This window comes from Streptomyces sp. NPDC005774 (assembly GCF_042871645.1).
Classification (GTDB): Bacteria; Actinomycetota; Actinomycetes; order Streptomycetales; family Streptomycetaceae; genus Streptomyces; species Streptomyces pratens.
The window spans coordinates 1-57,340 of the sequence record NZ_JBIAIV010000019.1 but is presented as its reverse complement, the minus strand read 5'-3'; the positions used below and the strand labels follow the sequence as shown (position 1 = coordinate 57,340).

At 71.3% G+C, this 57,340-nt stretch carries 51 protein-coding genes and 2 pseudogenes (1 of these 53 cut by a window edge); 7 read left to right on the top strand and 46 right to left on the bottom strand.

Going from position 1 to position 57,340, the window contains the following annotated elements; genetic code table 11:
- The 5 genes from ACFYQA_RS19125 to rpe all read right to left on the bottom strand — a co-directional run.
- On the bottom strand, positions 1–755 hold the 5' portion of the coding sequence (locus ACFYQA_RS19125; protein ID WP_388919028.1) for a GuaB1 family IMP dehydrogenase-related protein. The gene continues 688 nt to the left of window position 1, outside the view; the window shows 755 of its 1,443 coding nt (coding positions 1–755); it begins with the start codon at positions 753–755; the stop codon falls past the left edge of the window.
- Between the two features lie 107 nt (positions 756–862).
- Complete coding sequence (locus ACFYQA_RS19120) at positions 863–1,210, bottom strand: barstar family protein (RefSeq protein ID WP_388918856.1); 348 nt, start codon at positions 1,208–1,210, stop codon at positions 863–865.
- Complete coding sequence (locus tag ACFYQA_RS19115; RefSeq protein ID WP_388918853.1) at positions 1,207–1,605, bottom strand: ribonuclease domain-containing protein; 399 nt, start codon at positions 1,603–1,605, stop codon at positions 1,207–1,209. The genes ACFYQA_RS19120 and ACFYQA_RS19115 overlap by 4 nt, the downstream gene beginning before the upstream one ends.
- A gap of 40 nt (positions 1,606–1,645) precedes the next feature.
- Positions 1,646–2,692 (bottom strand): sugar-binding transcriptional regulator, encoded by a 1,047-nt coding sequence (locus ACFYQA_RS19110; RefSeq protein ID WP_386398922.1) that lies wholly within the window; start codon positions 2,690–2,692, stop codon positions 1,646–1,648.
- 79 nt (positions 2,693–2,771) lie between these two features.
- Complete coding sequence (gene rpe / locus ACFYQA_RS19105) at positions 2,772–3,458, bottom strand: ribulose-phosphate 3-epimerase (RefSeq protein WP_386398925.1); 687 nt, start codon at positions 3,456–3,458, stop codon at positions 2,772–2,774.
- A gap of 329 nt (positions 3,459–3,787) precedes the next feature.
- Between rpe and ACFYQA_RS19100 the strand changes: the two are divergent.
- Positions 3,788–4,769 (top strand): annotated as a pseudogene (locus ACFYQA_RS19100) (MMPL family transporter); the annotation flags it as partial.
- Positions 4,770–4,827: 58 nt separating this feature from the next.
- On the top strand, positions 4,828–5,028 hold the full coding sequence (locus ACFYQA_RS19095; RefSeq protein WP_388919025.1) for an MMPL family transporter: 201 nt from the start codon (positions 4,828–4,830) through the stop codon (positions 5,026–5,028).
- Here the strand turns inward: ACFYQA_RS19095 and ACFYQA_RS19090 are convergent.
- The 4 genes from ACFYQA_RS19090 to tnpA all read right to left on the bottom strand — a co-directional run bounded on the left by ACFYQA_RS19090 (position 5,009) and on the right by tnpA (position 9,274).
- Entirely contained in the window at positions 5,009–6,427 is a 1,419-nt protein-coding gene (locus ACFYQA_RS19090) for an RsmB/NOP family class I SAM-dependent RNA methyltransferase (RefSeq protein WP_388918849.1), read from the bottom strand. The two genes, ACFYQA_RS19095 and ACFYQA_RS19090, sit on opposite strands and share 20 nt — an antisense overlap.
- A gap of 139 nt (positions 6,428–6,566) precedes the next feature.
- Positions 6,567–7,499, bottom strand: coding sequence for a methionyl-tRNA formyltransferase (gene fmt, locus ACFYQA_RS19085; RefSeq protein WP_388918846.1), 933 nt, complete (start codon positions 7,497–7,499; stop codon positions 6,567–6,569).
- Positions 7,500–7,596: 97 nt separating this feature from the next.
- Positions 7,597–8,808: an RNA-guided endonuclease InsQ/TnpB family protein gene (locus tag ACFYQA_RS19080; RefSeq protein ID WP_388918843.1), complete on the bottom strand. Its 1,212-nt coding sequence runs from the start codon at positions 8,806–8,808 to the stop codon at positions 7,597–7,599.
- On the bottom strand, positions 8,792–9,274 hold the full coding sequence (gene tnpA, locus ACFYQA_RS19075; RefSeq protein WP_388918840.1) for an IS200/IS605 family transposase: 483 nt from the start codon (positions 9,272–9,274) through the stop codon (positions 8,792–8,794). The genes ACFYQA_RS19080 and tnpA overlap by 17 nt, the downstream gene beginning before the upstream one ends.
- 393 nt (positions 9,275–9,667) lie before the next feature.
- Here tnpA and ACFYQA_RS19070 point away from each other — a divergent pair, with 393 nt between their 5' ends.
- Positions 9,668–10,234 carry a hypothetical protein gene (locus ACFYQA_RS19070; RefSeq protein ID WP_388918837.1) on the top strand — a complete coding sequence of 189 codons (567 nt, stop codon included), beginning with the start codon at positions 9,668–9,670 and terminating at the stop codon, positions 10,232–10,234.
- A 93-nt stretch (positions 10,235–10,327) separates the two neighbouring features.
- Here ACFYQA_RS19070 and ACFYQA_RS19065 read toward each other — a convergent pair whose 3' ends face one another.
- The 14 genes from ACFYQA_RS19065 to pyrR all read right to left on the bottom strand — a co-directional run bounded on the left by ACFYQA_RS19065 (position 10,328) and on the right by pyrR (position 27,100).
- Positions 10,328–12,487 (bottom strand): primosomal protein N', encoded by a 2,160-nt coding sequence (locus ACFYQA_RS19065; protein ID WP_388918834.1) that lies wholly within the window; start codon positions 12,485–12,487, stop codon positions 10,328–10,330.
- Between the two features lie 145 nt (positions 12,488–12,632).
- A complete protein-coding gene (gene metK, locus ACFYQA_RS19060) occupies positions 12,633–13,841 on the bottom strand; it encodes a methionine adenosyltransferase (protein ID WP_386398937.1) in 1,209 nt (402 codons plus the stop codon).
- A gap of 247 nt (positions 13,842–14,088) precedes the next feature.
- Complete coding sequence (gene coaBC / locus ACFYQA_RS19055; protein WP_388918830.1) at positions 14,089–15,291, bottom strand: bifunctional phosphopantothenoylcysteine decarboxylase/phosphopantothenate--cysteine ligase CoaBC; 1,203 nt, start codon at positions 15,289–15,291, stop codon at positions 14,089–14,091.
- A 203-nt stretch (positions 15,292–15,494) separates the two neighbouring features.
- The gene (gene rpoZ, locus ACFYQA_RS19050; RefSeq protein WP_055570801.1) at positions 15,495–15,767 is read right to left on the bottom strand and encodes a DNA-directed RNA polymerase subunit omega; all 273 of its coding nucleotides are present in this window, start codon (positions 15,765–15,767) and stop codon (positions 15,495–15,497) included.
- 73 nt (positions 15,768–15,840) lie between these two features.
- On the bottom strand, positions 15,841–16,434 hold the full coding sequence (gene gmk / locus ACFYQA_RS19045) for a guanylate kinase (RefSeq protein WP_388918826.1): 594 nt from the start codon (positions 16,432–16,434) through the stop codon (positions 15,841–15,843).
- Between the two features lie 37 nt (positions 16,435–16,471).
- Entirely contained in the window at positions 16,472–16,795 is a 324-nt protein-coding gene (locus ACFYQA_RS19040; protein WP_006382163.1) for an integration host factor, read from the bottom strand.
- Positions 16,796–17,051: 256 nt separating this feature from the next.
- Positions 17,052–17,897, bottom strand: a complete 846-nt coding sequence (pyrF, locus tag ACFYQA_RS19035) for an orotidine-5'-phosphate decarboxylase (protein WP_388918822.1) — start codon at positions 17,895–17,897, stop codon at positions 17,052–17,054.
- Positions 17,894–19,000: a quinone-dependent dihydroorotate dehydrogenase gene (locus ACFYQA_RS19030; protein WP_388918818.1), complete on the bottom strand. Its 1,107-nt coding sequence runs from the start codon at positions 18,998–19,000 to the stop codon at positions 17,894–17,896. The genes pyrF and ACFYQA_RS19030 overlap by 4 nt, the downstream gene beginning before the upstream one ends.
- A gap of 75 nt (positions 19,001–19,075) precedes the next feature.
- The gene (gene carB, locus ACFYQA_RS19025) at positions 19,076–22,384 is read right to left on the bottom strand and encodes a carbamoyl-phosphate synthase large subunit (RefSeq protein ID WP_388918815.1); all 3,309 of its coding nucleotides are present in this window, start codon (positions 22,382–22,384) and stop codon (positions 19,076–19,078) included.
- Complete coding sequence (carA, locus tag ACFYQA_RS19020) at positions 22,377–23,519, bottom strand: glutamine-hydrolyzing carbamoyl-phosphate synthase small subunit (protein WP_388918812.1); 1,143 nt, start codon at positions 23,517–23,519, stop codon at positions 22,377–22,379. Before carA ends, carB begins: the two co-directional genes overlap by 8 nt.
- Positions 23,516–24,136 carry a hypothetical protein gene (locus ACFYQA_RS19015; RefSeq protein ID WP_388918809.1) on the bottom strand — a complete coding sequence of 207 codons (621 nt, stop codon included), beginning with the start codon at positions 24,134–24,136 and terminating at the stop codon, positions 23,516–23,518. The genes carA and ACFYQA_RS19015 overlap by 4 nt, the downstream gene beginning before the upstream one ends.
- Entirely contained in the window at positions 24,133–25,446 is a 1,314-nt protein-coding gene (locus tag ACFYQA_RS19010) for a dihydroorotase (protein WP_386398958.1), read from the bottom strand. Before ACFYQA_RS19010 ends, ACFYQA_RS19015 begins: the two co-directional genes overlap by 4 nt.
- Before the next feature lie 4 nt (positions 25,447–25,450).
- Positions 25,451–26,434, bottom strand: coding sequence for an aspartate carbamoyltransferase catalytic subunit (locus tag ACFYQA_RS19005; protein ID WP_388918806.1), 984 nt, complete (start codon positions 26,432–26,434; stop codon positions 25,451–25,453).
- A gap of 108 nt (positions 26,435–26,542) precedes the next feature.
- Positions 26,543–27,100: a bifunctional pyr operon transcriptional regulator/uracil phosphoribosyltransferase PyrR gene (pyrR, locus tag ACFYQA_RS19000; protein WP_055594544.1), complete on the bottom strand. Its 558-nt coding sequence runs from the start codon at positions 27,098–27,100 to the stop codon at positions 26,543–26,545.
- Between the two features lie 275 nt (positions 27,101–27,375).
- On the opposite strand from pyrR, the gene bldD reads away from it, so the two are divergent.
- Positions 27,376–27,879 (top strand): transcriptional regulator BldD, encoded by a 504-nt coding sequence (bldD, locus tag ACFYQA_RS18995; RefSeq protein WP_388918802.1) that lies wholly within the window; start codon positions 27,376–27,378, stop codon positions 27,877–27,879.
- A 380-nt stretch (positions 27,880–28,259) separates the two neighbouring features.
- Here the strand turns inward: bldD and nusB are convergent, their stop codons facing one another.
- From nusB to ACFYQA_RS18925, 14 genes are all read right to left on the bottom strand, one after another.
- Positions 28,260–28,694 (bottom strand): transcription antitermination factor NusB, encoded by a 435-nt coding sequence (gene nusB, locus ACFYQA_RS18990; RefSeq protein WP_388918799.1) that lies wholly within the window; start codon positions 28,692–28,694, stop codon positions 28,260–28,262.
- Positions 28,695–28,696: 2 nt separating this feature from the next.
- On the bottom strand, positions 28,697–29,263 hold the full coding sequence (gene efp / locus ACFYQA_RS18985) for an elongation factor P (protein WP_055572225.1): 567 nt from the start codon (positions 29,261–29,263) through the stop codon (positions 28,697–28,699).
- A 57-nt stretch (positions 29,264–29,320) separates the two neighbouring features.
- Positions 29,321–30,427 carry an aminopeptidase P family protein gene (locus ACFYQA_RS18980; protein WP_388918795.1) on the bottom strand — a complete coding sequence of 369 codons (1,107 nt, stop codon included), beginning with the start codon at positions 30,425–30,427 and terminating at the stop codon, positions 29,321–29,323.
- 401 nt (positions 30,428–30,828) lie between these two features.
- Positions 30,829–31,701: a Pro-rich N-terminal domain-containing protein gene (locus ACFYQA_RS18975; RefSeq protein WP_388918792.1), complete on the bottom strand. Its 873-nt coding sequence runs from the start codon at positions 31,699–31,701 to the stop codon at positions 30,829–30,831.
- Between the two features lie 260 nt (positions 31,702–31,961).
- The gene (gene aroB / locus ACFYQA_RS18970) at positions 31,962–33,056 is read right to left on the bottom strand and encodes a 3-dehydroquinate synthase (protein ID WP_388918789.1); all 1,095 of its coding nucleotides are present in this window, start codon (positions 33,054–33,056) and stop codon (positions 31,962–31,964) included.
- A complete protein-coding gene (locus ACFYQA_RS18965) occupies positions 33,053–33,535 on the bottom strand; it encodes a shikimate kinase (protein ID WP_388919022.1) in 483 nt (160 codons plus the stop codon). Before ACFYQA_RS18965 ends, aroB begins: the two co-directional genes overlap by 4 nt.
- A 26-nt stretch (positions 33,536–33,561) precedes the next feature.
- Positions 33,562–34,746 carry a chorismate synthase gene (gene aroC, locus ACFYQA_RS18960; protein ID WP_388918786.1) on the bottom strand — a complete coding sequence of 395 codons (1,185 nt, stop codon included), beginning with the start codon at positions 34,744–34,746 and terminating at the stop codon, positions 33,562–33,564.
- Positions 34,747–34,997: 251 nt separating this feature from the next.
- Positions 34,998–35,342: a hypothetical protein gene (locus ACFYQA_RS18955; RefSeq protein ID WP_388918783.1), complete on the bottom strand. Its 345-nt coding sequence runs from the start codon at positions 35,340–35,342 to the stop codon at positions 34,998–35,000.
- A 78-nt stretch (positions 35,343–35,420) separates the two neighbouring features.
- Positions 35,421–36,260, bottom strand: coding sequence for a shikimate dehydrogenase (locus tag ACFYQA_RS18950; RefSeq protein ID WP_388918780.1), 840 nt, complete (start codon positions 36,258–36,260; stop codon positions 35,421–35,423).
- Positions 36,241–38,052 carry an endolytic transglycosylase MltG gene (gene mltG / locus ACFYQA_RS18945; protein ID WP_388918777.1) on the bottom strand — a complete coding sequence of 604 codons (1,812 nt, stop codon included), beginning with the start codon at positions 38,050–38,052 and terminating at the stop codon, positions 36,241–36,243. Before mltG ends, ACFYQA_RS18950 begins: the two co-directional genes overlap by 20 nt.
- A gap of 124 nt (positions 38,053–38,176) precedes the next feature.
- Positions 38,177–38,641 (bottom strand): Holliday junction resolvase RuvX, encoded by a 465-nt coding sequence (gene ruvX / locus ACFYQA_RS18940; protein ID WP_388919019.1) that lies wholly within the window; start codon positions 38,639–38,641, stop codon positions 38,177–38,179.
- A 35-nt stretch (positions 38,642–38,676) separates the two neighbouring features.
- The gene (alaS, locus tag ACFYQA_RS18935) at positions 38,677–41,349 is read right to left on the bottom strand and encodes an alanine--tRNA ligase (protein ID WP_388918774.1); all 2,673 of its coding nucleotides are present in this window, start codon (positions 41,347–41,349) and stop codon (positions 38,677–38,679) included.
- Positions 41,349–41,720, bottom strand: coding sequence for a hypothetical protein (locus tag ACFYQA_RS18930; RefSeq protein ID WP_388918771.1), 372 nt, complete (start codon positions 41,718–41,720; stop codon positions 41,349–41,351). The genes alaS and ACFYQA_RS18930 overlap by 1 nt, the downstream gene beginning before the upstream one ends.
- 7 nt (positions 41,721–41,727) lie before the next feature.
- Entirely contained in the window at positions 41,728–42,210 is a 483-nt protein-coding gene (locus ACFYQA_RS18925) for a DUF948 domain-containing protein (protein ID WP_381363588.1), read from the bottom strand.
- A 156-nt stretch (positions 42,211–42,366) separates the two neighbouring features.
- On the opposite strand from ACFYQA_RS18925, the pseudogene ACFYQA_RS18920 reads away from it, so the two are divergent.
- Positions 42,367–42,945 (top strand): annotated as a pseudogene (locus ACFYQA_RS18920) (AAA family ATPase); the annotation flags it as partial.
- 117 nt (positions 42,946–43,062) lie between these two features.
- Here ACFYQA_RS18920 and rpsD read toward each other — a convergent pair.
- The 5 genes from rpsD to ACFYQA_RS18895 form a co-directional block, all read right to left on the bottom strand.
- Positions 43,063–43,677, bottom strand: coding sequence for a 30S ribosomal protein S4 (gene rpsD, locus ACFYQA_RS18915; protein ID WP_055573891.1), 615 nt, complete (start codon positions 43,675–43,677; stop codon positions 43,063–43,065).
- A 333-nt stretch (positions 43,678–44,010) separates the two neighbouring features.
- A complete protein-coding gene (locus tag ACFYQA_RS18910; protein WP_388918767.1) occupies positions 44,011–45,366 on the bottom strand; it encodes a replication-associated recombination protein A in 1,356 nt (451 codons plus the stop codon).
- A gap of 86 nt (positions 45,367–45,452) precedes the next feature.
- Positions 45,453–46,112 (bottom strand): vitamin K epoxide reductase family protein, encoded by a 660-nt coding sequence (locus tag ACFYQA_RS18905; RefSeq protein ID WP_388918764.1) that lies wholly within the window; start codon positions 46,110–46,112, stop codon positions 45,453–45,455.
- A gap of 287 nt (positions 46,113–46,399) precedes the next feature.
- Positions 46,400–47,662 (bottom strand): histidine--tRNA ligase, encoded by a 1,263-nt coding sequence (hisS, locus tag ACFYQA_RS18900; RefSeq protein ID WP_388918761.1) that lies wholly within the window; start codon positions 47,660–47,662, stop codon positions 46,400–46,402.
- Positions 47,663–47,673: 11 nt separating this feature from the next.
- The gene (locus tag ACFYQA_RS18895; protein WP_388918758.1) at positions 47,674–48,390 is read right to left on the bottom strand and encodes an MBL fold metallo-hydrolase; all 717 of its coding nucleotides are present in this window, start codon (positions 48,388–48,390) and stop codon (positions 47,674–47,676) included.
- Between the two features lie 179 nt (positions 48,391–48,569).
- Here ACFYQA_RS18895 and ACFYQA_RS18890 point away from each other — a divergent pair, with 179 nt between their 5' ends.
- Together ACFYQA_RS18890 and ACFYQA_RS18885 are read left to right on the top strand one after the other, a co-directional pair.
- The gene (locus ACFYQA_RS18890) at positions 48,570–49,391 is read left to right on the top strand and encodes a peptidylprolyl isomerase (protein ID WP_388919016.1); all 822 of its coding nucleotides are present in this window, start codon (positions 48,570–48,572) and stop codon (positions 49,389–49,391) included.
- A gap of 137 nt (positions 49,392–49,528) precedes the next feature.
- Complete coding sequence (locus ACFYQA_RS18885) at positions 49,529–50,758, top strand: DUF349 domain-containing protein (protein ID WP_388918755.1); 1,230 nt, start codon at positions 49,529–49,531, stop codon at positions 50,756–50,758.
- A gap of 93 nt (positions 50,759–50,851) precedes the next feature.
- On the opposite strand, the gene ACFYQA_RS18880 is transcribed toward ACFYQA_RS18885, so the two are convergent.
- The 4 genes from ACFYQA_RS18880 to secD form a co-directional block, all read right to left on the bottom strand.
- Entirely contained in the window at positions 50,852–53,428 is a 2,577-nt protein-coding gene (locus ACFYQA_RS18880; RefSeq protein WP_388918753.1) for a RelA/SpoT family protein, read from the bottom strand.
- A gap of 218 nt (positions 53,429–53,646) precedes the next feature.
- Entirely contained in the window at positions 53,647–54,195 is a 549-nt protein-coding gene (locus ACFYQA_RS18875; RefSeq protein WP_388918750.1) for an adenine phosphoribosyltransferase, read from the bottom strand.
- Positions 54,192–55,313, bottom strand: coding sequence for a protein translocase subunit SecF (secF, locus tag ACFYQA_RS18870; protein ID WP_388918747.1), 1,122 nt, complete (start codon positions 55,311–55,313; stop codon positions 54,192–54,194). The genes ACFYQA_RS18875 and secF overlap by 4 nt, the downstream gene beginning before the upstream one ends.
- 3 nt (positions 55,314–55,316) lie before the next feature.
- Positions 55,317–57,113: a protein translocase subunit SecD gene (secD, locus tag ACFYQA_RS18865; RefSeq protein WP_388918744.1), complete on the bottom strand. Its 1,797-nt coding sequence runs from the start codon at positions 57,111–57,113 to the stop codon at positions 55,317–55,319.
- Between the last annotated feature and the right edge of the window lie 227 nt (positions 57,114–57,340).

The window sequence follows — 57,340 nt, the reverse complement described above, 5'->3', positions numbered from 1 at the left end:
TGGTGCCCGTGCGCCGTGTCGATGACGAGCGTGTCGACGCCCGCGTCCAGCAGCTGCTGGGCCTTGCCCGCGACGTCGCCGTTGATGCCGACGGCCGCGGCGATGCGCAGCCGTCCCCGGTCGTCGGTGGCCGGCGTGTACAGGGTGGCGCGCAGGGCGCCCCTGCGGGTGAGGATGCCGGCGAGGCGGCCGTCCTTGTCCACGGCGGGGGCGTAGCGCCGGTTGGCACCGTCGAGGGTGTTGAAGGCCTCGCGCGGGTCCATGTCGGCGTCGACGAGCAGCAGATCGCGGGACATGACCTCGCTGAGCTGCGTGAAGCGGTCCACCCCGGACAGGTCGGCGTCGGTGACCACGCCGACCGGCCGGTGCCCGCCGTCGACGACGACGCCCGCGTTGTGCGCGCGCTTGGGCAGCAGGGCGAGCGCGTCGGCGACGGTCTGGTGCGGGGCCAGCACGATGGGGGTGTCGAGGACCAGGTGACGGCTCTTGACCCAGGCGACGACCTCGGTGACGACCTCGATCGGGATGTCCTGCGGGAGGACCACGAGCCCGCCGCGGCGAGCCACCGTCTCGGCCATGCGGCGGCCGGCGATGGCCGTCATGTTGGCGACGACGAGCGGGATGGTGGTGCCCGTACCGTCCGGGGAGCTGAGGTCCACGTCCTGACGCGATACGACGGCGGACCGGTTCGGCACCATGAAGACGTCGTCGTAGGTCAGGTCGTACGCGGGCTGGATGTCGTTGAGGAAACGCACGTGCTGCACATCCCAGTCGATCAGAGGTGGCCCCCGGACAGGTCAGCCAGGGGGAAGAGCACGTACTTCATTGTCCCACGACGACCGGATCGCCCGTGCCGGTGCGATCATCCAGGCAGGTCGGCGCGCGGCTGGGAGGAACCTCCGAGGGTGAGGGCCACGGCGAGCGACGGGGTCCGCCGCACCGCTTCGGCGAACACCTCCCGGGCGGTCGCCCACTCCTCGGGGCGTGCCGTCGCGTAGGGCAGCCGGCCGTCCACGACGATCAGCAGCCCGCGTTCGACGGCGCCTTCGGGCCAGACCGTGTGGTCGGCGAGGGCGTCCCGGTTGCGGCCGAACCAGCCCGGCAGGCCCAGGGCACGGGCGCAGCGGTCCATCAGGCCGGTCTTGTCCGTGGCCCCGTCGAGGTCGAGGTCGAGTGCGACCACGAGCCGGCCCTCCAGTTCGTGCGTCATCCCAGTACCGTCCTGAACGATGCGCAGGGTGCGTCGGTGCAGTACCTCTCGCCGCCGCGTCCGGTGACGACGCGCCGGGCCCCGCGGTCGGCCGAGCCCGGTGTCCCGACCGTGTACTCGTGGCAGCAGCCGCGTTCACGGCGGGGCGGCAGCCGCTCTAAGCCGCCGAGGACGACGTCCTCCCGGTCGTACGGGAGGGGCCCGCCCGCGTCGATGAGGTTCAGCGTGCGCCGCGCTTCCTCGGAGAGGCCGGCCTCCCGGACGGTGGTCATGCCGTCGGCCCGGACGGGCTGCGGGTCCCCACTGCCGTCGGGCGAGCAGCCCGTGAGGAGCAGCGGGCCCGCCGGCAGCACGAGGGGGCAGGCCGGGAGACGAGGGAGGAGCCGCGGCACCATACGGCCGGTGCTGCCATGCCCGCCCCCGTCCCTCGCCCGGTCAGGGGCTGTCCGGGTCGGACCGGTTGAGGGCGGACCTCGGGGCGGGCCCCGCCGCCATCAGGTAGTCGGCGGCCGAGGTGTCCGTCACCAGGCTGGTGACCAGCCCGGAGCGCAGCACCGCGTCGATCGCGGGGCCCTTGCGCTGCCCGCCGGCGATCGCGACGACCTCGGGGACCCGGCGGAGCTGGTCGGTCTTGACCGTGATGCACCGCTCCCCGAGGTCGCGGCCGACCCGGCGCCCGTCGGTGTCGAAGAGGTGCGCGGACATCTCGGCGGCGACGCCGAGGGAGGCGTAGTGCTCCCGCTCCTCGTCCGTGAGCATGTCGTGCACCGTCGAGATGCCCGGCTCCCAGGAGCCGATGGAGACACAGGCGACCGTGACCTTGTCGAAGTACTCGAAGGCCCGTGCGATACCGGTCTGGTGGCGCAGTGCCTCAGCGGTCGCCTCGTCCGGCAGCAGCATCGGCGCGTAGATGGGGTGGGCGTCGCCGCCCGAGACCTGCGCGGCCCGCCGTACGGCCTCCACCGAACCGCGCTCGGCGGTCCCGGCGTCGTACACGCCCGTCAGCTGCACGACCGTGCAGGGCGCCAGCCGGTCCAGGGCCGCCGCCATGTGGATGGTGGACCGGCCCCAGGCCAGCCCCAGTACGTCTCCTTCGTTGACCAGTTCGCCGAGCAGGTCGGCGGCCACCTCTCCCAGGTTCTCGGGGTCCGGTGTCTCCGCGGCCTCGGCCGGGGACTCCACCACGACTGCGTGCCTGAGGCCGTAGCGGGCACGCAGCGCGTCGGAGCGCTCCGCGTCCAGCTCGGCGGGCACGCGGATCTCGATGCGTACGAGATCCCGTTCGAGGGCGGTCTCCAGGACCCGTGCCACCTTGAAGCGGCTGACGCCGAACTCCTCGGCGATCTGGATCTTGGACTTGCCCTCTAGGTAGAAGCGGCGGGCCATGGCCGCCGCTTGCACCAGCTCAGCGGGTCCCATCCGCATGGCTGAACGGCCCGCCGCCGACATACCCGGCACGGCGATCTCCTCACTGCTGTTCACACTCTGGATTCGCCGTTCATCCTTGCAGATCCGGCGCGGTCGAACGGCCTTGCTGGAGAGCCGTTCACGTTCCCGTGGCTCAGTGGTCGCACACCCAGGATGCCTTGCCCGTGGCGGCCTCGGCCCGATTGCGCAGTGCACGTACCGCCTCGGCCGGGTCTTCCGCCCCGTACACGGCGGATCCCGCGACGAAGACATCGGCTCCGGCGTCGGCGCACTGCTCGATGGTGGACGCCGAGACACCGCCGTCGACCTGGAGCCAGAGGTCCAGGCCGTGCTTGCTGATCAGCTCACGGGTGCGGCGAATCTTGGGAAGCATGATGTCGAGGAAGGCCTGGCCCCCGAAGCCCGGCTCGACCGTCATGATCAACAGCATGTCGAGCTCGGGGAGCAGATCCTCGTACGGCTCGATCGGCGTCGCGGGCCGCAGCGCCATGGAGGCCTTGGCCCCCTTGGCCCGGATCTCCCGGGCCAGCCGCACGGGCGCGGCGGCCGCCTCTACATGGAAGGTGACGGAACCTGCCCCCGCCTCCACGAACTGGGGCGCCCAGCGATCGGGGGCCTCGATCATCAGGTGGCAGTCCAGCGGGATGTCCGTCGCACGGGCCAGCGACTCCACGACCGGTACACCGAGCGTGAGGTTCGGGACGAAATGGTTGTCCATGACGTCGACATGGAGCCAGTCGGCTCCCGCGACCGCCTGCGCCTCGTCCGCGAGGCGGGCGAAGTCGGCGGAGAGAATACTGGGGTTGATCTGCGCGGCCATGCCCCAAGCCTGCCATGCCCTGCGGGGGGTGGCGGCACCGGTCCGGGAAGGATGCGGGCATATCCGGCCCCCGCGTCCCGGGCCGGTCGGCTCCAGAGTCGGTCACGAGTTCGACACGCGGCACACCCGGGGCAGTCGGGACACCCGGGGAACACGGCGCATCTGAGGTTCGTGGGGCTCCTGAGGCATGTGGGGCATCCGGGACACGTGGGAAGCAGGCCACGCGCGATGCGTCCGATGCGGGCGGGGCACCTGTCGCGGGCGAGGCATCCGACACGGGCGGGCCGCACGGTTCCGGCGGGAAGTACGGAAAACGCGGTGTCGGGCATCTGGTCTGCGGACGCCGCGCCAAGTGGCTGGTCCTGGCGCTGTGGCTGGTGGTGCTGTTCCTGGCGGCGCCCCTCGCGCAGAAGCTGACCGACGCACAGGACAACGACGCGGCGTCCTGGCTGCCGGGATCCGCGGAGTCCACACAGGTCCTGGAGATCTCCGGGGACTTCCGGCCCGAGCAGATCCCCGCGATCGTGGTCTACGCGCGCGAGCGGTCTGACGGCCGCCGACCGGGAGCGGATCACCGAGGACGCGGCGCAGCTGAGGCAGCTGTCCGACCACGGCATCCGGGGTGCCGAGACCCGGGGCCCGGTCTACGACCACGAGACCGATCCGCGGGCGGCGCAGATTCTCGTACCGATCACGATGGACGAACAGGGCTGGCAGCGGATCGCGCCCGCCGTCGACTCCGTGCGGGACGAGGTCGGCGGGAGCAGCGGCGGGCTCGCCGTGCACATCACCGGGCCGGGCGGTACGTCGGCGGACTTCGCCGAGGCGTTCGAGGGCATCGACTCGACGCTGCTGTTCGCCGCAATGGGCGTGGTCGTCGTGATGCTGCTGCTCATCTATCGCAGCCCCACCCTCCTGCTGGTCCCGCTGCTGTCGGTGATCTGTGCCCTGTTCACCGCGCAGGCGCTGATCTATCTGCCGGCCGAGCACACCGGTCTGACCGTCAACGGGCAGAGCGCCGGCATCCTCACCGTGCTGGTCTTCGGCGCGGGCACCGACTACGCGCTGCTGCTGGTCGCCCGCTACCGGGAGGAGCTGCGCCGGCACGAGGACCGGCACGAGGCGACGGCCCGGGCCCTGCACCGCGCGGGCCCCGCGGTACTGGCCTCGGGCGCGACCGTCGTGCTGAGCATGCTGGTGCTGCTGGTCGCGGAGATGAACTCCACCAGTGGCCTCGGTCCGGTCGCCGCGATCGGTGTCGCGGTGGCCCTGCCGGCCATGATGAGCCTCTGCCCGGCACTGCTGGTCGTCCTCGACCTCGGCGGACCTGGTCCTTGCGGGCGCCTTCGCCACGCTCGGCACCCTGCCCATGGTCGCCTTCGCCGAGATCGGCTTCGCGGTCGCCCTCGGCGTGCTGCTGGACACCTTCATCGTGCGGTCGGTGCTGGTCACGTCCCTGTTCCTGAACGTGGGCCCCAAGGTGTGGTGGCCGCACCGGCTCGCCCGCGAGGACGGCGCCGGCGCGGTGCGCGAAGTGGAGGAGGCAGGCGTCAGCCGGTCCGGCGGATGAGCGCCAGGTACATGGCGTCGGTCCCGTGCACATGCGGCCACAGCTGGACGTCGGGGCCCTCGCCCAGTTCCGGGACGCCGGGCAGCAGCGGCCGGGCGTCGATGAGTTCGGCGTCCGGGAACTGTTTGAGGAGGTCGGCGACCACGGCCCGGGTCTCCGCCAGGTGCGGCGAGCAGGTCGCGTAGCCGACGACACCGCCGACCCGTACGGACTCCAGGGCGGTGCGCAGCAGCCCGCGCTGCAGCGGGGCGAAACCCTCCAGGTCGCCCGGCCGGCGCCGCCAGCGCGCCTCGGGGCGCCGGCGCAGGGCGCCGAGGCCGGTGCAGGGCACATCGACCAGCACCCGGTCGAAGGTGCCGGGCCGCCACGGCGGTCGGGTCCCGTCGGCGACGACGACCTGGTACGGCCCGGGGTTTCCCGCCAGCGCCTTGGCGACCAGTCCGGCCCGGTGCGGCTGCTTCTCGGAGGCCAGCAGGACGGCGCCGCGCTCGGCGGCGAGCGCGGCGAGCAGCGCGGCCTTGCCGCCGGGGCCGGCGCAGCCGTCCAGCCACATCCGGTCGGGTCCGTCCAGCGGGGCGTCGGCCAGGGCGAGCGCGACGAGCTGGCTGCCCTCGTCCTGCACACCGGCCCGGCCGTCCGCCACGGCCGGGATCGCACCAGGCTCACCGCCCTCGCTCAGCCGCACCGCGTACGGCGACCAGCGTCCGGGCAGAGCGGCCTCCTCGTCGAGCAGTTCCCCGGTGGTGGCCCGGCCGGGACGGGCTACGAGCGTGACCTCGGGCCGCTCGTTGTCGGCCCGCAGCAGATCCTCGATGCCCGCGCGGCCGCCGCCGAGGGAGTCCCACAGGGCGGAGACGACCCAGCGCGGGTGCGAATGCACCACGGCGAGATGGTCCTCCGGGTCCTCGTCGTACGGTGGCGCGACCCGCTCGAGCCAGCCGTCGAGATCGTGCTGCGCGACCTTGCGCAGCACGGCGTTGACGAACTTGGCCCGTCCGTCGCCGAGCACCACGCGCGCGAGCTCGACGGAGGCGGACACGGCGGCGTGGGTCGGGATCCGGGTCCCCAGCAGCTGGTGCGCGCCGAGGCTCAGCACGTCAAGGACGGGCGGATCCACCTCGCGCAGCGGCCGGTCGACACAGGCTGCGACGACCGCGTCGTACGTGCCCTGCCGGCGCAGCGTGCCGTACACCAGCTCGGTGGCGAGCGCCGCGTCCCGGGCGTCGAAGTCACCGCCCTCGCGCGCTTTGCGCAGCAGCGGCGGCAGAACGAGGTTGGCGTAGGCGTCCCGCTCGTCCACGGCCCGCAGGGCCTCGAAGGCGAGGAAGCGGACGGGGTCCTTCTGGGGCCGGCGGTAGGGCTTGCCGGGCTTACGGGGACGACGGGGCTGGTCACTCACGAAAAGGTGCTCCGGGTGTGGGGTGAAGTGCGCGGTCCAGCGTACGTCGTCGGGACGGGCCGGGCTTCGCGTGGCGCCGGGCCGGGGTACGGCGGGGGCGGGCCGGGGTACGGCGGCGCGGGGCGGGGGTTCCGCGGCGTCAGCCGCCGACGGTCTCCTCGGCGCCGATCCGTACACCGCGTGCCCAGTCGGCCGCACGCATCGGTTTCTTGCCCTGGGCCTGCACCCACAGCAGTTCCACGGCGTGCGAGCCGGTGCCGATGTACACGTTGTTCTTGCCCGCGGTCAGCCGGCCGGGCGCGAGATCCGTGCGGTCGGGGGCGGGCGCGACCTGGACGAGCTTGAGCCGCTCGCCCCGGAAGGTGGTCCAGGCACCGGGCGCGGGAGTGCAGCCGCGCACGATGCGGTCGACGCGCAGGGCCGGGACGCTCCAGTCGACGTGGGCGTCCTCCACGGAGACCTTCGGGGCGAGGGTGATCCCGTCGGCGGGCTGCGGTACGGCCTTCAGGGTGCCGTTCTCGATGCCGTCCATGGTCGCGGCGAGCAGTCCGGCGCCGGCGAAGGCGAGCCGGGTGAGCAGGTCACCGCTGGTGTCGGTGGGGCGGATCTCCTCGGTGACGGTGCCGTAGACCGGCCCCGAGTCGAGTCCTTCCTCGATGAGGAAGGTGGAGGCGCCGGTGATCTCGTCACCCGCCATGATCGCGTGCTGCACGGGCGCCGCCCCGCGCCAGGCGGGCAGCAGCGAGAAGTGCAGGTTGACCCAGCCCCGGTCCGGGATGTCGAGGGCGGCCCGGGGCAGCAGGGCGCCGTAGGCGACGACGGGGCAGCAGTCGGGAGCGATCTCGCGCAGCCGCTCGAGGAACTCGGGGTCCCGTGGCTTCACGGGCCTGAGTACTTCGATCCCGGCCTCCTGCGCCCGCTCGGCGACCGGAGAGGCGACCAGCCTGCGGCCCCGCCCGGCCGGCGCGTCGGGCCGGGTGACGACGGCGGCCACCTCGTGGCGCTCCGAGGCGAGAAGAGCCTCCAGGGCGGGAACGGCGACCTCGGGGGTGCCGGCGAAGACGAGCTTCATGGGGTGGATTCGGTCCTCTCGGGCGGGGACGTTGCGGGCAGCGCACCAGTCTGTGACTCCTCCCCCGGATAAATCCGGGGGCTTCTCCTGTCGGTGGCTAGGCCACGTCGGGAAGGACCAGCCCGGCCCTGATAGCGACGTTGAGTGCACCGACCTGGTCGGCGTTGGCGGTGTGTCCGCACCGGGTGCACTCGAACTTCTCTTGCGTGGGGCGGTTCTCTCCGCTGACGTGCCCGCAGGCAGGGCAGGTGCGGGAGGTGTTGCGGGGGTCCACCGGGATCAATACACGACCGGCGCTTTCAGCCTTGTGCGCGAGGATGCCGAGGAACACCCCCCAACCCACGTCATGGATGCTTTTGTTCAGCCCGGCCTTGGCCGCCGCGCCGTTCGGCAGGAAGCCGCCGGGCGTCTCGGGGTCGGGCTTGGGTTTGGGGGCACGGACCATGTTCGCGATGCTCAGGCGCTCGTGTGCGATCGCGTCGTAGTCGCGGACCAGCACCAGCGCGGTCTTGTACGCGTGATCGGTGCGCTGACGGCGTACCTTGCGGTGCAGCCCGGCGACCTTCTCGACCGCGCGCCGGTGCCTGGCGGTGCGGTCCTCACGCTTACGGCGGGGAAACGCCCTGAGGGCGCGCTGGGCGTCAGCGAGGGCGTCGGCGTTGCGCTTGCCGTGCCTGGGGTTGGGCAGGTGCGCGCCCTCCGAGGTGGTCAGGAAGTGGGCCACGCCCATGTCGATCCCGGTCACCGCGCCGGTTACGGAGAGCGGTTCTGCGGGTACCTCGCCGCAAGCGAGGACGACGTACCACTGCCGTCCCTCGCGCTTGACCGAGATCGTCTTGACCCGGCCGCGCACCGGCCGGTGCTGGTGCACCCTGACGTGCCCGACACCTTGGAGGCGGACGCGGGTCACCGGGTCGTGGGGGGTCGCGTCCCAGCGGCAGCCGTCGCCGTCCTTGGGGAACTCGACGGTGTCGAACCAGTTCACGCCCCGGAAGCGGGGATATCCCGGCTTGTCGCCGGCCTTGACCCGGCGGAAGAACGCCTGCATCGCCTTGTCGAGGCGGCGCAGGGTGGCCTGCTGCGAGGAGAACGACCACCGGCCGTGGCGCTCCGGGTCGAACGCGCGGATGTCCTTGAGCTGCGCGGACTGCATGCCGTACTTGATGCTCGTCTTCGAGGCGTGCCGGTAGGCGTCGCGGCGTTCCTGCAACGCGCCGTTGTAGAGCGAGCAGTGATCGGCCAGCATCGCGGTCAACGCGGCGGCCTGGCCCACGGTGGGGCGGAGGAGGAACCTATACGCGCGGTGCACGCTCGGCCTCCTCCTCCTTCTGCCGCTTGGTCCAGGGGCGTTCCCACTGGGTGTTGATGTACTTCTCCACCGTGTCCGCCGAGACAGCGCCGACCGAGGCGACGAAGAACGACGACGACCACAGCGTGGGCATGCTCGACTTCAGATGCGGGAACTCCTGCCGGAGCACACGGGAGGTGAAGCCCTTGAACTGGTTCGCCACGTACGAGGCGGAAGCCTTCGGCTCGTGCTTGACGAACAGGTGGACGTGATCGGGCATCACCTCAAGGGCGATGATCTCCCAGTCCTTCTCGGCGGCCTTCGCCTCGATCAGCTCACGCAGCCGGACCGCGACACGTCCGCCGAGAACCCGGCGGCGGTACTTGGGGCACCACACCACGTGCAGCCCTAAGTCGTACACGCCGCCGGAATACCGGCGAACCTTCCGCGTCACAGTCACAACGATCACTATACACACGTCACGCATCTAATTGAGGGCAACAGCGCAGACCCGTGCGCACAGCTGAGGTCAGAGCAGCCCAGAGAAGCGATTCCCCCCACGCCTGAAGGCGAGGGTCCCCTCGCTAGATAGCTGATGGGGGACGGCCGAGGGCGTACGGACGGCACGCGGGCGGCGGTTCGGACGCGGCGGGGGTGGCGGCACGGACGCGGCGGGGGTGGCGGCACGGAGAACGGGCCCGGGAACGGGCTCCGGACCAGGGCCTGGTCCCGCGGTCACCCACAGGGGCGTGCGCGGGAATCGCCACGCCCCCAGCCCGTGACCCACGGAGCTGATCCGCGTTGGTCAAGAAAGAGTTGACCACACCGGGCCGCTCCGACGTGGCCCATTCCTTTCAACGCCGGTTCGAGAGGCTTGTTCATGGCCGACCACGCAACCCACGACGCCCAGGCTCGCGCCAGCCTGCACTTGCTGGTGCGGGACATCGAGCGGGTCCGCCGGCAGGTGGACGCACTGCGCACGCTCACCGCCCAGCTCGGCAACGTCTACCGCCCGCGCCGCTCCGGCCCCTCCACGGGCTTCGTCGTCTACGGACGCGCCCCCGCCCCGACGGTCCGTCTCGCCCAGGAACTGCGGGAAAGCGTCGAGACCCTGGTCACCGCGGCCGTGGACTTCGACCGCTCGCTGGGCTTCTCGTGGGACGCGGTGGGCTCCGCGCTCGGCGTGACCAAGCAGGCGGTCCACCGTCGTTACGGCGCCCGCCGTGCCGCGGCCGCCCAGAACCAGGCCACGGAGACGGAGCACACCGCCGAGCCGTCGGGAACGCGCACGGTCAACGTGGGTGCGGGGGTCGCCGGTGTGCCGACGGTTCCCGCCGCCCGTTCCATGCCGACCCAGCCGACGGCGGGCAGTTCGTCCCTCCGCGACGACCCGTGCCCCACGGCCTTCCCCGGCCCCACCACCTTCCCGGGCCCCCGCAGCGGCTGACCGCCCGCCCCCAGCCCTTCCGGACGCGACCGCGCCCCGGGAGGGCAGCACTGCACGGCATGCTCGCCCCGCCCGTTCCCCGACCCGTGCTCCTCAGCCGATGTCGGGCGGGTCGATCCGTACCCACACGGGTTCGTCGCCGGCGCGGGCCATGCGAGCCGCCTGGGCGGACTTCAGGGCGGCGGTCAGCGCGGCGCCCCTGCCCGGGGGTACCCGGATCAGGGCCCGCTCCCAGTGGTCCCCGGGCGGCGGGCCGCCGGGTCGCCGCGGGCGGCCCACGGGGGTGACGGGCAGCGGGACGGGCCCCAGCACCTCAGCCTCCCCTGGAAGTTCGGTCGCGCGGAGAAACCCGGCCACGGCCTCCCCCGGCCCGGAGACCGCCGCCATCCTCGACACCGGTGGGAAGCCCAGTTCGGCCCTCTCCCCCAGCTCCCGTACCGCGTGTCCGACGGGGTCCCACCGCACCAGCGCCTGCACGGGCCGCAGGGTCGGCTCGGCGACCACCACCACCGTGCCGCCCTCCGTCTGCGGACGCACCAGCGCCGCCGCGCCGATCCAGCGGCTCAGCGCGTCCTCCCCAGCCCGCAGATCGGGCCGGCTCAGCATCGCCCAGCCGTCCAGCAGCAGCGCCGCCGCGTATCCGCCCTCGGCGACCGGCTCGGCCCCCGGCGTGCTCACCACCAGCGCGGGCCCGGCCGGCACCGTGTCCAGCACATGCTCGCGCCCGGAGGTGCGCACCGGCACCGCGGGGAAGGCCCGGCCCAACTCCTCGGCGGTCCGGCGCGCTCCCACCACCTGGGCCCGCAGCCGGAACCCGCCGCACTCCGGGCAGTGCCAGCCACTCTCCTCGCGCCGCCCGCACCAGCCGCACCGCAGATCGCCGGCGCCGGGTGCCTCCATCGGCCCCGAGCAGTGCCGGCACCGCGCCGGGGTACGGCAGCCCGCGCACGCCATCCGCGGGACATAGCCGCGCCGGGGCACCTGTACGAGCACCGGCCCGTGCCGCAGCCCCTCCCTGACGGCCTGCCAGGCGAGTGACGGCAGCCGGGCGGCGCGGGCGGCCTCGTCCCGCGCGAGGTCCCCGTCCCCGACGGTCCGTACCAGCGGGGCGGTGGCCCGTACCCGGTCCCTTCCGGGGACCAGGGGACCGGCCCAGCCGGTCTCCACCAGCTGAGCGGCCTCCACCGTGCAGCTCCAGTTGCCCAGCAGGAAACCGCACTTGTCCTGTGCCGCCCGCAGCAGCAGCACCTCACGCGCGTGCGGCTGGGGGGCGTGCTGCTCACTGTGGCTGTCGTCACCGTCGTCCCAGAGCGCGACCAGTCCGAGGTCCTGGACGGGCGCGAACATCGCCGCCCGAGTGCCGATCACGGCGCGCACGGAGCCGCGGCGCACGGCGAGCCACTGCGCGTACCGCTTCTCGGGCCCGGCGTCGGCGGTCAGCACCGCGTGCCGCCCCTTGCCCAAAAGTTCGGTGAGCGCGGCGTCGACGCGGGCGACGGTCCGTCCGTCCGGCAGGACGACGAGGGCGCCGCGGCCGGAGGCCAGCGTCGCCGCGACCGCGCGAGCCAGTTCCTCGCTCCAGAGCGGTCCGGGCAGCGCGTTCCACACGGCGCGCGGAGCGCCGCCGGTGGCCAGCGACCGGAGGAAGGCGGGCCCTTGCTCGTACCGGCCCCAGGAGCCCGGCTCGGGTGCCGGGGGCGAGGGCGCCGGGTCGGGCGAGGGCCGCCGCTCGGCGCGTGCGCTGCGCGGCGGTACGGCGAGCTGAAGCACGTCGGCGAGGCTGCCCGCGTACCGGTCGGCGACCGCCCGGGTCAGCCCCAGCAGTTCCTCGCTCAGGACCGGCTCGGGCGAGACCACCTGGGCGAGGGCGGCCAGCGGCCCCGAGTAGTCGGACTCGGCGAGCCGCTCGATCAGGAACCCGTCGATGAGCCCGCCGCCCTCGCGGCGCCCCTCACGCACCCGGTGCCGGCCGGCCCCGAACCGCACCCGCACCCGCACGCCCGGCTGCGCGTCGGCGTCGAGTTCCTCGGGCACGGCGTAGTCGAAGTACCGGTCGAGATGCAGTGCGCCCTTGTCGACGAGGACGCGTGCGACCGGCAGGTGCCCGGCGAGCGCGGCGCCCCGCCAGGTCCGCGGCTTGGCCCGGGGCGTGCCGGCCTTGCGCACGGTCTCCCGGATGAGCGCGAGCTGTTCGGGCGGCGTGCCCTGCGCACCGCCGTCCACCTGTCCGCTCCCGCCGTTCTCGCTGCTCACGCCTGCATTCCTACCAAACACGACTGACACCCGACCGACGGCGGCCACGGCTCGCCCCGCGCCGTACGCCCCGGGGCCGCACGCACGCCGAGGCCCGGCGCCCCCGAAGGAGCACCGGGCCTCGGTGAAAGCGCCGGAGCGTGGACTACAGTCCCGCCGCCTTGCGCAGCGCGTCCACGCGGTCGGTGCGCTCCCAGGTGAAGTCGGGCAGCTCACGGCCGAAGTGGCCGTAGGCGGCGGTCTGGGAGTAGATCGGGCGGAGCAGATCCAGGTCACGGATGATGGCGGCCGGGCGGAGGTCGAACACGTCATCGATCGCCCGCTCGATCAGCTCGGTGTCGACCTTGGCGGTGCCGAAGGTCTCCACGAACAGACCCACCGGCTCGGCCTTGCCGATGGCGTACGCCACCTGGACCTCGCAGCGGGAGGCCAGGCCGGCCGCGACCACGTTCTTGGCGACCCAGCGCATCGCGTACGCCGCCGAGCGGTCCACCTTGGACGGGTCCTTGCCGGAGAAGGCGCCGCCGCCGTGCCGGGCCATGCCGCCGTACGTGTCAATGATGATCTTGCGGCCGGTGAGGCCCGCGTCGCCCATCGGGCCACCGATCTCGAAGCGGCCGGTGGGGTTGACCAGCAGACGGTACTTCTCGGTGTCCAGCTTGATGCCCTCGTCCAGCAGCGCCCTCAGCTCCGGCTCCACGACGAACTCACGGATGTCGGGGGCGAGCAGCGACTCGAGGTCGATGTCGGAGGCGTGCTGCGAGGAGACCACGACCGTGTCGAGGCGGACGGCCTTGTCGCCGTCGTACTCGATGGTGACCTGGGTCTTCCCGTCCGGGCGCAGGTAGGGGATGGTGCCGTTCTTGCGCACCTCGGACAGGCGCTTGGACAGACGGTGCGCGAGGAAGACCGGCAGCGGCATCAGCGTCGGCGTCTCGTCCGTCGCGTAACCGAACATCAGGCCCTGGTCACCGGCGCCCTGCCGGTCCAGCTCGTCCTCGTCGCCCTCGACCCGGTTCTCGTACGCCGTGTCGACGCCCTGTGCGATGTCCGGGGACTGGGAGCCGATGGACACCGACACGCCGCAGGAGGCACCGTCGAAGCCCTTCTTCGAGGAGTCGTAGCCGATCTCCAGGATCTTGTCGCGCACCAGCTGCGGGATCGGCGCGTAGGCCTTGGTCGTGACCTCGCCGGCCACGTGCACCAGGCCGGTGGTGATGAGGGTCTCGACGGCGACGCGGGAATGGGGGTCCTCGCGGAGCAGCGCGTCGAGGATGGTGTCGCTGATCTGGTCAGCGATCTTGTCGGGGTGACCCTCGGTCACGGACTCCGAGGTGAAGAGACGACGGGACACAACGCTCCCTGTGGTTGCAGCGGCTGCTGGCTGATCATTGGCGGACGGCAGGGGCTGCACCGCACACCGTCCGTGAAACAGTTTATCGGTCGCGCTTCGTCACGGGTTCCCCTGTCTCGCCTCTCGGGAACCCTCGTGACCTGCGGCATGGGCATTCTGCCCACGCCAGGGCGTGTTGGCCAGAGGCGCCACGCCCCGACGTCGAGGTTCAGTGGTCCTTGCGGACCCGGACCCCGCCGCGGATCGTTCAGCCCAGGCGTGCGGCCACCAGGTCCCAGACGGCGTCCGCCAGGGCTTCCTTGGGGCCGTGCGCCACGGGCGTCTCGCTGCCGTCGGCGCCCAGCACCACGGCCTCGTTCTCCTCGGAGCCGAACGTCTTGCGCTCGCCGACCTCGTTGACCACGAGCAGATCGCAGCCCTTGCGTTTCAGCTTGGCGCGTCCGTTGGCGAGCACGTCGTCCGTCTCCGCGGCGAAACCGACGACCACTTGTCCGGGGCGGGCCCGGTCGGCGGAGATCTCGGCGAGGACGTCCGGGTTGCGCACCAGGGCGACGGGCTCGGGTTCCCGGCCGTCCTGCTTCTTGATCTTCCCGGCCGCGTACACCGCGGGGCGGAAGTCGGCGACCGCGGCGGCCATGACCACCGCGTCGGCGGCGGCGGCGGCCCGGAGCACTTCCTCGCGCAGTTGCACGGCGGTCTCGACGGGGACGACGTCCACTCCCGCCGGGTCGGGCAGCGCGGCGTTGGCGGCGATCAGGGTGACCCGTGCGCCCCGCGCGGCGGCGGTCCGGGCGAGGGCGTAGCCCTGCTTGCCGGAGGAGCGGTTGCCGAGGAAGCGGACGGGGTCGAGGGGCTCCCGGGTGCCGCCGGCGCTGACCACGACATGCCGGCCTCGCAGGTCGGGCTCGGTGACGCCCCGGGCCAGTACCCGGCGGCAGACCTCGAAAATCTCTCCCGGGTCGGGCAGCCGGCCCTTGCCGGTGTCGACGCCGGTGAGCCGGCCCACCGCCGGTTCGACGACGACGGCACCACGCCGGCGCAGGGTCGCCACATTTTCCTGCGTGGCCGGGTGCTCCCACATCTCGGTGTGCATGGCGGGGGCGAAGACCACGGGGCAGCGGGCGGTGAGCAGGGTGTTGGTGAGGAGGTCGTCGGCCAGCCCGTGCGCCGCCTTCGCCAGCATGTCCGCGGTGGCCGGGGCGACCACGACCAGGTCGGCGTGTTGCCCGATGCGGACGTGCGGCACCTCGTGGACGTCGTCCCACACCTCGGTCGAGACCGGGTGGCCGGAGAGCGCCGACCAAGTGGCGGTGCCGACGAAGTGCAGCGCGGAGGCGGTGGGGACGACGTGGACGTCGTGCCCCGACTCCGTCAGCCGCCTGAGCAGCTCACAAGCCTTGTACGCGGCGATGCCGCCGCTGACGCCCAGAACGACCTTCGGCTTGTCCACGTCTCTCCCGCTTCTCTTCCCGGAATATCGGCCCGGTGTGCGCCGGGGACGGCCGCACACCCCTCATGCTCGCACCACCGCGCGAACGGCCCCGCGCCCCCACCACACCACAGGCCCGGCAGACGTGCTGCCGGGCCTGTGGAAAACTCGACCGAGAGTCGCTGATATGACTTTCGGTACCGTGCTGCTTACCGAACTGCGACTTACTGAACGGGGCCTTCGATGGCCTCGGAGGTCAGCAGTCCCGCGTTGATCTCGCGCAGGGCGATCGAGAGCGGCTTCTCGTGGACGTGGGTGTCGACGAGGGGACCGACGTATTCGAGGAGACCCTCGCCGAGCTGCGAGTAGTACGCGTTGATCTGGCGAGCCCGCTTGGCCGCGTAGATCACGAGGCTGTACTTCGAGTCCGTGGCCTCGAGAAGCTCGTCGATCGGCGGGTTGATGATGCCCTCGGGCGTGGAGATGGAAGAGGACACGCTCTACCTTCCGATGGATGGGAAAGAATCGGTCTGCATGACCGTTGAATGACCGTTGAGGAAACGCTGACGATCACACGACATTCATCAAGGCTAGCAGCTCGCGGGCCACGTCCTCGACGGAGGTGTTGACCAGGGTCGTATCGAACTCCGGCTCGGCCGCCAACTCGATCTTCGCGGCCTCCAGCCTGCGCTCGACCACCTCGGGCGACTCGGTGCCCCGCCCGGTGAGCCGGCGCACCAGTTCCTCCCAGGAGGGAGGGGCCAGGAAGACCAGCTGGGCCTCGGTCATGGACTCGCGGACCTGACGGGCACCCTGGAGGTCGATCTCCAGGAGGACGGGCAGGCCCGACTCCAGGTGCTCGAGCACCGCCGCGCGCGGTGTGCCGTAGCGGTTGCCGGCGAACTCGGCCCACTCGAGCAGTTCACCGTTGGCGATCAGCTTGTCCATCTCGTCGTCGGTGACGAAGAAGTAGTGGACTCCGTCCCGCTCGCCGGGGCGCGGCTTGCGGGTCGTCGCCGAGACCGAGAGCCAGACCTCGGGGTGCGCCTTGCGCATATGCGCGACGACCGTGCTCTTGCCGACCCCCGAGGGGCCGGAGAGCACGGTCAGCCGCGGACGTACGTCCGGGGGTACGGGGGTCGTCCCCCGGGGTGTTGCAGCCATGCGGCGATTATTCCAGCAATCCCGGTATGCCCGGGACTCAGGAGCCGGTACTGCCGAACTCACGCTCCAGAGAAGCGATCTGGTTCGAGCCGAGACCACGCACACGGCGGCTCTCGGAGATACCCAGTCGCTCCATGATCTGCTTGGCGCGGACCTTGCCCACGCCCGGCAGGGACTCGAGCAGGGCGGAGACCTTCATCTTGCCGATGACGTCGTTCTCCCGGCCCTGCTTGATGACCTCGTGCAGGGATGCGCCGGAGTGCTTGAGTCGATTCTTGACCTCGGCCCGCTCCCGGCGAGCCGCGGCGGCCTTTTCGAGCGCGGCTGCGCGCTGTTCAGGGGTAAGGGGCGGAAGAGCCACGCCTGCGTCACCTCGGATGTCGAACTGTCGGATACGGACCGGTGAGGAACCTAGTCGCCCCACACCGGGGGAGCCACGAGCAACACGCTTGCCCGTTCACTCTCCGTCGGAGACTAGCGGCCAACTCCGTCTGAGTCAGCGAGAACAGCGGAAAACTCCAGGTCAGGATTGATGATGGCGGACATTTAAGGGCATAGCGACCGGGTTTTTTTGTCGTACGCGGTCCCGGCACGCTCCTGCTTCCCTCGTCAAAGGCTCACATCGCCGCCACGGCCGCCCTGAACTCCTCCGAGAATCGCTCCGCGGCGTCACGCAGCGCGACCACGTCGGCACCATGACGCAACACTCCCCGGCTGACGTTCGGCACGACGTTGCGCACCGCCGGGCCGAAGACCGCCGGGAGGTCCGCTGCCGTGGCCCCCTGGGCTCCGATCCCGGGCGCGAGCAGCGGACCGTTGATGTCCAGATCGTACGACGACAGGTCGCCGAGCGTCGCGCCGACGACCGCGCCGAAGGACCCCAGGGGCGTCTCTCCCGCGTTCTCGGCGGCCAGGTGTCCGAGCATGGTCGCGCCCACGTTGCGCCCGTCGGCCCGTACCGCGTGCTGCACCTCGCCACCCTCCGGGTTGGAGGTCAGCGCCAGGACGAACAGTCCCGTGCCGCTCTCGCGGGCCAGCTCCACCGCCGGGCCCAGCGAGCCGTAGCCGAGGTACGGGGAGACGGTCAGTGCGTCCGAGAACAGCGGGGAGTCCGGGTGCAGGAAGGACTCGGCGTAGGCCGCCATGGTGGAGCCGATGTCGCCGCGCTTGGCGTCCATGACGACCAGCGCGCCGGCCGCCCGTGCCTGAGTGACCGATGCCTCCAGCACCGCGATGCCGCGCGAGCCGAAGCGCTCGAAGAACGCGCTCTGCGGCTTGAGCACGGCGACCCGGTCCGCGACCGCCTCGACGACCGTGCGGCTGAACCGCTCCAGACCGGCCACGTCGTCGTTCAGGCCCCACTCGGCGAGCAGGGCGGCGTGCGGGTCGATGCCGACGCACAGGGGGCCGCGCGCGTCCATGGCCCGCCGCAGACGCGCGCCGAAGGGTTCCGGTCCACTCATGCCGTTGTCCTCACGTCGGCGCCCACCGCGTCGGCGAGCGTGGCGTACGGGCTGGTGCGCAGACGCGCGGCGAGCCCCTTGTGGAGGGTGCGGGCCCAGAAGGGGCCCTCATAGATGAACGCGCTGTAGCCCTGGACCAGGGTGGCGCCGGCCAGGATGCGCTGCCAGGCGTCCTCGGCGTTCTCGATGCCGCCGACACCGACCAGGGTGATCCTGTCGCCCACCCGCGCGTACAGGCGGCGCAGCACCTGGAGGGAGCGTGCCTTCAGGGGCGCGCCGGACAGGCCGCCGGTCTCCTGGACGGTGGCGGGGTCGGACCGCAGGCCGAGCCCTCCGCGCGCGATGGTGGTGTTCGTGGCGATGATCCCGTCCAGGCCGAGCTCCACGGCCAGGTCGGCGACCGCGTCGATGTCCTCGTCGGCGAGGTCCGGGGCGATCTTCACCAGCAGCGGCACCCGGCGTGCGGGGACGGCACGGTCGGCGGCCTCGCGAACGGCGGTGAGCAGCGGGCGCAGATGGCCGACGGCCTGGAGGTCGCGCAGGCCGGGGGTGTTCGGCGAGGAGACGTTGACCACCAGGTAGTCGGCGTACGGCGCCAGCCGCTCGGCGGACTTCACGTAGTCGCCGACGGCCTCGTCCTCGGGCACGGCCTTGGTCTTGCCGATGTTGACGCCGACGACCGTCCTGAAGACGGGCGTACGGGAGGCCAGGCGGGCGGCTACGGCCAGCGAGCCCTCGTTGTTGAAGCCCATGCGGTTGATCAGCGCGCGGTCCGCCACCAGCCGGAACAGCCGCTTCTTCGGGTTGCCGGGCTGCGGCTCGCCGGTCACCGTGCCGATCTCGACGTGGTCGAAGCCGAGCATCGCCATGCCGTCGACGCCGACGGCGTTCTTGTCGAAGCCGGCGGCGAGCCCGAAGGGACTGTGCAGCCGCAGGCCGAGGGCCTCGGTGCGCAGTTCCCTGTGACGGGGCGCGAGCGCGGCGGCGACGAAGGTGCGCAGACCGGGGACGCGCGCGACGAGACGGATCCAGCGGAAGGCGAGGTGATGGGCCCGCTCCGGATCCATCCGCCGGAACACCAGAGGGAAGAAGTACTTGTACATGCCTGTGTCCTCGTGAAGGGCCTGAAGAGCCTCATGAAGAGGGGGACACCGTTTCCGGTGTCCCCCTCGGGGCCGTCAGTCGCGGGCCGCTGTCAGGTGCTGCGCGTGTTCCTGGAGCGAGCGGACGCCGACCTCGCCGCGGTTGAGGGCGTCGATGCCCTGGACCGCGGCGGCGAGCGCCTGGACCGTCGTCAGGCACGGCACGGACCGTGCCACGGCGGCCGTACGGATGTCGTAGCCGTCGAGGCGGCCGCCGGTGCCGTACGGCGTGTTGACGATGAGGTCGACCTCGCCGTCGTGGATCAGCTGGACGATGGTCTTCTCGCCGTTCGGGCCGGTGCCCTCGGACTGCTTGCGCACGACGGTGGCGTTGATGCCGTTGCGCTTGAGGACCTCGGCGGTGCCGGAGGTGGCGAGCAGGTCGAAGCCGTGGGCGACGAGCTCGCGCGCGGGGAAGATCATCGAGCGCTTGTCGCGGTTGGCGACCGAGATGAAGGCGCGGCCCTTGGTGGGCAGCGGGCCGTAGGCGCCCGCCTGCGACTTGGCGTACGCGGTGCCGAACGCGGAGTCGATGCCCATGACCTCGCCGGTGGAGCGCATCTCCGGGCCGAGGACCGTGTCGACGCCGCGGCCGTGGATGTCGCGGAAGCGCGACCACGGCAGCACTGCCTCCTTGACGGAGATCGGCGCGTCGAGCGGGAGGTCGCCGCCGTCGCCCCGGGCCGGGAGCAGGCCCTCCGCGCGGAGCCCGGCGACGGTCGCGCCGAGCGAGATCCGGGCGGCCGCCTTGGCCAGCGGCACCGCCGTCGCCTTCGAGGTGAAGGGGACGGTGCGCGAGGCGCGCGGGTTGGCCTCCAGGACGTAGAGGACGTCCCCGGACAGCGCGAACTGGATGTTGATCAGGCCGCGCACCCCGACGCCGCGCGCGATGGCCTCCGTGGAGGCGCGCAGCCGCTTGATGTCGTGGCCGCCCAGGGTGATCGGGGGCAGGGCGCACGCCGAGTCGCCGGAGTGGATGCCGGCCTCCTCGATGTGCTCCATGACGCCGCCGAGGTAGAGCTCATCGCCGTCGTAGAGCGCGTCGACGTCGATCTCGATGGCGTCGTCGAGGAACCGGTCGACCAGCACCGGCCGGGAGGGGCTGATCTCGGTCGATTCGGCGATGTAGGACTCGAGGCGGGTCTCGTCGTAGACGATCTCCATGCCGCGGCCGCCGAGCACGTAGGACGGGCGGACGAGGACCGGGTAGCCGATCTCGTCGGCGATGGCCCTGGCCTCGGTGAAGGTGGTGGCGGTGCCGTGCTTGGGGGCCGGCAGGCCGGCCTCCGCGAGGACCCGGCCGAAGGCGCCCCGGTCCTCGGCCGCGTGGATGGCCTCGGGAGGCGTGCCGACGACCGGTACTCCGTTGTCCTTGAGGGCCTGGGAGAGGCCCAGCGGGGTCTGGCCGCCGAGCTGGACGATCACGCCCGCGACCGGGCCGGCCTGCTGCTCGGCGTGGACGATCTCCAGGACGTCCTCCAGGGTGAGCGGCTCGAAGTACAGCCGGTCGGAGGTGTCGTAGTCGGTGGAGACGGTCTCCGGGTTGCAGTTGACCATCACGGTCTCGTACCCGGCGTCGCTCAGCGCGAAGGAGGCGTGGACGCAGGAGTAGTCGAACTCGATGCCCTGGCCGATGCGGTTCGGGCCGGAGCCCAGGATGATCACCGCGGGCTTCTCGCGCGGGGCGACCTCGGTCTCCTCGTCGTAGGAGGAGTAGAAGTACGGCGTGTTCGCGGCGAACTCGGCGGCGCAGGTGTCGACCGTCTTGTAGACCGGGCGGATGCCGAGGGCGTGCCGGACCTCGCGGACGACGTCCTCGCGCAGGCCGCGGATCTCGGCGACCTGCTGGTCGGAGAAGCCGTGCCGCTTGGCCTCGGCGAGCAGGCCGGCGGTCAGCTCGGGCGCCTCGGACAACTCGTCGGCGATCTCCTTGATGAGGAAGAGCTGGTCGACGAACCAGGGGTCGATCTTGGTGTGCTCGAAGACCTCTTCGGGCGTGGCGCCCGCGCGGATGGCCTGCATGACGGAGTTGATGCGGCCGTCGGTCGGGCGGACGGCCTCGCGCAGGAGTTCGGCCTTGTCGCCGGGCTCGCCGACGAAGGTGAAGTGGCTGCCCTTCTTCTCCAGCGAGCGCAGCGCCTTCTGGAACGCCTCGGTGAAGTTGCGGCCGATGGCCATGGCCTCGCCGACCGACTTCATGGTGGTGGTGAGGGTGGAGTCGGCGCTCGGGAACTTCTCGAAGGCGAACCGCGGGGCCTTGACGACCACGTAGTCCAGGGTCGGCTCGAAGGAGGCCGGAGTCACCCGCGTGATGTCGTTGGGGATCTCGTCGAGGGTGTAGCCGACGGCGAGCTTGGCGGCGATCTTGGCGATCGGGAAACCGGTCGCCTTGGAGGCCAGCGCCGAGGACCGTGACACGCGCGGGTTCATCTCGATGACGATGATGCGCCCGTCCTCGGGGTTCACCGCGAACTGGATGTTGCAGCCGCCGGTGTCGACCCCGACCTCGCGGATGACGGCGATGCCGATGTCGCGCAGGGTCTGGTACTCGCGGTCGGTCAGCGTCATCGCGGGCGCGACGGTGATGGAGTCGCCGGTGTGCACGCCCATGGGGTCGAAGTTCTCGATGGAGCAGACGACGACCACGTTGTCGTGTTTGTCGCGCATCAGTTCCAGCTCGTACTCCTTCCAGCCGAGGATGGACTCCTCGAGGAGCACCTCGGTGGTCGGCGAGAGGGTGAGGCCCTGTCCGGCGATGCGGCGCAGTTCGTCCTCGTCGTGGGCGAAGCCGGAGCCGGCGCCGCCCATGGTGAAGGAGGGCCGGACCACGACCGGGTAGCCGCCGAGCTCGTCGACGCCGGCCACGACCTCGTCCATGGTGTGGCAGATGACCGAGCGGGCGGACTCACCGTGCCCGGTCTTCCGGCGGACCTCCTCCACGACGCCCTTGAACAGTTCGCGGTCCTCGCCCTTGTTGATGGCCTCCACGTTGGCGCCGATCAGCTCGACGCCGTACTTCTCCAGGACGCCGTTCTCGTGCATCGAGATCGCGGTGTTGAGGGCCGTCTGGCCGCCCAGGGTGGGCAGCAGGACGTCCGGCCGCTCCTTGGCGATGATCTTCTCGACGAACTCGGGGGTGATGGGCTCGACGTAGGTGGCGTCGGCGATCTCCGGGTCGGTCATGATCGTCGCCGGGTTGGAGTTGACCAGGATCACCCGAAGGCCCTCGGCCCTCAGGACCCGGCACGCCTGGGTGCCGGAGTAGTCGAACTCGGCGGCCTGGCCGATGACGATCGGGCCGGAGCCGATGACCAGGACGGACTGGATATCGGTGCGCTTAGGCACGCTGGCCCTCCATCAGGGAAACGAAGCGGTCGAACAGGTAGGCGGCGTCGTGCGGGCCCGCTGCCGCTTCCGGGTGGTACTGGACACTGAAGGCCGGCTTGTCGAGCAGCCGGAGCCCTTCCACCACGTTGTCGTTGAGGCAGACGTGGGACACCTCGGCGCGGCCGAACGGGGTGTCGGAGACCTGGTCGAGGGGGGCGTCGACGGCGAACCCGTGGTTGTGCGTGGTGATCTCGACCTTGCCGGTCGCACGGTCCTGGACCGGCTGGTTGATGCCGCGGTGGCCGTACTTCAGCTTGTAGGTGCCGAAGCCGAGGGCACGGCCGAGGATCTGGTTGCCGAAGCAGATCCCGAACAGCGGGGTGCCTCGCTCCAGGACGGCCCGCATCACGGAGACGGGGTGGTCGGCGGTGGCGGGGTCGCCGGGTCCGTTGGAGAAGAACACGCCGTCGGGTTCGACCGCGTAGACATCGTCCACGGTGGCGTTCGCGGGCAGCACGTGCACCTCGATGCCGCGCTGGGCCATGCGCTGCGCGGTCATGCCCTTGATCCCGAGGTCGACGGCGGCGACCGTGAACTTCTTCTCGCCGACCGCCGGGACGACGTAGGGCTCGCGGGTGGCGACCTCGGCTGCGAGGTCGGCGCCCTTCATCGGGGGGACTTCCTGGACGCGGGCCAGCAGGGTGGCGTCGTCCGGCACGGTGTCGCCACTGAAGATGCCGACGCGCATGGCGCCCCGCTCGCGCAGGTGGCGGGTGAGCGCACGGGTGTCGATGCCGCTGATGCCGACGACACCCTGGGCGGCGAGTTCCTCGTCCAGGGCGCGGCGGGAGCGCCAGTTGGACGGCACGCGCGCGGGGTCGCGCACGACGTAGCCGGCGACCCAGATCCGCCGGGACTCGGGGTCGTCGTCGTTGACGCCGGTGTTGCCGACGTGCGGGGTGGTCATGACCACGACCTGGCGGTGGTAGGACGGGTCGGTGAGGGTCTCCTGGTAGCCGGTCATGCCGGTGGAGAACACGGCTTCGCCGAAGGTCTCCCCCACTGCCCCGTAGGCACGGCCGCGGAAGATCCGGCCGTCCTCGAGGACGAGTACGGCGGGAGTCCTGGCGGCTCCCCTGGTGGAGGTCGTCATCGTGCGCCTTCCGTTTCCGTCTTGTTGATCATGTTGTTCAGGGTCTCGACCCATGCGGTGTGCTCGGCCGCGTGGTCCGAGCGGAAGCCGGAGTCGATCAGCTTGTCGCCGTGCGCCCAGGTCACGACGAGCAGACCGCCCTCGGTGAGGACCTTGCCGGCGATGCCCTTGTCGAGCCGGGCCTCGCGCAGCGCGGCGACGGGGACGAAGAAATCGGTCGCGCCGGGGCGCACGACGTCCAGTCCCGCGTCCGTCAGGGTGAGCTCGGCCCGGCTGCGGGTGCCCAGGCCGTGCGCCACGATGCGGTCCAGCCACTGCCCGGCGGTGGTGGAGCCGTGGTAGCGGCCGCTCATCGTCAGTTTCGCCGCCCCCCGCGACTCCGGCATTCCAGACAGCGGCGGCTCGCCGCCTCGGTTGAGGGTGGTGGTGGGAGACGGGCGGGTGGGCAGCTCGGGCAGGTCGCCCTGGAGGGTGCCGCGCCATTTCCAGCCCTCGCGCATCAGCCAGTAGACGAGCGCGACGAAGAGGGCGAGTCCGACGACCCAGCCGATCCGGGCGGCCCAGTCGGTCACTTCCGCCGATTCCCTCTCGGCGGCCAGCAGGATTACAGGTGTCACGTGAGCTTCCCGTCGATGAGCGTGGCCGTGCCCCGGAGCCAGGTGTGCGTGACACGGCCCGGCAGCGCGCGGCCCTCGTACGGGGTGTTGCGGCTGCGCGAGGCGAAGCCCGCGGGGTCCACGGAACCACGGTATGCCGTGTCGACGAGTGTGAGGTTGGCCGGCTCACCCGCCGAGACGGGTCGGCCGTGGCCCTCGGCCCGTCCGATGCGCGCGGGCGTGAAGGACATCCGGTCGGCGACGCCGGCCCAGTCCAGCAGGCCCGTGTCCACCATGGTCTCCTGGACCACGGACAGCGCGGTCTCCAGGCCGACCATGCCCATGGCCGCGGCGGCCCACTCGCAGTCCTTGTCCTCGTGCGGGTGCGGGGCGTGGTCGGTGGCGACGATGTCGATCGTGCCGTCGGCGAGCGCCTCGCGCAGTGCCATGACGTCCCGCTCGGTGCGCAGCGGCGGGTTGACCTTGTAGACCGGGTTGTACGACCGGACCAGCTCGTCGGTGAGCAGGAGGTGGTGCGGGGTGACCTCGGCGGTGACGTCGATGCCGCGGGACTTGGCCCAGCGGACGATCTCGACGCTGCCCGCGGTCGACAGGTGGCAGATGTGGACGCGGGAGCCGACGTGCTCGGCGAGCAGCACGTCCCGGGCGATGATCGACTCCTCGGCGACGGCCGGCCAGCCGCCCAGGCCCAGCTCGGCGGAGACGACGCCCTCGTTCATCTGGGCGCCCTCGGTCAGCCGGGGCTCCTGCGCGTGCTGGGCGACGACGCCGTCGAAGGCCTTCACGTACTCCAGGGCACGCCGCATGATCACGGCGTCGTGGACGCACTTGCCGTCGTCGGAGAAGACGGTGACGCCGGCCGCGGACTCGTGCATGGCGCCCAGTTCGGCGAGCGTGCTGCCCTCCAGGCCGACGGTGACGGCGCCGACGGGCCGTACGTCGCAGTAGCCGTGCTCCTTGCCGAGCCGCCAGACCTGCTCGACGACGCCGGCGGTGTCGGCGACGGGGAAGGTGTTGGCCATGGCGAACACGGCGGTGTAGCCGCCGCTCGCCGCCGCGCGGGTGCCGGTCAGCACCGTCTCGGAGTCCTCGCGGCCGGGCTCGCGCAGATGGGTGTGCAGGTCGACCAGGCCGGGCAGCAGCACCTTGCCGTCCGCCTCGACGACGGTCACCTCCTGCGCGTCTCCGGCACGACCGGCGCCCTCGGCGCTCAGCCCGGTGCCGACGGCCACGACGGTCCCTCCGTCGATCAGCACGTCCTGCGGGTCGCCGCCGAGCACCTTCGCACCGCGGATCAGGGTCTTGCTCATCGTGTTACTTCTCCTCCGTGGTGCGGGCGGCGTGGGTGAGGGCGGGTTCGTTGCCCCCGAGCAGCAGGTACAGGACGGCCATCCGGATGGAGACCCCGTTGGTGACCTGTTCGACGACGGTGCAGCGCTCGGAGTCGGCCACCTCGGCGGTGATCTCCATGCCCCGGACCATGGGGCCGGGGTGCATCACGATCGCGTGTTCGGGCATCCGTCGCATGCGCTCGCCGTCGAGGCCGTAGCGCCGTGAGTACTCGCGCTCGGTCGGGAAGAACGCGGCCTTCATGCGCTCGCGCTGCACGCGCAGCATCATCACGGCGTCGGACTTGGGCAGGGTGCGGTCGAGATCGTAGGAGACCTCGCAGGGCCAGGCCTCGATGCCGACCGGCAGCAGCGTCGGCGGGGCGACGAGGGTGACCTCGGCGCCCAGGGTGTGCAGCAGGTCGACGTTGGAGCGGGCGACCCTGCTGTGCAGGACGTCGCCGACCAGCGTGATGCGCCGGCCGGAGAGGTCCTGGCCGATCCCGGTGTCCCGGCCGACGAGCCGGCGCCGCATGGTGAAGGCGTCGAGCAGGGCCTGGGTGGGGTGCTGGTGGGTGCCGTCGCCGGCGTTGATGACGTGCGCGTCGATCCAGCCGGAGGTGGCCAGCCGGTACGGGGCTCCGGAGGCGCCGTGCCGGATGACGACGGCGTCGACGCCCATGGCTTCCAGGGTCTGGGCGGTGTCCTTGAGCGACTCGCCCTTGGAGACGCTGGACCCCTTGGCGGTGAAGTTGATGACGTCCGCGGACAGCCGCTTCTCGGCGGCCTCGAAGGAGATCCGGGTCCGGGTGGAGTCCTCGAAGAAGAGGTTGACGACGGTCCGGCCGCGCAGGGTCGGCAGTTTCTTGATCGGCCGGTCGGCGACCCGGGCCATCTCCTCGGCGGTGTCGAGGATCAGGACGGCGTCGTCGCGGGTGAGGTCGGCGGCCGAGATGAGATGACGCTGCATCTTTCAGGCTCCGTAAGGCAGTTCATTCGGAAGAACGGGAGAATCCGGGCAGCCCGGGACGTGACGGCGCACCGGGCCGGCGCGCGTGGGTGCCGCGCGCCCGGATCGCTACGGGGAGGGCTGCTTGGCGCCGAGCAGCACGGTGTCGCGACCGTCCTCCTCGGCGAGCAGGACCTTGACCGTCTCCCGCAACGACGTCGGGAGGTTCTTGCCGACGTAGTCGGCGCGGATGGGCAGTTCGCGGTGGCCGCGGTCGACGAGGACGGCGAGCTGCACCGCGCGCGGGCGCCCGATGTCGTTCAGCGCGTCGAGGGCGGCACGGATGGTACGCCCGGAGAAGAGCACGTCGTCGACGAGGACGACCAGCCGGCCGTCGATGCCGTCGCCGGGGATCTCGGTGCGGGCCAGGGCGCGCGGCGGGTGCATGCGCAGGTCGTCGCGGTACATGGTGATGTCGAGCGAGCCGACCGGGACCTTGCGCTCGGTGACCTGCTCGAGCTTGGCGGCGAGCCGCTGGGCGAGGAAGACGCCCCGGGTCGGGATGCCGAGGAGCACCACGTCGTCGGCGCCTTTGGCGCGCTCGACGATCTCGTGGGCGATGCGGGTCAGTACCCGCGCGATGTCGGGGCCTTCGAGAACGGGCCGCGCGTCGGAGTGCGTGTCCATGTGAACGGACCTCCTTCTCCGCCTCACGGGACGGACCTTAAAGGACGTCGGGATTACGTCGGCCACGCTATCAGGTGGGGAGCGACACCTATGATTCCCCCTCCTGCCACCGTCGGCCACTCCGTTGGCGCAACGGTCCGCGCCGGCTCCGGAAGAGTCGGTGTGGACCGTTCGGCTTGACGGGCGAGAGTAACTCTGCGTAACCTCACAGTGAGTTACCAGCCGCGCGGCTCGGAAATCATGCCGGTCGCGTCGACACAGTGCCGGGGAGCTATATGTCCAGCGAATACGCCAAACAACTCGGGGCCAAGCTCCGCGCGATCCGCACCCAGCAGGGCCTTTCCCTCCACGGTGTCGAGGAGAAGTCCCAGGGCCGCTGGAAGGCGGTCGTGGTCGGTTCGTACGAGCGCGGCGACCGCGCAGTGACCGTTCAGCGTCTTGCCGAGCTGGCGGACTTCTACGGCGTTCCGGTGCAGGAACTGCTTCCCGGTACCACTCCGGGCGGCGCCGCCGAGCCGCCGCCGAAGCTGGTCCTCGACCTGGAGCGGCTGGCCACGGTGCCGCCGGAGAAGGCCGGCCCGTTGCAGCGGTACGCGGCGACGATCCAGTCCCAGCGCGGCGACTACAACGGCAAGGTGCTCTCGATCCGCCAGGACGACCTGCGCACGCTCGCCGTGATCTACGACCAGTCGCCCTCGGTCCTCACCGAGCAGCTGATCAACTGGGGCGTACTGGATCCGGACGCGCGTCGCGCGGTCGCCTCGCACGACGAGAGCTGATCGCACCACCGCCCGAGCAGAAACGTACCGCCGGGGGGGGGGGGGGCCGGGGGGGGGGGGGGGCCCCCCCCGGCGGGGGGGGGGGGTGGGGGGGGCGGGGGGGGGGGGGGGGGGGGGGGGGGGGGGGGGGGGGGGCGGCGGCCCCGCGGGGGGGGCCCCCCCCCCCCCCCCCCCACCCCCGGCGGGGGGGGGCCCCCCCCCCCGCCCCGGGCGCCCCCGCCCCGGCGGCGTTCGTTCTGCGTTCCTTCTGCGGGCCGAGGATCAGGTCAGGGCGGCCGGGGGGGGAGCCCCGGGCACGCCGGAGGGCCCGCAGCGGTCGTGCTGCGGGCCCTCCGGCGTGTCTGTGCCGGTCCGGGCCTGTACGGCCGGCCGGTGCCGGATCAGACCTCGTCGCGGCGGAGCGAGGGCTTGAGCTCCTTGAACCGGCCGAGGAGGCCATTGACGAACGAGGGCGACTCGTCCGTGGAGAACTCCTTCGCCATCTGCACCATCTCGTCGAGGACGACGGCGTCCGGAGTCTCGTCGACCCAGATCAGCTCGTACGCGCCGAGACGCAGGATGTTGCGGTCGACGACCGGCATGCGGTCCAGGGTCCAGCCGACCGAGTACTGGGAGATCAGCTCGTCGATGCGCGACGCGTGTTCCGCGTAGCCCTCGACCAGCTGCATCGTGTACTCGCTCACCGGCGGCTGCCGGGTGTCGGACCGGGAGTGCCGGACCCAGTCCGCCAGGACCGTCAGGACGTCGGCGCCGCGCTGGTCGCCCTCGAAGAGGATCTGGAAGGCGCGCTTGCGAGCCGTGTTGCGGGCAGCCACGGTTAGCTGTTCACCCGGCCGAGGTAGTCGCTCGTGCGGGTGTCGACCTTGATCTTCTCACCGGTGGTGATGAAGAGCGGGACCTGAATCTGGTGCCCGGTCTCCAGCGTGGCCGGCTTGGTGCCACCGGTGGAGCGGTCGCCCTGGACGCCCGGCTCGGTCTCGGCGACGGTCAGCTCGACGGCGGCCGAGAGCTCGACGAAGAGCACCTCGCCCTCGTGCTGCGCGACGGTGGCCTCGAAGCCCTCGACGAGGAAGTGGGCGGCGTCGCCGACGACCTTGCGGTCGATGTGCAGCTGGTCGTAGGTCTCCATGTCCATGAAGACGAAGTAGTCGCCGTCCATGTAGGAGAACTGCATGTCCCGCTTGTCGACGGTGGCCGTGTCGACCTTCACACCGGCGTTGAAGGTCTTGTCGACGGTCTTGCCGGAGAGCACGTTCTTGAGCTTGGTGCGCACGAAGGCCGGGCCCTTGCCGGGCTTGACGTGCTGGAACTCGACGACGGACCAGAGCTGGCCGCCTTCGAGCTTGAGCACCATGCCATTCTTGAGGTCGTTCGTGGAAGCCACGTTGCGGAATCTCCTGGACTGACGTGAGACGACTCGGGGCCGGCACTCGGCGCGAAGCTAGAGCGCCAGCAGCTCCTTGGTCGTGATGGTGAGTAGCTCGGGTCCGCCGTCCGCCTCGGGGCGCACGACGAGCGTGTCATCGATCCGGACACCGCCCCGGCCCGGGAGGTGGACCCCCGGTTCGACGGTGACCGGCACACAAGCGTCCAGTTTACCCATGGTCCCGGGGGTCAGTTGAGGGTCCTCGTCGATTTCGAGTCCGACCCCGTGTCCGGTGAGCGCCGGAAGGGCCGCCGCGTACCCCGCGCTGTCCAGCACCTGGCGGGCCGCGCGGTCCACGTCACGGCAGGCGGCACCGGGTAGGAGGGACTCCCGGCCGGCCCGCTGAGCGGTGAAGACGAGGTCGTACAGCTCGATCTGCCAGTCCGCGGGAGCGGTGCCGATGACGAACGTACGGCCGATCTCGCAGCGGTACCCGCGGTAGGCGGCGCCGAGACAGACGGAGAGGAAGTCGCCCTCCTCCACCCGCCGGTCGGTGGGCCGGTGACCGGGCCGCCCGGCGTTCGGGCCGGTGGCGACGGAGGTGGCGAAGGCGGGGCCGTCGGCACCGTGGTCGACCAGGCGGCGCTCCAGTTCCAGCGCGAGATGGCGTTCGGTGCGACCGACGAGGATGGATTCCAGCAGCTCGCCGAGGGCCTGGTCGGCGATCTCCGCGCCGATACGCAGACAGGAGATCTCCTCCTCGTCCTTGACCACCCGGAGCTGTTCGACGGCACCGCCGACGTTGGCCAGGCGCAGCCCGGGGGCGACCGAGCGGAGGGCGCGGTGCCGGGTCACCGTGAGGTGGTGCTCCTCGACGGCGAGGGAGTCGGCGTCCCCGGCGGCGGCGAGCCCGGCGGCCTCGACGGCGGGATCACCGCCGGTGCCGGGCACGACGTGCACCCGCAGCGCCTCGTCGGGCCGGCTCTGCTCACCACGGTCGTCGGGCAGCCCGGCGCACACCAGGAAGTCCTCGGCCGGACTCAGCAGCAGCACGGCGCCTTCGGGGGCGGGGCCCGCGAGGTAGCGCACATTGGCGGGCCGGGTGACCAGCGCCGCCGCGCTGCCCCCCGCGTTGCAGCATTCCCTCAGCCGCGTCCGGCGGAGCGCGTACACCTCAGACATGTCCCGAGCCTATGAGCGGTGGCCGAAAACCGCCGGTCGAGAGGTCCGAGTGGGCGGCGGGTCCCGACAGCGTCCCGGGGCAGCGCGACGAGGTACCGACGCCGTGCGACCCCGGGCGGACTGCTGCGACCGTGTCCGGGGGGTGGGAAGGAGAGAGGGACGGGGACGGGGACGGGTGAGGATGCCCGGCACGGAACGGCCGGGACACCCGGCCGCGGCGCCCGATGGGGCCCGGCACGGATGGCGTTCGGGGGCACCACCACGGCGAGCCGGAGACAGTGGGCCGAGCGGCCCTCAGGGCCTGTCCGGCGGCTCCGGCGGCTCCGGCCGACGGGAACACACCGCGCCTGCCCACTGCAGGCGTGCGGGCGCTGCTGGTGGGCCCGGCCGCACCGCGTGGCTCACCAGGACGGAGGACTGGCGATGGACCTGGCGAGGACGTCGTCCAGGACGTCGGCCGTTTCCGGTATGCCGAGCTGGGAGTTGTCGATGATCGGGAGGCCCGAGCCGTACCAGCCGGCCATGCGGCCGTGGATGCGGGCGACCTCCTCGTCGCCGAGGCGGCGGTTGCCGGACCGCTCGGCGTTGCGTTCCAGGACGATGTCCAGACCGGGCAGCAGCACGACCGGCAGCAGGCCGGGCCCCACATGCCGTTTCCAGCCACCGAGGCCGACGACCGGGCGGTCGGGGAAGACGGCGTCGTCGAGGATGCAGGAGATCCCGTTGGCGAGGAAGTTGCGCGCGGCGAAGCCGCAGGTGCGGCGGGCCAGCCGGTACTGCGCCTCCGAGTGGTCGTTCCACCCGGTCTGCGGATCGGCGAAGCCGGACCGCACCCACTCCCGTACGTCGTCCAGGCTGATGTGTGCGGTCGGTACCCGGCGGTGCTCCGCCCAGTACTTGGCGACGCTGGTCTTCCCGGCGCCCGCGGGGCCTATGAGCAGGACCGCGAGGGTCGTACCGGCCGGGTCGGCCGCCGCGGGGGCCTGCGGGGCACTGGGCATGGCGACGGGGCCGCCCGGCGGCAGCGGCACGTGCCCGGTGGTGTCCGGTGGCGGATGCGGGGACTGCGGGACGCCCATGGGCTGCGGCGCCGGTCCGGGGTAGCCGGGGGCCGGCGGTGGCACGGGCACCGGGGCGGGCCCCTGGTGCGCTCCCGGGGGGTGCGCACCAGGGGGGTGCGCACCAGGATGATGTGCGGCCGGTGACCAGCCGTCGGCCGGTCCGTGCCCCGGTCGGTGGGGCGGCGGCAGCGGAGGACCCACTGCGTGCTGCATCCGGTGCCACTCCGTCTCGGTCTGCTGGGCTCGGTTCACTCGCCGCAGGCGACAAGCACTGATGGCAGGGTGGGTCCCCGCGCTCTCCGACAGCCTAGAGCGTCGGAGCGGCTGTTCGAACGGGTACCGCCCCTGCCGTTGTCCGATGAACGGCCGAAAGTGGCCCTGAGCGCCCGCCCCTCCGGGCCGATTGCCCGGCGGGGCAGCGGCTTGCCCCCGCCGGGCACCGGTTTGCCCGGCGGGGGCAGGGTCCGCGGGTGCTACTTCGCGACTTCTCCGTACGCGGCGAGCAGCACCGCCGGGTCCGGTCCCTCCAGCACGGTGGGCTTGGCGAGGCCGTCGAGGACGATGAAGCGCAGCAGGTCGCCGCGGGACTTCTTGTCGACCCTCATGTTCTCCAGCAGCCTGGGCCACTGGTCGTGGCGGTAGTGCAGGGGCAGCCCGACCGATTCGAGGACGGCACGGTGCCGGTCGGCGGTGGCGTCGTCCAGCCGGCCGGCGAGCCGGCCGAGTTCGGCGGCGAAGTGCATACCCACCGACACCGCCGCGCCGTGGCGCCACTTGTAGCGCTCGTTCTTCTCGATGGCGTGGCCGAGCGTGTGACCGTAGTTCAGGATCTCCCGGCGGCCCGCCTCCTTCAGATCGGAGGAGACGACGTCGGCCTTGACCCGGATCGAGCGCTCGATGAGCTCGGCGGTGTGCGGGCCGGCCGGGGTGCGGGCGGCCTGCGGATCGGCCTCGATGAGGTCGAGGATCACCGGGTCGGCGATGAAGCCGGCCTTGATGACCTCCGCCAGCCCGGAGACGTAGTCGTTGGTCTGGAGGGAGTCCAGGGCGGCGAGGTCGCACAGCACGCCGGCGGGCGGGTGGAAGGCGCCCACGAGGTTCTTTCCCTCGGCGGTGTTGATGCCGGTCTTGCCCCCGACGGCCGCGTCGACCATGGCCAGCACCGTGGTCGGCACCGCGATCCAGCGCACCCCGCGCAGCCAGGTGGCGGCCACGAACCCGGCCAGGTCGGTACTGGCGCCGCCGCCCACGCCGACGATGACGTCGGTGCGGGTGAAACCGGACTGGCCGAGTGCCTTCCAGCAGTAGGCGGCGACCTCGGCGGTCTTGGCCTCCTCCGCGTTCGGCACCTGGATGGCGATGGCCTCGTAGCCCTGCTCGGCGAGATCGGCGCGGAGCGCCTCGCCGGTCTCGGCCAGGGCTTCGGGGTGCACGACCGCGACCCGCTTGGCGGCGGTCCCGATCAGCCCGCCGAGCTCGCCCAGGAGCTGCCGGCCCACCAGGACCTCGTACGGGTCGGTGCCCGCGGTGCCGCCGATGTGGATCCGCGTCACTGCCTCGCTGCTCATGCTTGCTTCATCTCCAGTGCGTCCAGGGCGGAGCGGGTGACCTCTTCCGGCGTGCGGCCGTCCGTGGCCACGATGGCCGTGGCGGCCTCCTCGTACAGCGGGCGCCGGGCTTCCATCAGTTCGCGCCACTGCTTGCGCGGATTGACCGCGAGCAGCGGCCGGGCGACGTTGAGGCCGGTGCGCCTGACCGCCTCCTCGACGCCCATCGACAGGTAGACGACCCGCTGCCCGGCGAGCAGCGCGCGCGTGTCGGCGTCGAGGACGGCGCCGCCGCCCAGGGCCAGGACGCCCTCGTGCTCGGCGAGCGCGGCGCGCACCGCCTGCTTCTCGAGGGCGCGGAAGGCGGGCTCGCCCTCGTCCACGAAGATCTCGGCGACGCTGCGGCCCGTCCCGGCGACGATGTCGTCGTCGGTGTCCCGGTAGCCGACGCCCAGGTGCTCGGCCAGCAGTTGCCCGACGGTGGACTTGCCGACGCCCATCGGGCCGATCAGCACGATCAGCGGAGTCACCGGATGGCCAGGTTCTCGAGGTAGGACGTCACATTGCGGCGGGTCTCGGTGACGCTGTCGCCGCCGAACTTCTCCGCGACCGCGTCCGCGAGGACCAGGGCGACCATGGCCTCGGCGACGATGCCGGCCGCCGGCACGGCGCACACGTCGGAGCGCTGGTGGTGGGCGGCGGTCTCCTCGCCGGTGACGACGTCCACGGTCTTCAGTGCCCGCGGTACGGTCGCGATCGGCTTCATCGCCGCCCGCACCCGCAACAGCTCACCGGTGGTCAGACCGCCCTCGGTACCGCCGGAGCGGCCCGAGGCGCGCTTGATGCCCTCGTCGGTGGCGACGATCTCGTCGTGCGCCCGGGAGCCGGGCACCCGTGCCAGGTCGAAGCCGTCGCCGACCTCCACCCCCTTGATCGCCTGGATGCCCATGAGCGCGGCGGCCAGCCGGGCGTCGAGCCGCCGGTCCCAGTGCACGTGCGAGCCGAGGCCGACCGGTACGCCGTACGCCAGCACCTCGACGACTCCGCCGAGGGTGTCGCCGTCCTTGTGGGCCTGGTCGATCTCCGCGACCATCGCCTTCGACGCGTCCGTGTCCAGGCAGCGCACCGGGTCCTCGTCCAGCCGCTCCACGTCGGCCGGGGTCGGGTACACCCCGTAGGGGGCCTGGGCGGCCGCCAGCTCCACCACGTGGGAGACGATCTCGATGCCGACCGTCTCCTTCAGGTACGACCGGGCTACCGCGCCCAGCGCCACGCGGGCCGCGGTCTCGCGCGCGGAGGCCCGCTCCAGGATCGGACGGGCCTCGTCGAAGCCGTACTTCTGCATGCCGGCGAGGTCGGCGTGGCCAGGGCGCGGACGGGTCAGCGGGGCGTTGCGGGCGAGGCCGGCCAGCACCTCGGGGTCGACCGGGTCGGCCGCCATGACCTGTTCCCACTTCGGCCACTCGGTGTTGCCCACCATGACCGCGACCGGGGAGCCGAGGGTGAGGCCGTGCCGGACACCGCCGAGGAAGGTGATCTCGTCCCGCTCGAACTTCATCCGGGCACCGCGGCCGTAGCCCAGCCGCCGCCTCGCGAGATGGTCCGCCACCATGTCCGTGGTGATCGGCACGCCGGCGGGAAGACCCTCCAGCGTCGCGACGAGTGCGGGACCGTGGGACTCCCCCGCGGTCAGCCAGCGCAACCTGCTCAACGGTGCTCCTCCATGCTCGCGCCCGGTACTGCCCCGCGCACGCGGCGTCGCGTACGGCTATGGCGCGACGAGGTGCGCGGCCCCGGCCCGCCACGTCCGATCCTCCCACGTTCGGGCGGCGTGTCCGGTCGCCGGTCCATCAGTCGGACGAGCGGCGACGGGGCGGAAGAGCCGCCGGTGCCGGGGTCCTGGCGAGGCGGTCCGGTCCCCCGGCCCGGTGGCCCCGGCCTCCGGAGGCCGGTCCTGGCCGTTCAGGCCCGGCCGTCATCCGGGCGATGCTGCCCGGGTGCGTAGGCCCCGAGGAAGTCGGCACCGCTCTCCCCCGCCGTGACCTGCTCAGGGGCGTGCGGTGCGGGCCGGCCGGCCCGACCGGGCTGCGGCGCGTACCGGCCCAGGTAGTCGGCTCCGCTGCCCTGCCCGTACTGGGCCGCCGCGTGAACCGGCCGGCCCGCGCCGGTGGCGCGCCGGTGTGCGGCCCTGTGCTTGATCTTGACGGCACAGGACCCGACGAAGACGAGAACGATCAGGGCCGGCACCGTGATCTGCACCCAGCCGGGCGGAAAGCCCAGCACGGCATTCAGGATCTGAGACCTCACGGATGCCAGTGGCGTGCCTGCGGACGTGAACACGTGCCCCTCCCCCCGGTTCCGCCCCCTGCGGAACCGGACGGGACCCTATCGGGCCGCGAGCGCCCGCTCCCCTGCTTTTCGCATGGCGTCCAACGGGGCCGGGGAGCGCCCCGTCATCTGCTCGACCTGGAGCACCGCCTGGTGCACCAGCAGGTCGAGGCCGCCGACGACCGCGTCGCCGTACGCCGACCAGCGGGCCGCGAGCACGGTCGGCCAGGGGTCGTAGAGCACGTCGAAGAGGGCCGCGGGACGTTCCGGGACGGCTCGGGCCAGGCTGTCGGTGACGCCCGCCGGGGTCGTGGTGACCACCAGCGGGGCGTGCAGGGCCTGCTCGGCGTCGGCCCAGTCGGCGATGCGCACCGTCACGTCCAGGCGTTCGGCCCACTGCCGCATCTCGGTGCCGCGCGCGGCACTGCGCACGTAGACGACGACCTCACCGGTGCAGATCCGGGACAGCGCGGCGAGCGCGGACGACGCGGTGGCGCCGGCGCCGAGGATCGCGGCGGTGTCCACCTTGTCGATGCCGTGCTCGCGCAGGGCGGCGACCATGCCGGGGATGTCGGTGTTGTCGCCGGTCAGGCGGCCGTCCTCGGTGAACACGACGGTGTTGACCGCGTCGACCGCGGCGGCGCTGTCGCTGATCCCGTCCAGCAACGGGATCACGGCCCGCTTCAGCGGCATGGTCAGCGACAGCCCGGCCCAGTCGTCCCCGAGCGTCTCGAAGAAGCCCGGCAGGGCCTGCTCATCGACGTCGAAGCGGTCGTACGTCCAGCCTTCCAGGCCCAGCTCCGCGTAGGCGGTGCGGTGCAGCACCGGGGAGAGGGAGTGGGCGATCGGGGAGCCGAGGACGGCGGCCCGGCGACGGTCAGTTGCCCGAGCTGGCATCGAACTTGTCCTTCAGCTTCAGAAAATCGTCGTGCGTCCTTGCAAACTCGGTCTTGCTCACGCCGTCGGTGGCCACGAAGTAGATCCAGCCGTCCTTCGTCGGCTTCAGCGCCGCGGTCAGCGCGTCGTCACCGGGGTTGCCGATGGGGCCGGGCGGCAGGCCCTTGCGTGTGTAGGTGTTGTACGGGTCCTTGTTGCTGTTGATCTCGGACTCGCTGATGTGGATATTGCTTTCCTGCTGCAGGTAGTTGTACGTCGAGTCGAACTGCAGCAGTTGGTTGGTCTCGGTGTTGGTGGGCTTGAGGCGGTTGTAGATGACCTCGGACATCTTGCGGAAGTCGTCGTGGGTCTTGCCCTCGGCCTGCACCAGACTTGCGACCGTGACCAGTTCCCACGGCCCTTCGAGACCGAGGCTCTCGGCCTTCTCCGGGAACTGCAGTTCCTCGTACTTGTCGGTGGCCCGGCCCACCATCTCCTTCAGCACGTCCGCGGGCTTCGCCCCCTTGCCCACCGCGTAGCTGGACGGGTAGAGGAAGCCCTCCAGCGGGTCCTTGACGTCCCCGTCGTTCACCGCCCAGTCGGGCAGACCGAGCTTCTTCCAGTCCTTCTCGGCGACCTTCTCGGTGGTCCCGTCGTCGAGCTTGAGGCGTTTGTCGATGCGCTCGTAGACGGTGCCGTTGCGCAGGCCCTCGGGGATGACCAGGTTGTCGCGGCTCTTCGGGCTGAGCATCAGCTCGACCGCGCTCTCGGCCGACATCTCCAGCTGGAGCGTGTAAACGCCGTCCTGGAGTGTCTCGCCCTGCGGGTTGCTCGCCTGGGCCGCGACGAAGGCGTCGACGCTCTTGACGACTCCTTCCTTCTTGAGCACCTGGCCGATGGCGTACCCGGTCGAGCCCTTGGGAATCGTGACGGTCACCTGCTCGCCGTTCCCGTCGCCCGCGAAGTCCGGCGCGCTGCCGAAACGATCCTTGACGAACTGCCAGCCGACATAGCTCACAGCGGCCCCACCGCCGCCGAGGACCACCACCACCACGAGGCAGGCGACCCCACTGCGGCGCTTCTTGTCCTTGGTGCCCTTGCCGCCCCTGCCACGGCGCTCGCCACGACCGCCGGGCTCGTCGCCCTCGTCATCGTCGTCGCCCGAGAAGAAGGCGTGTTCACCCTGGTCGGGGCCCGGGTCCCAGTCGGTCTGCGGCTCCGGTGCCTCGTCCTGCTCCGGCCGCCCTCGGGGCTCGGCGCTGCGACGGGCCGGGGGCTCCGGCGGCGGGTAGGCGTCGGGGGTCGCGTAGGGGTCGGACTGCTGGGCGCCGTACGCCCCGCCCTGTTGCCCGTACGGGTCCGTGGGGTCGGCCGCAGCGTACGGGTCCTGCGGGTGGGCCTGGGCGCCGGTCTGCCAGCCGCCCGTGTCGTACTGCTGTTGGTCCGGGTTCTGCTGGTCCGGGTTCTGCTGGTCCGGGTGCTGCTGGTCCGGGTGCTGTGCCTGCTGGGGGGCGTACTGCTGACCGTAGTGCTGCTCGCCGTACTGCTGCTGGTCGTACTGCTGGTGACCTTGCTGCTGGTGGCCCTGCTGCTGGTCGTACGGCGCGTACTGCTGCTGTCCGTACCCGCCCTGCTGCTCGGCGGTGCCCCAGTCGCCGTACTGCTGCGGCTGCTGCGGGTAGTGCTGCGCCTGGCCGTCGTAGGGGGGCTGCTGACCCTGCTGGGTCTGCTGCCCTGCCCATCCGCCGTCCCCGTACAACGGGTCGTCCGGATGCCACGGTTCGGAGCCTTGGCCCCGGCCATACTCAGTCATCGATCCCCTAGAGCCGCGAGGCGGCGGTCACGCGGCTGTGGGGGTGGCCGGCGTCCGTTCCGCCTCTCTTTCGCGGCGGCTGTTCGAACGCCACCGCATCGCGCGGAACGTTACCGTACCGCGATCACCTCGCCACTTCGACGCCCTCACCGGGTGCATTGCCTGACACCCGTTCGGATTCAAGGGCCTGCTGGAGGATGATCACGGCGGCGGCCTGGTCGATGACGGAGCGTCCCTTCTTCGACTTCACGCCCGAGGCACGCAGCCCCTGGCTCGCCGTCACCGTCGTCATCCGTTCGTCGATGAGGCGCACGGGCACCGGGGCGATCCCGCGGGCCAGTTCCTGCGCGAAGCCTCGGACCTTGACCGCGGCGGGGCCCTCGCTCCCCTTGAGGGAGCGAGGAAGGCCGACGACGACCTCGATCGGCTCGTACTCCTCCACGAGCCGGCGAAGGCGCCGGTGAGCCGCCGGGACGTCCCGGCCGGGGACGGTCTCGACCGGGGTGGCGAGGATCCCGTCGGGGTCGCACGAGGCGACCCCGATCCGGGCGTCCCCGACGTCGATCGCGAGCCGGCGGCCGCGGCGCATGGCCCGGCCGCCCGAGGGATCGTTCACCGGTCCGCTCACTTGGCCGTGTCCGCCACGAGCCGCTCGACGGCGTCCACGGCGTCGCCGATGGCGGCCGGGTCCTGGCCGCCGCCCTGGGCGACGTCCGGCTTGCCGCCACCGCCGCCGCCGAGGGTCTTGGCGGCCGCGCGGACCAGGTCACCGGCCTTGAGGCCGCGCTCACGGGCGGCCTCGTTGGTGGCGATGACCGTGAGGGGCTTGCCGTTGACGGTGGTGAACAGGGCGACCACGGCGGCCCGGCCGCCCTGAATGCGGCCGCGCACGTCGAGCACCAGCTTGCGCAGGTCGTCCGCGGTGGTGCCGTCCGGAACCCGGCCGGTCACCAGGGCGACGCCGTGGACGTCCTTGGCGGACTCGGCGAGGCCTCCGGCGGCCTGGAGCACCTTCTCGGCGCGGAACTTCTCGATCTCCTTCTCGGCGTCCTTGAGCTTGCCGAGCATGGCGGAGACCTTCTCCGGGAGCTCCTCCGGACGGCCCTTGATCAGCTCCTGGAGCTGGGCGACGACCGTGTGCTCACGGGCGAGGAAGTTGTAGGCGTCCACGCCGACCAGGGCCTCGATACGGCGCACACCGGAGCCGATGGAGGACTCGCCGAGCAGCTTCACCAGGCCCAGCTGGGCGGTGTTGTGCACGTGGGTGCCGCCGCACAGCTCCTTGGAGAAGTCGCCGATGGTCACCACGCGCACGCGCTCGCCGTACTTCTCGCCGAACTCGGCGATGGCACCCTGCTTCTTGGCCTCGTCGATGCCCATGACGTCGGCGCGCACGTCCAGGTCGCGGGCGAGCACCTCGTTGATCTTCTGCTCGACATCGGTCATCACCGTCGTCGGAACGGCGGACGGCGAGCCGAAGTCGAAGCGGAAGCGGCCGGGCTGGTTCTCGGAACCGGCCTGGGCGGCCGTCGGGCCGAGGGCGTCGCGCAGGGCCTGGTGGGTGAGGTGGGTGGCCGAGTGGGCGCGGGCGATGGCCGTGCGGCGGCGCTCGTCGATGGAGGCGTGGGCCTTGGCGCCGAGGGTGATCTCGCCGACCTGGACGACACCCTTGTGCACGTAGATGCCCGGGACCGGCTTCTGGCAGTCACGGATTTCGATGACGGCACCGGAGTCGGCCCTGATCCGCCCGGTGTCGCCGATCTGGCCGCCGCCCTCGGCGTAGAAGGGGGTGCGGTCGAGGACGATCTCCACTTCGTCGCCCTCGGTGGCGGCCGGCGAGGAGACGCCGTCGACCAGGATGCCCACGACGGTGGACTCGCCCTGGGTGTCGCTGTAGCCGGTGAAGTCGGTGGCGCCGGCCCGATCGGCGATCTCGCGGTAGGCACCGAGGTCGGCGTGGCCGGTCTTCTTGGCCCGGGCGTCGGCCTTGGCCCGCTCCCGCTGCTCCTTCATCAGGCGGCGGAAGCCGTCCTCGTCCACGGAGAGGCCCTGCTCGGCGGCCATCTCCAGGGTGAGGTCGATCGGGAAGCCCCAGGTGTCGTGCAGCAGGAAGGCCCGGTCGCCGGACAGGACGGTGCCACCGGACTGCTTGGTCTCGGTGACGGCGGTGTCGAGGATGTTGGTGCCGGCCTTCAGCGTCTTGAGGAAGGCGTTCTCCTCGGCGACGGCGACCTTCTCGATCCGCTCGCGGTCGGTGACCAGTTCGGGGTACTGCTGTCCCATCATGTCGATGACGACGTCGACCAGGTCCTTGACGACCGGGCCGGTGGCACCGAGGAGGCGCATGTTACGGATGGCGCGGCGCATGATGCGGCGCAGCACGTAACCGCGGCCCTCGTTGCCCGGGGTGACGCCGTCGCCGATGAGCATGACCGAGGTGCGCATGTGGTCGGTGACCACGCGCAGCGAGACGTCCGAGTCCTGGGCGTCGCCGTAGCGGACCCCGGTCAGGGCGGTGGCCTTGTCGATGACGGCCATGGAGGTATCGATCTCGTACAGGTTCTGCACGCCCTGCAGAATCATGGCGAGCCGCTCCAGGCCGAGGCCCGTGTCGATGTTCTGGCTCGGCAGGTCCCCGAGGATCTCGAAGTTGTCCTTGCCGATGCCCTCGCCCCGCTCGTACTGCATGAAGACGAGGTTCCAGATCTCCACGTACCGCTCGTCGTTGACGGCGGGTCCGCCCTCGGCGCCGAACTCGGGGCCGCGGTCGTAGTTGATCTCGGAGCAGGGGCCGCAGGGGCCGGGGACGCCCATGGACCAGTAGTTGTCCTTCATGCCCAGGCGCTGGATGCGCTCCTCGGGCACGCCGACCACGTCGCGCCAGATGCGCTCGGCCTCGTCGTCGTCCTTGTAGACGGTGATCCACAGGCGCTCGGGGTCGAGGCCGTAGCCGCCGTTGTCCTGGGAGCTGGTGAGCAGCTCCCAGGCGAGCTTGATGGCGCCTTCCTTGAAGTAGTCGCCGAAGGAGAAGTTGCCGCACATCTGGAAGAACGTGCCGTGCCGGGTGGTCTTGCCGACCTCTTCGATGTCCGGTGTGCGCACGCACTTCTGGACGCTGGTGGCGCGTGCGAAGGGCGGTTTGACCTCGCCCAGGAAGTAGGGCTTGAAGGGCACCATGCCGGCCGGGACGAGGAGCAGAGTCGGGTCGTCCGCGATGAGCGACGCCGAAGGGACGACGGTGTGCCCGCGCTCCTCGAAGAAGCTCAGCCAGCGGCGGCGGATCTCGGCCGACTCCATCAGTGGTCCTCATTCCGGTTGTACGGGTTCGTCAGGTACGCCGAGCCCTCGACGTACCGTGGGTTGCTCTTCGGGCTGTTTCGGTTCTCGATGGCGGCGTACCGGCCGGGCCCCGGGAGTTCCCGGCCGACGGGGGCGTCGAGGCCCAGGGCGTCGCCCAGTTCGGCCTCGCGCCGGGCCATGTTGTCGCGGACGTCGAGTGCGAAGTCCACCGCCCGGTCCTTGATGCGGCCGCCGGCCTCGATCGCCTTGTTCGCCGCGGTCGCGGCGAGGCTCTCGGGCGTCAGCTGCCTCAGTTTCCGGTTGACCTTGGTGGTGGCCCACACGCCTGCGGCGACGCCGGTGGTGAACCAGAACGTACGGCGGAACATCGCTGGGTCAGTCCTTCTTTCCCCGGGTGCGCCTCGCCCGCCGCGTGCCCGGGACGGTGCGGCCCACGATCACGGTGCGGCCCGGCGCCTTCGCGGGCTCGGTCCTGGCGGAGTCCGTCCTGGCGGGCGCGTCCTCCCTGCGGCCGCTGACGGCCCGGCGCACGCCGTAGCCGAACGCGGCGACCTTGACCAGCGGGCCGCCGAAGGTGGAGGCGACGGTGGTCGACAGGGCGGAGGCATTGGAGGTGACCTCCTGGACGTCGGAGGCGATCGCGTCGACCCGCTCGATCTGGGTCTGCGCGGAGCGCACCGCGGTGGAGGCGTCGGCCAGCAGCGGGACGGCCTGGTCGGTCACGTCCGCCACGAGCTTGGTGGTCGCCCGGAGCGTCTGGGCCAGCCTCGCCAGTGCGACGGCAAGGAAGGAGACCAGGATCGCCCAGAACACGGCCACCAGGATTCCGGCCACCTCTCCACCGGACACTGTGCGCACCTGCTCCCTGAGAAACGTGCCTGAGACATCGAGAAATTCGTGCACCGAGCCTATCGCGCCACCGGCGGGAGTCCGTACCGGATTACCGCCCGTCGCGGGCGGAGCCGGAGGAAGCGATCGTACGCACTGAACACGATTCAGTACGCTCCGTGTTCCATGGGGGAAATCGGGTACGACGACGCGTCGGCGGACGGCGGCCCGCCGCGGGGCCCGAGCGGCAATCTGCCGCTGGAGCCGGACGTGTTCGTGGGCCGTGCGGCGGAACTGGACGAACTGTCCCGGGCCCTTGCCGCCTCACCGCTGGTGACGGTGACCGGGCCCGGCGGGGTCGGCAAGTCGCGGCTGGCCGCCCGGGTGGCCGCGCGGTGCGCGCCGCGGGACAGGGTCTGGCGGGTGGAGCTGGCGGCGCTCGGGGACGCGGAGTTCGTCGACCACGTGGTGGTGGATGCGCTGGGCCTGACGGACCACACCACCCGGCTGCCACGCGAAACGCTGCTGGGCCATCTGTCGGAGCGTCGGCTGCTGCTCGTGCTGGACGGGTTCGAGCACCTGGTGGACGCCTGTGCCGACCTGGTGGCCGATCCGCTGCGTCGGGCGCCGGGGCTGCGGGTGCTCGCCGTGGGACGCCGTGCGCTGTCCGTGGCCGGGAAGCGGCTGGTACCGCTGGCTCCGCTCAGCGAGGACGAGGCGGTCCGCCGGGCACTGCGCGGGGCCGGCACCGCGGTGGGCGATCCGGCGCCGGACGGGAGCGTGCGGCAGACGGCGGTCGGGGCGCCCACGCAGCAGCCCGCCGCCTCGCCCACCCGTAAGGGCGGGGAGACGGCGGGCTGAGTCACCGCGTGCCTGCTGGGGTCAGCGGGCGTAGTACTCGACGACGAGCTGCTCGTCGCAGATCACCGGGATCTCCTTGCGGTTCGGCTCACGGTCCAGGCGGAATGCCAGGGACTTGAGGTTCACCTGGAGGTAGCGCGGGGTCTCGCCGTCGGGGGCGAAGCCACCCTCGCGGGCGATCGTGAACAGCGTCTTGTCCTTGCTGCGCTCACGGACCTGCACGACGTCGTCCGGGCGGACACGGAAGGAGGGCTTGTCGACCTTCTTGCCGTTGACCTGGATGTGGCCGTGGGTGACCATCTGGCGGGCCTGGTAGATCGTGCGGGCGATGCCCGAACGCAGGACCAGGGCGTCGAGGCGGCGCTCGAGCTCGATGACGAGGGCGTCACCGGTCTTGATCGTCGTCTTGGCGGCACGCTCGTACGCGCGGACGAGCTGACGCTCGCTGACGTCGTACTGGGCGCGCAGACGCTGCTTCTCCAGCAGACGGACCTTGTAGTCCGAGTTCTGCTTGCGGCCGCGGCCGTGCTCGCCCGGCGGGTAGGGGCGGGCCTCGAAGTACTTGACGGCCTTCGGGGTCAGCGCGATACCGAGGGCACGCGACTTCTTGACCTTGGGGCGGGGCTGATTCGCCACTGTTTTTGTCTCTTTTCCAAAGTTTCCGGCTCACCAGGGTTAAGGGAGGTCGCATCCGCAGTCGGGGAAACCCCGCGGGTCCGCGCGGGACCTGCCGGGCAGCCGCTCCCCTGGTCTGGGCACATACGTGCAGCACGCGAGTGGCCCACCGGCCGGTCCCGGGAATCCGGGTGGTGGTGGGCTGCCCGCGACACCGTTCGACGGTGCGCGACGCTCCTGGATTCCCTGCCCCGGGGGGCGGCGGGTCTCCGGCTGGATGTCCCGCTCTGGTGGTGCCGGTTTCCCTTGCGGGGCCGGACGCGGGACGCAGCTTCAGCAGATTCTACAGGGTGCTCACGGCTGCTTCCGACCGAGGTGCTTCCTGGTCCACCCCACCGCGTCGGCGTACCGCGCCTCGGCTCCGTGCCGGGTGGGTTCGTAGTACGCGCGGTCCTTGAGGGCGTCGGGGGCGTACTGCTGCCGGGCGATGCCCTCGGGCAGGTCGTGCGGGTACACATACCCCTGGGCGTGGCCCAGTTTGGCCGCGCCCTTGTAGTGCCCGTCGCGCAGATGGGCCGGCACGGGCCCGGCCAGTCCCTTGCGGACGTCGTCGAGAGCGGCGCCGATCGCGGTGGTGGCCGCGTTGGACTTGGGGGCCAGGGCCAGGGCGATGGTGGCATGGCTGAGGGTGAGGGCGGCCTCGGGAAAGCCGATCATGGCGACGGCCTGGGCGGCTGCGACCGCGATGGGCAGCACGTTCGGATCGGCGAGGCCGACGTCCTCGCTGGCGGAGATCATCAGACGGCGGGCGATGAAGCGGGGGTCCTCGCCGGCCTCGATCATCCGGGCGAGGTAGTGCAGGGCGGCGTCCACGTCGGAGCCGCGGATGGACTTGATCAGGGCGCTGGCGACGTCGTAGTGCTGGTCGCCGGAGCGGTCGTACTTCACGGCGGCCCGGTCGACCGTCTCCTCCAGGGTGGCCAGGGAGATCTCCGTCTCGCCCTTGTCCAGAGCGGCCCCCGCGGCGGCCTCCAGGGCGGTCAGGGCGCGGCGGGCGTCCCCGCCGGCGATGCGCACCAGGTGGTCGCCGGTGTCCTCGGGGAGGGCGAGGGCGCCCTTCAGGCCCCGCTCGTCGCCGAGCGCACGGTGGAGCAGGTCCCGGATGTCGTCGTCGGTGAGGGGTTCGAGGGTGAGCAGGAGCGAGCGGGACAGCAGCGGGGAGATGACCGAGAAGTAGGGGTTCTCGGTGGTAGCGGCGATCAGCGTGACCCAGCGGTTCTCGACCGCGGGGAGCAGGGAGTCCTGCTGGGCCTTGCTGAAGCGGTGGATCTCGTCGAGGAAGAGAACGGTCTCCTTGCCGTACCCGCCGGAAGCGCGGCGGGCGCCGTCGATGACCGCGCGGACCTCCTTGACGCCCGCGGTGATCGCCGACAGTTCGACGAAGCGCCGGTCGGTGGCCTTGGACACGACGTGGGCCAGGGTCGTCTTTCCGGTGCCGGGCGGTCCCCACAGGAACACCGAGGACGGGCCCGCGGGGCCGGAGGCGCCCTCGCCGACCAGCCGGCGCAAGGGTGATCCGGGCTTCAGCAGATGTTGCTGGCCCACCACCTCGTCGAGGGTGCGCGGGCGCATCCGGACGGCGAGAGGGCTGCCGGTCGGGTCCTTCTCCTGGCGGTCTTCGGCTGCGGCGGTGAACAGGTCTGGCTCCACACCGAAACCCTAAAGGACCGCACCGACAGCGCGGACGCGCGGTCGGTACGGTCCTCGTGACCCCGGGGTCGGTGCGGTACCGCCGGTCAGCTGGTCCAGAACTCCCACCAGCGGGTCAGGATCAGCATGCCGATGATGCCGATGTGCAGTACGGGCATGACCCAGGTGAACTCGTCGAAGAAGCTCTTGAGCCGGCCGGGGGCGGGCAGGAAGCCCTGGCGGATGTTGAACGACGTGACGTACCAGAACATGATGATCGTGGCGACCCAGGCCAGACAGCACCACAGGCACAGGGCGTTGATCCGGTACAGGGACTGGAACATCAGCCAGGCGCAGAAGACGGTGCCGAAGAGGGTGCCCGCGTTGAGGGTGAGCCAGTACCAGCGCGGGAAGCGCGCTCCGGCGAGCAGACTCATGCCCACGCAGATGACGATGCCGTAGGTCACCAGGCCCAGCATCGGGTTGGGGAAGCCGAAGACGCTCGCCTGGTCGCTCTCCATGACACTGCCGCAGGAGACCACCGGGTTGAGGCTGCAGCCGGGGACGAACGTCTCGCCCCTGACCTTGGCCTCGAGCAGCTTGAACTTGTCCAGCGTGATGACCCACGCGGCGAGTACACCGGCGGCGCCGGTGATGACCAGCAGCAGGGCGAACGCACGGCCGGCGCCCTCGCGCGGTGGCCCGGCGGCGGGCCCCGGCACGGGGTCGGGCTCGATGGAAACGTCCTTCACTGTCGTCTTGCTCATCACGCCGATTCCGTCACTGGAGAGTGTGGACCTGCTTCGGGCAGGGCCATTGTGCCGCACGTGGCTGTGGGTTCACCGTCCACCGGCCACAAGAGCGTACGGACAGTCCCCGCGGGCGTACGGTTTCGGCCGCAGTATGTGCCCTGGCCGCACATACGCTCCAGCCTAAGTCCCCGATCGATGGAATCGGCGCCCACCGTGTTGACTCCACGGGGTCCATCGACGCCGAAGGCGCCGGGCCCGCTGGGACACACCGGCGCCTTCATGCGCGTGAGAGGAGGGGCGGGTCAGCCCAGTCGGGCCTCCAGCTCGGCCACGATCTCGTTGACGCCCACCGCGGTCTGCTCGCCGGACTCCATGTCCTTGAGCTGGACGACGCCCTCGGCGAGGTCGCGTTCGCCGAGCACCAGGGCGTAGCGCGCACCCGAGCGGTTGGCCGCCTTCATCGCCGCCTTCAGTCCCTTGCCGCCGTAGGCGAAGTCGGCGGCGACGCCGTTCTTGCGCAGTTCGGTGACCTTGGCGAACAGCACTCGGCGGGCCTCCTCACCGAGCGGGACGGCGAACACGCTGGTGGTGACCGGGAGCTCGAGTCCGACACCCTCCGCCTCCAGGGCCAGCACGGTGCGGTCGACGCCGAGCGCCCAGCCGACGGACGGCAGCGCGGGGCCGCCGATCATCTCCGAGAGACCGTCGTAGCGGCCGCCGCCGCCCACCGCGGACTGGGAGCCCAGACCGTCGTGGACGAACTCGAAGGTGGTGCGCGTGTAGTAGTCCAGTCCTCGCACCAGCCTGGGGTCGTCCTCGAAGGCGACGCCCGCGGCCGTGACCAGCTCGCGGACCTCCTCGTGGTAGGTCTTGCAGGCGTCGCACAGGTAGTCGCGCAACAGTGGGGCGCCGGTCAGCTGCTTCTGCACCGCTTCGCGCTTGTCGTCCAGGACGCGCAGCGGGTTGATCTCCGCGCGGCGCAGGGTGTCCTCGTCCAGGTCCAGTCCGCGCAGGAAGTCCTGGAGCGCGGCCCGGTAGACGGGGCGGCATTCCTTGTCTCCCAGGGAGTTCAGCAGGATGCGGAATTCGCTGAGCCCCAGGGAGCGGTACGCCTGGTCGGCCAGGATGATCAGCTCGGCGTCGAGCGCCGGGTCCTCGGCACCGATCGCCTCGGCACCGACCTGGGAGAAGTGACGGTAGCGGCCCTTCTGGGGGCGCTCGTAGCGGTAGTACGAGCCGGAGTACCAGAGCTTGACCGGGAGGTTGCCCGCCTTGTGCAGGCCGGCCTCCAGGGCCGCGCGCAGCACGGAGGCCGTGCCCTCGGGCCGCAGGGCGAGGCGGTCGCCGCCCTTGGTCTCGAAGGCGTACATCTCCTTGGTGACGATGTCGGTGGACTCACCGACACCGCGCGCGAACAGTTCGACGTTCTCGAAACCGGGCGTCTCGATGTAGCCGTAGCCGGAGCCGCGCAGCGGGGCGGCGATGGCCTCACGGACGGCGAGGTACGTGGCGCTGTCCGGCGGGATCAGGTCGTAGGTGCCCTTGGGGGCCTTGAAGGTGCTCACGGAAGGTCTTGTCACATTCCTCGTCGGGGAGCGTCGGCGGTGCCGCGCCCTGGGCGGTCCACCGCCACCTGCCGCAGATACGGGTTGGTGGCGCGCTCCTGGCCGATGGTCGTCTGGGGGCCGTGGCCGGCCAGCACCACGGTCGAGTCGTCGAGCGGCAGGCACACGCGGGCCAGCGAGTCGAGCAGTTCGGCCGTGTCACCGCCGGGCAGGTCGGTGCGTCCGATGGAGCCGGCGAACAGCAGGTCGCCCGAGAAGAACACCGGCGGGACGTCCGCCGCCTCGGGCAGACCGAAGGTCACCGACCCCTTGGTATGGCCCGGCGCGTGCGCGACCGTCAGGTGCAGACCGGCCAGGTCGAGCCTCGTCCCGTCGGCCAGTTCCCTGACGTCGGCCGGCTCCCCGACGGTCAGCTCGCCCATCAGCGGCATGCCGATGGCGCGGCCGATGCCCTTCTCGGGGTCGCTCATCATGTACCGGTCGTCGGGGTGGATCCAGGCCGGTACGTCGTGCGCCCCACACACGGGGACGACGGAGGCCACGTGGTCGATGTGACCGTGGGTGAGGACGACCGCGACGGGCTTCAGCCGGTGCTTGCGGACCGCCTCCTCGACTCCGGGGGCGGCCTGGTGGCCGGGGTCGATGATCACGCACTCCTCACCGGCGGCGGGGGCGACGAGATAACAGTTCGTCCCCCAGGCCCCGGCGGGGAACCCGGCAATGAGCACGTTCGTCCTTCGTTGTGTCGGTACGGGAGGCTTGCCACGGGGCTTCGCCCGTGGTCAGAGCCTACCGGCGCTGCCGTTTCCTCAGCCAACCCATATACGGTACGGGGCACACGCAGTCAGTCGGTCCGCCGCCCGCACGCGTATTCGGTCGGCACACGAGAGGCATGAGGAGTAACCCGGTGGTCAGCCAGGAGCAGCGGCGGCGTCAGCTCGCCCGGGAGAAGTTCTTGCGGCAGCAGCAGCGGCGTACCGAGGCACGCCGCAAGGGGCGGATCCGCAACTCAGTGATCGCGTCCGTCCTCGGTGTGGTGCTGGTCGGCAGCCTCGGGCTGTACACGGCCGGGGCGTTCGAGCAGGACGAGGACACGTCCAACGCGAACGCGGAGGTCACGCCCAGCGCCGAGGCGCCGAGCAAGGCGCCCGACCCGTGCGAGAAGCCGGCACAGGGCAAGGTCGCGACGAAGACCTGGAAGAAGGAGCCGGCGATCTCCATCGACAAGTCGGCGAAGTACACGATGACGCTCGAGACGACCTGCGGCGCGATCGACATGGCGTTGAAGGCGTCAGCGGCCCCGCACACCGTCAACTCGTTCGAGTTCCTGGCCGGTGAGGGCTACTTCGACCACAGCACGTGCCACCGGATCACCACCAACGGCATCTACGTGCTGCAGTGCGGTGACCCGACGGGCGCCGGCACCGGCGGTCCCGGCTACACGATTCCGGACGAGAACCTGAAGGACGAGAGCCTCAAGGACAGCACCTACCCGGCGGGCACCGTCGCCATGGCGAACACCGGGCAGAAGGACAGCGGCGGCAGCCAGTTCTTCCTGGTGTACGAGGACAGCCCGCTCCCGCCGAGCTACACGCCGTTCGGCACCGTCTCGGAGTCCGGCCTGAAGGTCCTGAAGAAGATCGCCGGAGCCGGTGACACCACCGGAGCGGGTGACGGACCCCCCAACGCGACGGTCGTCATCAACAAGGCGACGGTCGCCAAATCCTGACCGCCCAGCTGCGGAATTTCGGTCGCGCGGGATGCGGACAGGCATCCCGTCGGTCGCCTATGTTGGCCGTGACGAAAACTGTGGACGATGCCCGGGGGCAGCAGAGCCCTCCGCAGGCATCATGTGGAGGAGGCGCTGTGAGCAGCGACCCGTGGGGCCGCGTCGACGAGACGGGGACCGTGTACGTGCGTACGGCCGACGGAGAGCAGGTCGTCGGTTCCTGGCAGGCGGGCTCCCCCGAGGAGGCTCTGGCCTACTTCGAGCGCAAGTACGAGGGCCTGGTTGTCGAGATCGGCCTCCTCGAGAAGCGAGTGAAGACCACCGACCTGTCCTCGAAGGACGCCATGACGGCGATCGGGCACCTGCGGGAGCAGGTCGACGCCCATCACGCGGTCGGTGACCTGGCTGCCCTGCGGGTGCGGCTGGACAAGCTCGTGGAGCTGGTGGACGCCCGGCGCGAGGAGCGCAGGGCGCAGCGGGCGAAGCAGTCCGACGAGGCGCGCCACGCCAAGGAGTCGCTGGTCGCCGAGGCGGAGGAGCTGGCGGGCTCGGACCAGTGGCGGGCGGCCGGTGAGCGGCTGCGGGCGCTGGTGGACACCTGGAAGGGCCTGCCGCGGCTGGACCGCAAGTCCGACGACGAGCTGTGGCACCGCTTCTCGCACGCGCGGTCGGCGTTCTCCAAGCGGCGCAAGCAGCACTTCGCGCATCTGGACGCGCAGCGCGAGGAGGCCCGCAAGACCAAGGAGCGTCTGGTCGCCGAGGCCGAGGGGCTGTCGAAATCGACGGACTGGGGTGTGACGGCGGCGCGCTACCGGGACCTGATGTCGGAGTGGAAGGCCGCAGGCCGCGCCCAGCGCGAGCACGAGGAGGACCTGTGGAACCGCTTCCGCGGTGCCCAGGACGTCTTCTTCGCCGCCCGCAGCTCGGTCTTCGCCGAGCGTGACGCGGAGCAGACGGAGAACCTCAAGCTCAAGGAGGAGCTGGCCGGGGAGGCCGAGAAGCTCCTGCCGATCACGGATCTGAAGGCCGCCCGTGCCGCGTTCCGCGCGCTCAACGAACGGTGGGAGGCCATCGGTCATGTACCGCGGGACGCCCGGCCGAAGGTCGAGGGCCGGATGCACACCGTGGAGCGGGCCCTGCAGGAGGCCGAGGAGACCGAGTGGCGCCGGACCAACCCGGAGGCACGCGCGCGTGCCGAGGGTCTGACCGGCCAGCTCCAGGCGGCCGTGGACAAGCTGAAGGGCCAGATCGAGCAGGCACGGGCGCAGGGCAACGGCTCCAGGGCCCAGAAGCTCGAGCGGGAACTGGAGGGCCGCCAGGCGCTCCTGGACCAGGCCTTGAAGGGGCTGCAGGAGTTCGGCGGCTGACGCCGGCGACCGGCACGACGGAGGGGCTCCCGTACATGCGGTACGGGAGCCCCTCCGTCGTGCCGGTCGTGCGCTGTGGCCAGTCCGGCCGGCCTACGTCCGGTTGCGGGCCGAAGTCACCCTGTACACGTCGTAGACACCCTCTACGCCCCGTACGGCCTTCAGGACGTGCCCGAGGTGCTTCGGGTCGCCCATCTCGAAGGTGAAGCGGGAGGTGGCTACGCGGTCGCGGGAGGTCTGGACGGCCGCGGAAAGGATGTTGACGTGCTGGTCGGACAGCACGCGTGTGACGTCCGACAGCAGCCGGGAGCGATCCAGGGCCTCGACCTGGATGGCGACCAGGAACACCGAGGACTGGGTGGGCGCCCACTCGACCTCGAGGATGCGTTCGGGCTCACGGGACAGCGAGTCGACGTTCACGCAGTCGCTGCGGTGCACGGAGACGCCGCTGCCGCGGGTGACGAAGCCGATGATCGGGTCGCCGGGGACCGGTGTGCAACAGCGGGCCAGCTTGACCCAGACATCGTCGACGCCCTTGACGACGACCCCGGGATCGGCGTTGGAGCGGCGCTTGCGGCCCCGCCCGCGGGCCGGCGGCACCGACTCGTCGATCTCCTCGGTGGCCGCCTCCTCGCCGCCGAGGGCCTGCACCAGCTTCTGGACGATGTTCTGCGCGGTGACATGGCCCTCGCCGATCGCCGCGTACAGCGCGGAGATGTCCGAGTAGCGCATCTCGTGCGCGAGGGTGACCAGTGAGTCGCCGGTGAGGATGCGCTGGATCGGCAGGTTCTGCTTGCGCATCGCACGGACGATGGCGTCCTTGCCCTGCTCGATCGCCTCGTCGCGTCGTTCCTTGGAGAACCAGGCGCGGATCTTGTTGCGGGCGCGCGGCGACTTGACGAAGCCGAGCCAGTCCCGGGAGGGGCCCGCGCCGGCCGCCTTGGAGGTGAAGACCTCCACCAGGTCGCCGTTGTCCAGGGTCGACTCGAGCGGGACGAGCCGGCCGTTGACCCGGGCTCCTATGGTGCGGTGGCCGACCTCGGTGTGGACCGCGTACGCGAAGTCCACCGGGGTGGCGCCCGCGGGGAGCGCGATGACATCGCCCTTGGGGGTGAAGACGAAGACCTCGTTGCGGGACAGGTCGAAGCGCAGGGACTCCAGGAACTCGCCGGGGTCCTCGGTCTCCTTCTGCCAGTCGAGCAGCTGCCGCAGCCACGCCATGTCGTTGACGGCGGCGGACTCCTTGTCGGCCTTGCCGGATTTGCCCGGAGTGACGTCGGTGCGCACCTTCGAGGCGCCGGCGACGGCCTCCTGCTTGTACTTCCAGTGCGCGGCGATGCCGTACTCGGCGCGGCGGTGCATGTCGAACGTGCGGATCTGCAGCTCGACGGGCTTGCCGCCGGGGCCGATGACCGTCGTGTGCAGCGACTGGTACATGTTGAACTTGGGCATCGCGATGTAGTCCTTGAACCGGCCGGGGACCGGATTCCATCGCGCGTGCACCGTACCGAGGGCCGCGTAGCAGTCACGGACGGTGTCCACCAGGACGCGGATGCCCACCAGGTCGTAGATCTCCGCGAAGTCCCGGCCGCGGACGATCATCTTCTGGTAGACGCTGTAGTAGTGCTTGGGGCGGCCGGTGACGGTCGCCTTGATGCGGGCCGCGCGCAGGTCCTGCTGCACCTCGTCGGTGACGATCGCCAGGTACTCGTCGCGCTTGGGGGCGCGTTCGGCGACCAGGCGGACGATCTCGTCGTACATCTTGGGGTAGAGGATCGCGAAGGCGAGGTCCTCCAGCTCCCACTTGATGGTGTTCATGCCCAGCCGGTGGGCGAGCGGCGCGTAGATCTCCAGCGTCTCGCGCGCCTTCTTCTCCTGCTTCTCGCGCTTGAGATAGCGCATGGTGCGCATGTTGTGCAGGCGGTCGGCGAGCTTGATGACCAGGACACGAGGGTCCTTGGCCATGGCGACGACCATCTTGCGCACGGTCTCGGCCTGCGCGGCCTCGCCGAACTTGACCTTGTCCAGTTTGGTGACGCCGTCGACCAGCAGGGCGACGGTGTCGCCGAAGTCCCGGCGGAGCTGTTCCAGGCCGTACTCGGTGTCCTCCACCGTGTCGTGCAGCAGGCCGGCCATCAGGGTGGCCGGGTCCATGCCCAGCTCGGCGAGGATGGTGGTGACGGCGAGTGGATGGGTGATGTACGGGTCGCCACTCTTGCGCTTCTGGCCACGGTGCCAGCGCTCGGCAACCTGGTAGGCGCTCTCGATCTGGCGGAGGGTGGCGTTCTCGATCTTGGGGTCGTTGCCGCGCACTATCCGCAGCAGCGGCTCCAGTACCGGGTTGTACGGGTTGGCGCGCTGGACCCCGAGCCGGGCCAGGCGGGCGCGGACGCGGTTGGAGGAGCCGGAACGGGCCGGCTGCCCGCTGTTGGGGCGGACCACGGGGGCGGAGCGCTCGGACGGCGGGGGTCCCCCCGCTCGGGTGGAGTCACGAACGGGGGACGGTTTGGGCCGTGGCTGCTCGGGCTTTTCCGCCGCCGCGGCCTGGGCCTGCTGGACCGGCCCGCGCGGGTCGTTCTTCGCGTGGGGCGTGCTCGGCACGGGCTTGGCCGCGGCAGCCGAGCCCGACTCGGGCTTGTCTGCGGTCAGGTGCTGGGCCTCGTCTGCCAAGAGGACTCCTCGTACGCGATCCGGGCCCCAGATCAGGTTCCGGAGCCCCCATGGTAGCCATCCCGTGCCTGCGGATCTCCCTCGGACCGGTGGGCGGATTGTTCACCTCTGAAACGCATGGGGCGGGCCCCGAATTCCTCCGGTGCCCGCCCGCGCGGTGTCCGCCCCACCCGTCCGGCACGCTGCGTCGCCGGCGGAACGGTGTCCCCCGGCGCTCGTCAGAGCATGAGCAGCGCCTCCAGCGGGGCGCCGGCCAGGGCCGGCTCCACGCGCGCCCGGCCGCCGAGGAAGCCGAGCTCCATCAGTACGGCGAGGCCCGCGACGTCGGCGCCCGCCCTGCGGATGAGCTGGACCGATGCCTCGGCGGTGCCGCCGGTGGCGAGCACGTCGTCGATCACCAGGACGCGGTCGGCGACGCTGAGGTCCTCGGCGTGCACCTCGATCTCGGCGGAGCCGTACTCCAGGTCGTACGCCTGGCTGAGGGTGGCTCCGGGGAGCTTGCCCGCCTTGCGCACGGGAATGAAGCCCAGGCCCGCGCGGACGGCGACCGGGGCGCCGAGGATGAAGCCGCGGGCCTCCAGGCCGACGATCTTGGTGGCGCCGGTGCGTCCGGCGATCTGGGCGAGGGCGTCACTGAGAGCGGTGAACGCCTCCGGGTCGGCCAGGAGCGGGGTGATGTCCTTGAACATCACCCCCGGCTTCGGGTGGTCCGCCACGTCCCGGATGCGGTTCAGCAGCAGTGCGGAGATATCGGTGAGTTCGGTCATCGGCGCTTTCCGGAAGGTCGGCCGCGCCCGCGGCTGCGGGATGCGGGCTGGTCACGTGGGCCGACGACGGCGGCAGCGTCGTCGTCCGGCCCGTTCTCGTAATCGTCGTCGGGCACCCGGACGTCCCTCGGCTCGTCGCCCGTGTCGGTGCCCTGGGCACGCTTGGCCAGGACGCGCTTCTTCAGGGACCGCATCGCAGGCTCGAGCTCCTTGAGGTCGGCGACGAGCGGAGTGGCGATGAAGATCGACGAGTACGCACCGGCGGCGAGGCCGACGAACAGGGACAGCGAGATGTCGTTCAGCATGCCGGCGCCGAGGACACCGCCGCCGATGAACAGCAGGGCCCCCACCGGCATCAGCGCGACCACCGTGGTGTTGACGGAACGGACCAGGGTGCTGTTGATGGAGCGGTTGGCGATCTCACTGTAGGTCCAGCGGGACTGCTTGGTGATGTCCTTGGTCTGTTCCTTGAGGCTGTCGAACACCACGACCGTGTCGTAGAGCGAATAGCCGAGGATGGTCAGCAGACCGATCACCGTACCCGGTGTGACCTCGAAGCCCACGAGGGCGTAGACGCCGACGGTGATGGTGAGGTCGTGGATCAGCGCGACGAACGCGGCGATCGCCATGCGCCACTCGAAGGCGATCGCCAGATAGATCACGACCAGGAACAGGAAGATGCCGAGGCCCTGCCAGGCCTTGTTGGCGATCTGCTCGCCCCAGCTGGGACCGACCAGGTCCGCGTTGATCCGCTCGGGGGCGACCTTCAGGTCCTGGGAGAGCTCCGTCTTGATCTTGTCCGAGGCGCTGGTGTCGATGGCCGCGATCTGGATGCGCAGGCTGCCGTCACCGAGCTTCTGGACGATGGCGTCGTGTCCGGAGGCCTCTTCCGCGTAGGTCTCGGCCTGGGAGACCGAGGCGCTCATGTTCTTCGGGGTGGTGAAGACCGCCCCGCCCTGGAACTCGATGCCCATGTGGAGGCCGCGCACCGCCAGGCCGACGATGGCGAGGACGGTGATCAGGATGGAGATGCCGTACCAGATCTTGCGGCTCTTGATGAAGTCGTAGCCGACCTCACCGTGGTGCAGTCGGGCGCCGAGACTACCGAGCTTCGACATCTCTCACGCCTCCTTCGGCTGGGAGGGGGTGGAGTGGCGGCGGGTGCGGCGCAGTGGCGGCTTCGCTCCCAGGGCCTTCGGATCGAGGCCGGACCACTTGTGACCGCTCGCGAAGAACTTCCGGCGGGCCATCAGCGTCAGCAGCGGCTTGGTGAACAGGAACACCACCACGACGTCGAGCACCGTGGTCAGGCCGAGCGTGAACGCGAAGCCCTGGACCTTGCCGACGGTGACGACGAAAAGCACCGCGGCGGCGAGGAACGAGACGAAGTCGGAGACCAGGATGGTGCGCCGGGCACGCGGCCAGGCACGCTCCACGGCGGTGCGCAGGACGCGGCCCTCGCGGATCTCGTCCCGTACCCGTTCGAAGTACACGATGAACGAGTCCGCCGTGATGCCGATGGCGACGATGGCTCCGCAGACGGCCGGCAGGTTCAGCGCGAAACCGATGGTCGGGCCGAGCAGTGCCATGATCACGTAGGTGAGGGACGCGGACACCAGCAGCGAGGCGATCGCGATGAACGACAGACCGCGGTAGTAGACCAGCAGGTACAGCACGACCAGGGCGAGGCCGATCGCACCGGCGATCAGGCCCGCGTGGAGCTGGTCTCCGCCGAGTGCGGCGGTGACGGTGGTGACGCTGTCCTCGCGGAACGTCAGGGGCAGGGCGCCGTAGGACAGCATGTTGGCGAGTTCCTCGGACGACTTCTGGTTGAAGTTGCCGGAGATCTCCGCGTTGCCGCCGGTGAGGGCCTGGCTGACATAGGGGTCGGAGACGACCTCGCCGTCCAGGACGATGGCGAACTGGTTCTGCGGGGACGGGTTCTGCGCCAGCTTGCCGGTGATGTCGGCGAACTTCTTGCTGCCCTTGTCCGTGAAGTCCATGGTGACGGTCCAGCCGGCACCGGTCTGCGTGTTGAGGACGGCCTTGGCCTCGTCGACGTCCGTACCGTCGACGGCGGCGGGGCCGAGGATGTACTTCTGCCACTGGCCCTGGGAGTTCTGGCCGCAGGCCACGGTCGAGTCGGTGGCCTTGGTGCCGTCACCGGCGGTGGCGCGGACGTCCGCCTTGGTGCAGTCGAGCGCGGCGTACTGAGCCTGGAGCTTGCTGTTTGCCTCGGCGGGGGCGCCGTCCGTCGCGGACGCGGAGGGGCTGGCCTCGGCCGAACCGCTGGGGGTCGCGGACGGGGTGGTGTCGGCCTTCAGGGCCTCGGTGACCGCACGGCCCTGGGTGGCGGCGTCGGCCGACGGGCTGGTGGAGGCGGACGGGGACCCCTCGTCGGTGGTCTTGTCCGTGGCCTCCTCGCTCGCGCCGTCGGTGGCCTTCTCACCCTCGGTACCCTTGGCGGAGGCGTCACCGGTGCCGCTCGGCGTGGGAGCGGCTCCGCCCGCGGCGAGTTCGGTGGCGACGACCGGACGGAAGTAGAGCTTGGCGGTGGTGCCGACCTGTTCCCGGGCCTGTTCGGAGTTGGTGCCCTTGGGAATGTTGACGATGATGTTATGGTCACCCTGCGTCTGGACCTCGGCCTCGGAGACACCGAGACCGTTGACGCGACGTTCCATGATGGAGACCGCAGTCGCCATATTGGTCGGGTTGATCGCGGATTCCTGGCCGGCCTCGGGGACGGCCGCCAGTGTGATACTGGTGCCGCCGGCGAGGTCGATACCCAGCCGCGGAGTGTCGTGTCCGGAGGCGAACATCCCTCCGATGAGCGCCATCATGGCGATCAGAATCAGGGCCAGCGAGCGCCACGGCTTACTTGTGACGCTCGCTTTGGGTCCCTTTTTGAGTGCTGCCACCTTCTCGTACTCCCTCTCGGGCCGCCTCGCGCCCGGTCGAGGGGCGGGCAGCCATGACATGGTCTCGGGCTTCCGCACGAGCTGGGCACGTCCCGGAGTGGGGGGGGGGGCCCCCCCCCCCCCCCCCCGGGGCCCCCACCACCCCCCCCCCCCCCCCCCCCGCCGCGCGGGCCCCCCCCCCCCCGGGGCCCCGGGGGGGGGGGCGGGGGGGGGCGCCGCCCGGGGCG

Bases quoted from the DNA above. Each gene is read 5' to 3' on its own strand.
- ACFYQA_RS19120 (WP_388918856.1), bottom strand. From the start codon at position 1,210: ATGACGCACGAACTGGAGGGCCGGCTCGTGGTCGCACTCGACCTCGAC.
- ACFYQA_RS19115 (WP_388918853.1), bottom strand. From the start codon at position 1,605: ATGGTGCCGCGGCTCCTCCCTCGTCTCCCGGCCTGCCCCCTCGTGCTG.
- rpe (WP_386398925.1), bottom strand. From the start codon at position 3,458: ATGGCCGCGCAGATCAACCCCAGTATTCTCTCCGCCGACTTCGCCCGC.
- ACFYQA_RS19095 (WP_388919025.1), top strand. From the start codon at position 4,828: ATGGTCGCCTTCGCCGAGATCGGCTTCGCGGTCGCCCTCGGCGTGCTG.
- fmt (WP_388918846.1), bottom strand. From the start codon at position 7,499: ATGAAGCTCGTCTTCGCCGGCACCCCCGAGGTCGCCGTTCCCGCCCTG.
- tnpA (WP_388918840.1), bottom strand. From the start codon at position 9,274: ATGCGTGACGTGTGTATAGTGATCGTTGTGACTGTGACGCGGAAGGTT.
- ACFYQA_RS19070 (WP_388918837.1), top strand. From the start codon at position 9,668: ATGGCCGACCACGCAACCCACGACGCCCAGGCTCGCGCCAGCCTGCAC.
- gmk (WP_388918826.1), bottom strand. From the start codon at position 16,434: ATGGCTGCAACACCCCGGGGGACGACCCCCGTACCCCCGGACGTACGT.
- pyrF (WP_388918822.1), bottom strand. From the start codon at position 17,897: ATGAGTGGACCGGAACCCTTCGGCGCGCGTCTGCGGCGGGCCATGGAC.
- ACFYQA_RS19030 (WP_388918818.1), bottom strand. From the start codon at position 19,000: ATGTACAAGTACTTCTTCCCTCTGGTGTTCCGGCGGATGGATCCGGAG.
- carA (WP_388918812.1), bottom strand. From the start codon at position 23,519: ATGACGACCTCCACCAGGGGAGCCGCCAGGACTCCCGCCGTACTCGTC.
- ACFYQA_RS19010 (WP_386398958.1), bottom strand. From the start codon at position 25,446: ATGAGCAAGACCCTGATCCGCGGTGCGAAGGTGCTCGGCGGCGACCCG.
- ACFYQA_RS19005 (WP_388918806.1), bottom strand. From the start codon at position 26,434: ATGCAGCGTCATCTCATCTCGGCCGCCGACCTCACCCGCGACGACGCC.
- pyrR (WP_055594544.1), bottom strand. From the start codon at position 27,100: ATGGACACGCACTCCGACGCGCGGCCCGTTCTCGAAGGCCCCGACATC.
- bldD (WP_388918802.1), top strand. From the start codon at position 27,376: ATGTCCAGCGAATACGCCAAACAACTCGGGGCCAAGCTCCGCGCGATC.
- ACFYQA_RS18980 (WP_388918795.1), bottom strand. From the start codon at position 30,427: ATGTCTGAGGTGTACGCGCTCCGCCGGACGCGGCTGAGGGAATGCTGC.
- ACFYQA_RS18975 (WP_388918792.1), bottom strand. From the start codon at position 31,701: ATGCAGCACGCAGTGGGTCCTCCGCTGCCGCCGCCCCACCGACCGGGG.
- aroB (WP_388918789.1), bottom strand. From the start codon at position 33,056: ATGAGCAGCGAGGCAGTGACGCGGATCCACATCGGCGGCACCGCGGGC.
- ACFYQA_RS18965 (WP_388919022.1), bottom strand. From the start codon at position 33,535: ATGGGCGTCGGCAAGTCCACCGTCGGGCAACTGCTGGCCGAGCACCTG.
- ACFYQA_RS18950 (WP_388918780.1), bottom strand. From the start codon at position 36,260: ATGCCAGCTCGGGCAACTGACCGTCGCCGGGCCGCCGTCCTCGGCTCC.
- mltG (WP_388918777.1), bottom strand. From the start codon at position 38,052: ATGACTGAGTATGGCCGGGGCCAAGGCTCCGAACCGTGGCATCCGGAC.
- ruvX (WP_388919019.1), bottom strand. From the start codon at position 38,641: ATGCGCCGCGGCCGCCGGCTCGCGATCGACGTCGGGGACGCCCGGATC.
- alaS (WP_388918774.1), bottom strand. From the start codon at position 41,349: ATGGAGTCGGCCGAGATCCGCCGCCGCTGGCTGAGCTTCTTCGAGGAG.
- ACFYQA_RS18930 (WP_388918771.1), bottom strand. From the start codon at position 41,720: ATGTTCCGCCGTACGTTCTGGTTCACCACCGGCGTCGCCGCAGGCGTG.
- ACFYQA_RS18905 (WP_388918764.1), bottom strand. From the start codon at position 46,112: ATGAGCAAGACGACAGTGAAGGACGTTTCCATCGAGCCCGACCCCGTG.
- ACFYQA_RS18875 (WP_388918750.1), bottom strand. From the start codon at position 54,195: ATGACCGAACTCACCGATATCTCCGCACTGCTGCTGAACCGCATCCGG.
- secF (WP_388918747.1), bottom strand. From the start codon at position 55,313: ATGTCGAAGCTCGGTAGTCTCGGCGCCCGACTGCACCACGGTGAGGTC.